This window comes from Blastococcus sp. SYSU DS0616 (assembly GCF_054051015.1).
Window position 1 is genome coordinate 1 of the sequence record NZ_JBJHAJ010000019.1, and the last position, 56,434, is coordinate 56,434.

The 56,434-nt window shown below is 74.9% G+C and carries 53 protein-coding genes (1 of these 53 cut by a window edge); 25 read left to right on the plus strand and 28 right to left on the minus strand.

The annotated features are described in order from the left end of the window. Positions 1-71 precede the first annotated feature (71 nt). From ACI79K_RS14415 to ACI79K_RS14425, 3 genes are read right to left on the minus strand one after another with little or no spacing between them, the layout of a single operon-like run. Complete coding sequence (locus tag ACI79K_RS14415; RefSeq protein ID WP_456600027.1) at positions 72-2,702, minus strand: ABC transporter permease; 2,631 nt, start codon at positions 2,700-2,702, stop codon at positions 72-74. Continuing rightward, positions 2,699-3,427, minus strand: a complete 729-nt coding sequence (locus ACI79K_RS14420; RefSeq protein ID WP_456590212.1) for an ABC transporter ATP-binding protein — start codon at positions 3,425-3,427, stop codon at positions 2,699-2,701. The genes ACI79K_RS14415 and ACI79K_RS14420 overlap by 4 nt, the downstream gene beginning before the upstream one ends. After that, positions 3,424-4,020 (minus strand): PadR family transcriptional regulator, encoded by a 597-nt coding sequence (locus ACI79K_RS14425; protein ID WP_456600028.1) that lies wholly within the window; start codon positions 4,018-4,020, stop codon positions 3,424-3,426. The genes ACI79K_RS14420 and ACI79K_RS14425 overlap by 4 nt, the downstream gene beginning before the upstream one ends. A gap of 120 nt (positions 4,021-4,140) precedes the next feature. On the opposite strand from ACI79K_RS14425, the gene ACI79K_RS14430 reads away from it, so the two are divergent. Beyond that, entirely contained in the window at positions 4,141-5,022 is an 882-nt protein-coding gene (locus ACI79K_RS14430; RefSeq protein ID WP_456600029.1) for a hypothetical protein, read from the plus strand. Continuing rightward, the gene (locus ACI79K_RS14435) at positions 5,019-5,408 is read left to right on the plus strand and encodes a GntR family transcriptional regulator (RefSeq protein ID WP_456600030.1); all 390 of its coding nucleotides are present in this window, start codon (positions 5,019-5,021) and stop codon (positions 5,406-5,408) included. Before ACI79K_RS14430 ends, ACI79K_RS14435 begins: the two co-directional genes overlap by 4 nt. A gap of 96 nt (positions 5,409-5,504) precedes the next feature. Here ACI79K_RS14435 and ACI79K_RS14440 read toward each other — a convergent pair whose 3' ends face one another. Further along, on the minus strand, positions 5,505-6,344 hold the full coding sequence (locus ACI79K_RS14440; protein WP_456590208.1) for an aldo/keto reductase: 840 nt from the start codon (positions 6,342-6,344) through the stop codon (positions 5,505-5,507). Between the two features lie 72 nt (positions 6,345-6,416). Then, positions 6,417-7,655 (minus strand): MFS transporter, encoded by a 1,239-nt coding sequence (locus tag ACI79K_RS14445; protein ID WP_456600031.1) that lies wholly within the window; start codon positions 7,653-7,655, stop codon positions 6,417-6,419. Positions 7,656-7,804: 149 nt separating this feature from the next. Here ACI79K_RS14445 and moaA point away from each other — a divergent pair, with 149 nt between their 5' ends. From moaA to ACI79K_RS14470, 5 genes are read left to right on the plus strand one after another with little or no spacing between them, the layout of a single operon-like run. Further along, the gene (gene moaA / locus ACI79K_RS14450) at positions 7,805-8,860 is read left to right on the plus strand and encodes a GTP 3',8-cyclase MoaA (protein WP_456590206.1); all 1,056 of its coding nucleotides are present in this window, start codon (positions 7,805-7,807) and stop codon (positions 8,858-8,860) included. Position 8,861: 1 nt separating this feature from the next. Next, positions 8,862-9,116 (plus strand): MoaD/ThiS family protein, encoded by a 255-nt coding sequence (locus ACI79K_RS14455; protein WP_456590205.1) that lies wholly within the window; start codon positions 8,862-8,864, stop codon positions 9,114-9,116. 21 nt (positions 9,117-9,137) lie between these two features. Further along, positions 9,138-9,332: a hypothetical protein gene (locus ACI79K_RS14460; protein WP_456590204.1), complete on the plus strand. Its 195-nt coding sequence runs from the start codon at positions 9,138-9,140 to the stop codon at positions 9,330-9,332. Positions 9,333-9,334: 2 nt separating this feature from the next. After that, the gene (locus tag ACI79K_RS14465) at positions 9,335-10,174 is read left to right on the plus strand and encodes an SMP-30/gluconolactonase/LRE family protein (RefSeq protein ID WP_456590203.1); all 840 of its coding nucleotides are present in this window, start codon (positions 9,335-9,337) and stop codon (positions 10,172-10,174) included. Then, positions 10,171-10,914 (plus strand): CPBP family intramembrane glutamic endopeptidase, encoded by a 744-nt coding sequence (locus ACI79K_RS14470; protein ID WP_456600032.1) that lies wholly within the window; start codon positions 10,171-10,173, stop codon positions 10,912-10,914. The genes ACI79K_RS14465 and ACI79K_RS14470 overlap by 4 nt, the downstream gene beginning before the upstream one ends. Here the strand turns inward: ACI79K_RS14470 and ACI79K_RS14475 are convergent. The 6 genes from ACI79K_RS14475 to ACI79K_RS14500 form a co-directional block, all read right to left on the minus strand. Then, entirely contained in the window at positions 10,877-11,287 is a 411-nt protein-coding gene (locus ACI79K_RS14475; RefSeq protein WP_456600033.1) for a molybdenum cofactor biosynthesis protein MoaE, read from the minus strand. The two genes, ACI79K_RS14470 and ACI79K_RS14475, sit on opposite strands and share 38 nt — an antisense overlap. After that, positions 11,284-11,862: a nucleotidyltransferase family protein gene (locus tag ACI79K_RS14480; RefSeq protein ID WP_456590200.1), complete on the minus strand. Its 579-nt coding sequence runs from the start codon at positions 11,860-11,862 to the stop codon at positions 11,284-11,286. The genes ACI79K_RS14475 and ACI79K_RS14480 overlap by 4 nt, the downstream gene beginning before the upstream one ends. A gap of 21 nt (positions 11,863-11,883) precedes the next feature. After that, entirely contained in the window at positions 11,884-12,930 is a 1,047-nt protein-coding gene (locus ACI79K_RS14485; protein ID WP_456590199.1) for an ABC transporter ATP-binding protein, read from the minus strand. Further along, positions 12,927-13,724, minus strand: a complete 798-nt coding sequence (locus tag ACI79K_RS14490) for an ABC transporter permease (RefSeq protein ID WP_456590198.1) — start codon at positions 13,722-13,724, stop codon at positions 12,927-12,929. The genes ACI79K_RS14485 and ACI79K_RS14490 overlap by 4 nt, the downstream gene beginning before the upstream one ends. Continuing rightward, entirely contained in the window at positions 13,721-14,479 is a 759-nt protein-coding gene (gene modA / locus ACI79K_RS14495; RefSeq protein ID WP_456597587.1) for a molybdate ABC transporter substrate-binding protein, read from the minus strand. Before modA ends, ACI79K_RS14490 begins: the two co-directional genes overlap by 4 nt. A gap of 105 nt (positions 14,480-14,584) precedes the next feature. Further along, positions 14,585-14,977 carry a TOBE domain-containing protein gene (locus ACI79K_RS14500; RefSeq protein WP_456597588.1) on the minus strand — a complete coding sequence of 131 codons (393 nt, stop codon included), beginning with the start codon at positions 14,975-14,977 and terminating at the stop codon, positions 14,585-14,587. An 88-nt stretch (positions 14,978-15,065) separates the two neighbouring features. Between ACI79K_RS14500 and ACI79K_RS14505 the strand changes: the two genes are divergently transcribed. Beyond that, a complete protein-coding gene (locus ACI79K_RS14505; RefSeq protein ID WP_456600034.1) occupies positions 15,066-16,310 on the plus strand; it encodes a DUF2786 domain-containing protein in 1,245 nt (414 codons plus the stop codon). A gap of 38 nt (positions 16,311-16,348) precedes the next feature. On the opposite strand, the gene ACI79K_RS14510 is transcribed toward ACI79K_RS14505, so the two are convergent. Continuing rightward, positions 16,349-17,125: a polyprenol monophosphomannose synthase gene (locus ACI79K_RS14510; RefSeq protein ID WP_456590194.1), complete on the minus strand. Its 777-nt coding sequence runs from the start codon at positions 17,123-17,125 to the stop codon at positions 16,349-16,351. A 165-nt stretch (positions 17,126-17,290) separates the two neighbouring features. On the opposite strand from ACI79K_RS14510, the gene ACI79K_RS14515 reads away from it, so the two are divergent. Further along, a complete protein-coding gene (locus ACI79K_RS14515) occupies positions 17,291-17,548 on the plus strand; it encodes a hypothetical protein (protein WP_456590193.1) in 258 nt (85 codons plus the stop codon). Positions 17,549-17,552: 4 nt separating this feature from the next. Next, the gene (locus tag ACI79K_RS14520) at positions 17,553-18,977 is read left to right on the plus strand and encodes a phospholipid carrier-dependent glycosyltransferase (RefSeq protein WP_456600035.1); all 1,425 of its coding nucleotides are present in this window, start codon (positions 17,553-17,555) and stop codon (positions 18,975-18,977) included. Here the strand turns inward: ACI79K_RS14520 and ACI79K_RS14525 are convergent. Continuing rightward, positions 18,915-20,159 carry a glycosyltransferase 87 family protein gene (locus ACI79K_RS14525; protein ID WP_456590191.1) on the minus strand — a complete coding sequence of 415 codons (1,245 nt, stop codon included), beginning with the start codon at positions 20,157-20,159 and terminating at the stop codon, positions 18,915-18,917. The genes ACI79K_RS14520 and ACI79K_RS14525 overlap by 63 nt on opposite strands. 420 nt (positions 20,160-20,579) lie before the next feature. On the opposite strand from ACI79K_RS14525, the gene ACI79K_RS14530 reads away from it, so the two are divergent. After that, positions 20,580-22,298: a RecQ family ATP-dependent DNA helicase gene (locus tag ACI79K_RS14530; RefSeq protein WP_456590190.1), complete on the plus strand. Its 1,719-nt coding sequence runs from the start codon at positions 20,580-20,582 to the stop codon at positions 22,296-22,298. Here ACI79K_RS14530 and ACI79K_RS14535 read toward each other — a convergent pair. Beyond that, positions 22,276-23,121, minus strand: coding sequence for an alpha/beta fold hydrolase (locus ACI79K_RS14535; RefSeq protein ID WP_456600036.1), 846 nt, complete (start codon positions 23,119-23,121; stop codon positions 22,276-22,278). The genes ACI79K_RS14530 and ACI79K_RS14535 overlap by 23 nt on opposite strands. 140 nt (positions 23,122-23,261) lie before the next feature. Between ACI79K_RS14535 and ACI79K_RS14540 the strand changes: the two genes are divergently transcribed. The 3 genes from ACI79K_RS14540 to ACI79K_RS14550 all read left to right on the plus strand — a co-directional run bounded on the left by ACI79K_RS14540 (position 23,262) and on the right by ACI79K_RS14550 (position 26,912). Beyond that, positions 23,262-24,917 (plus strand): carbamoyltransferase family protein, encoded by a 1,656-nt coding sequence (locus tag ACI79K_RS14540; protein ID WP_456600037.1) that lies wholly within the window; start codon positions 23,262-23,264, stop codon positions 24,915-24,917. A 217-nt stretch (positions 24,918-25,134) separates the two neighbouring features. Beyond that, the gene (locus ACI79K_RS14545) at positions 25,135-25,581 is read left to right on the plus strand and encodes a DUF4383 domain-containing protein (RefSeq protein ID WP_456590187.1); all 447 of its coding nucleotides are present in this window, start codon (positions 25,135-25,137) and stop codon (positions 25,579-25,581) included. Positions 25,582-25,700: 119 nt separating this feature from the next. Then, positions 25,701-26,912, plus strand: coding sequence for an acyl-CoA dehydrogenase family protein (locus tag ACI79K_RS14550; RefSeq protein ID WP_456590186.1), 1,212 nt, complete (start codon positions 25,701-25,703; stop codon positions 26,910-26,912). A 63-nt stretch (positions 26,913-26,975) separates the two neighbouring features. Here ACI79K_RS14550 and ACI79K_RS14555 read toward each other — a convergent pair whose 3' ends face one another. Further along, entirely contained in the window at positions 26,976-27,230 is a 255-nt protein-coding gene (locus ACI79K_RS14555; RefSeq protein ID WP_456590185.1) for a hypothetical protein, read from the minus strand. Between the two features lie 112 nt (positions 27,231-27,342). Between ACI79K_RS14555 and ACI79K_RS14560 the strand changes: the two genes are divergently transcribed. Both ACI79K_RS14560 and ACI79K_RS14565 read left to right on the plus strand, forming a co-directional pair. Continuing rightward, entirely contained in the window at positions 27,343-27,852 is a 510-nt protein-coding gene (locus ACI79K_RS14560; RefSeq protein WP_456590184.1) for a SigE family RNA polymerase sigma factor, read from the plus strand. A 1-nt stretch (position 27,853) separates the two neighbouring features. Beyond that, positions 27,854-29,248, plus strand: coding sequence for a hypothetical protein (locus ACI79K_RS14565; RefSeq protein WP_456600038.1), 1,395 nt, complete (start codon positions 27,854-27,856; stop codon positions 29,246-29,248). An 86-nt stretch (positions 29,249-29,334) separates the two neighbouring features. Here the strand turns inward: ACI79K_RS14565 and ACI79K_RS14570 are convergent, their stop codons facing one another. Further along, the gene (locus ACI79K_RS14570; RefSeq protein WP_456590182.1) at positions 29,335-29,550 is read right to left on the minus strand and encodes a hypothetical protein; all 216 of its coding nucleotides are present in this window, start codon (positions 29,548-29,550) and stop codon (positions 29,335-29,337) included. Between the two features lie 206 nt (positions 29,551-29,756). On the opposite strand from ACI79K_RS14570, the gene ACI79K_RS14575 reads away from it, so the two are divergent. After that, positions 29,757-30,707, plus strand: a complete 951-nt coding sequence (locus ACI79K_RS14575) for an acyl-ACP desaturase (protein WP_456590181.1) — start codon at positions 29,757-29,759, stop codon at positions 30,705-30,707. Positions 30,708-30,777: 70 nt separating this feature from the next. Here the strand turns inward: ACI79K_RS14575 and ACI79K_RS14580 are convergent, their stop codons facing one another. Both ACI79K_RS14580 and ACI79K_RS14585 read right to left on the minus strand, forming a co-directional pair. Beyond that, a complete protein-coding gene (locus ACI79K_RS14580) occupies positions 30,778-31,296 on the minus strand; it encodes an N-acetyltransferase family protein (protein WP_456590180.1) in 519 nt (172 codons plus the stop codon). 77 nt (positions 31,297-31,373) lie between these two features. Continuing rightward, positions 31,374-31,883 (minus strand): GbsR/MarR family transcriptional regulator, encoded by a 510-nt coding sequence (locus ACI79K_RS14585; RefSeq protein WP_456590179.1) that lies wholly within the window; start codon positions 31,881-31,883, stop codon positions 31,374-31,376. A 75-nt stretch (positions 31,884-31,958) separates the two neighbouring features. Here ACI79K_RS14585 and ACI79K_RS14590 point away from each other — a divergent pair, with 75 nt between their 5' ends. Both ACI79K_RS14590 and ACI79K_RS14595 read left to right on the plus strand, forming a co-directional pair. Beyond that, on the plus strand, positions 31,959-32,888 hold the full coding sequence (locus ACI79K_RS14590) for an ABC transporter ATP-binding protein (RefSeq protein WP_456590178.1): 930 nt from the start codon (positions 31,959-31,961) through the stop codon (positions 32,886-32,888). After that, positions 32,885-34,489 (plus strand): ABC transporter permease, encoded by a 1,605-nt coding sequence (locus tag ACI79K_RS14595; RefSeq protein WP_456600039.1) that lies wholly within the window; start codon positions 32,885-32,887, stop codon positions 34,487-34,489. Before ACI79K_RS14590 ends, ACI79K_RS14595 begins: the two co-directional genes overlap by 4 nt. A gap of 39 nt (positions 34,490-34,528) precedes the next feature. Here ACI79K_RS14595 and ACI79K_RS14600 read toward each other — a convergent pair whose 3' ends face one another. Beyond that, on the minus strand, positions 34,529-36,073 hold the full coding sequence (locus ACI79K_RS14600; protein WP_456590176.1) for an LCP family protein: 1,545 nt from the start codon (positions 36,071-36,073) through the stop codon (positions 34,529-34,531). 164 nt (positions 36,074-36,237) lie between these two features. Here ACI79K_RS14600 and ACI79K_RS14605 point away from each other — a divergent pair, with 164 nt between their 5' ends. The 3 genes from ACI79K_RS14605 (at position 36,238) to ACI79K_RS14615 (ending at position 40,536) form a co-directional block, all read left to right on the plus strand. After that, entirely contained in the window at positions 36,238-37,026 is a 789-nt protein-coding gene (locus ACI79K_RS14605; RefSeq protein WP_456590175.1) for an exodeoxyribonuclease III, read from the plus strand. A 22-nt stretch (positions 37,027-37,048) separates the two neighbouring features. After that, positions 37,049-37,795 (plus strand): peroxide stress protein YaaA, encoded by a 747-nt coding sequence (yaaA, locus tag ACI79K_RS14610; RefSeq protein ID WP_456590174.1) that lies wholly within the window; start codon positions 37,049-37,051, stop codon positions 37,793-37,795. Between the two features lie 140 nt (positions 37,796-37,935). Continuing rightward, positions 37,936-40,536, plus strand: a complete 2,601-nt coding sequence (locus tag ACI79K_RS14615; protein WP_456600040.1) for a SpoIIE family protein phosphatase — start codon at positions 37,936-37,938, stop codon at positions 40,534-40,536. A gap of 12 nt (positions 40,537-40,548) precedes the next feature. Here ACI79K_RS14615 and ACI79K_RS14620 read toward each other — a convergent pair whose 3' ends face one another. Then, entirely contained in the window at positions 40,549-42,276 is a 1,728-nt protein-coding gene (locus ACI79K_RS14620; RefSeq protein ID WP_456600041.1) for a DEAD/DEAH box helicase, read from the minus strand. Positions 42,277-42,339: 63 nt separating this feature from the next. On the opposite strand from ACI79K_RS14620, the gene ACI79K_RS14625 reads away from it, so the two are divergent. After that, positions 42,340-43,758, plus strand: a complete 1,419-nt coding sequence (locus tag ACI79K_RS14625; RefSeq protein WP_456600042.1) for an amidase — start codon at positions 42,340-42,342, stop codon at positions 43,756-43,758. A 110-nt stretch (positions 43,759-43,868) separates the two neighbouring features. On the opposite strand, the gene ACI79K_RS14630 is transcribed toward ACI79K_RS14625, so the two are convergent. From ACI79K_RS14630 to ACI79K_RS14645, 4 genes are all read right to left on the minus strand, one after another. Further along, complete coding sequence (locus ACI79K_RS14630) at positions 43,869-45,227, minus strand: glucose-6-phosphate dehydrogenase (protein ID WP_456600043.1); 1,359 nt, start codon at positions 45,225-45,227, stop codon at positions 43,869-43,871. Beyond that, positions 45,224-47,083 carry a glycoside hydrolase family 15 protein gene (locus ACI79K_RS14635; RefSeq protein ID WP_456600044.1) on the minus strand — a complete coding sequence of 620 codons (1,860 nt, stop codon included), beginning with the start codon at positions 47,081-47,083 and terminating at the stop codon, positions 45,224-45,226. Before ACI79K_RS14635 ends, ACI79K_RS14630 begins: the two co-directional genes overlap by 4 nt. Before the next feature lie 71 nt (positions 47,084-47,154). Then, entirely contained in the window at positions 47,155-52,170 is a 5,016-nt protein-coding gene (locus ACI79K_RS14640; protein WP_456590168.1) for an NAD-glutamate dehydrogenase, read from the minus strand. Positions 52,171-52,240: 70 nt separating this feature from the next. Then, positions 52,241-52,612, minus strand: coding sequence for a phage holin family protein (locus ACI79K_RS14645; protein WP_456590167.1), 372 nt, complete (start codon positions 52,610-52,612; stop codon positions 52,241-52,243). 291 nt (positions 52,613-52,903) lie between these two features. On the opposite strand from ACI79K_RS14645, the gene ACI79K_RS14650 reads away from it, so the two are divergent. Together ACI79K_RS14650 and ACI79K_RS14655 are read left to right on the plus strand one after the other, a co-directional pair. Beyond that, complete coding sequence (locus tag ACI79K_RS14650; RefSeq protein ID WP_456600045.1) at positions 52,904-54,097, plus strand: AAA family ATPase; 1,194 nt, start codon at positions 52,904-52,906, stop codon at positions 54,095-54,097. Between the two features lie 207 nt (positions 54,098-54,304). Beyond that, positions 54,305-54,760: an ATP-binding protein gene (locus ACI79K_RS14655; RefSeq protein ID WP_456590165.1), complete on the plus strand. Its 456-nt coding sequence runs from the start codon at positions 54,305-54,307 to the stop codon at positions 54,758-54,760. Between the two features lie 199 nt (positions 54,761-54,959). On the opposite strand, the gene ACI79K_RS14660 is transcribed toward ACI79K_RS14655, so the two are convergent. The 4 genes in view from ACI79K_RS14660 to ACI79K_RS14675 are tightly spaced (at most 5 nt apart) and all read right to left on the minus strand, a layout consistent with a single transcriptional unit that may run on beyond the window. Next, positions 54,960-55,454, minus strand: coding sequence for a hypothetical protein (locus ACI79K_RS14660; protein ID WP_456590164.1), 495 nt, complete (start codon positions 55,452-55,454; stop codon positions 54,960-54,962). Next, complete coding sequence (locus tag ACI79K_RS14665; RefSeq protein ID WP_456590163.1) at positions 55,451-55,813, minus strand: response regulator; 363 nt, start codon at positions 55,811-55,813, stop codon at positions 55,451-55,453. Before ACI79K_RS14665 ends, ACI79K_RS14660 begins: the two co-directional genes overlap by 4 nt. Beyond that, positions 55,810-56,343: a chemotaxis protein CheX gene (locus ACI79K_RS14670; protein WP_456590220.1), complete on the minus strand. Its 534-nt coding sequence runs from the start codon at positions 56,341-56,343 to the stop codon at positions 55,810-55,812. Before ACI79K_RS14670 ends, ACI79K_RS14665 begins: the two co-directional genes overlap by 4 nt. Positions 56,344-56,348: 5 nt before the next feature. Continuing rightward, on the minus strand, positions 56,349-56,434 hold the 3' portion of the coding sequence (locus ACI79K_RS14675; protein ID WP_456590162.1) for a response regulator. It continues 298 nt past the right edge of the window; 86 of the gene's 384 nt are visible here — the last part of the coding sequence; its start codon lies off the right edge, out of view — the gene reads right to left on this strand; its stop codon occupies positions 56,349-56,351.

The following is a 56,434-nucleotide window of genomic DNA, read 5'->3' on the forward strand; positions in this document are numbered from 1 at the left end:
AGGGGTCCTGGCTCAGCGTCGACGGTGAGCCAGGACCCCACCAGGTGAGCCAGGACGTCGGTCGGCGCGGGTCACGTCACCCGGCGGGCCATCGGCAGCCGGGAGCGGACGACGAGGCCGGTGACGGCGACGGCGAGCAGCGGCACCGCCACGGCCACGCCGGCGAGCAGCAACCAGGGGACGTCGATCAGCGGCCGCGCGCCCGTCCCGTAGTCGGTGCTGGTGAGCGGGTACGCGACGGCGATGCCCGGCCCGGCGCCCACCAGCAGGCCCAGCAGCGCCCCGCCGACACCGATGACCGCCGCCGACCCCATTGCGATGAACCGGCGGGTGCGGGGCGCCGCACCGATCGCCGCGAGCGTGGCGAGATCGGGACGGGCATCGGCCAGCGCGAGCCCGGTCGCGGTCAGCGTCGCCACGAGCACCAGCAGCCCGCCCACCGCGAACAGCAGCAGCCGGGCGATCGCCAGGTAGTCGCTCCACCCCCGTTCCACGTACACCGACGCCTGGACCCCCAGGGCGTTCACCGCCTCCGTGAACGCCCGTTCCTCGGCCACGGTGACCGGCGCCTCCGGGCCGCCGATCACCAGCGACGTCGTGGCGAGCGGTACGGGCAGCCGGTCGGCCAGCGCCGGGGGCACGACCACCAGAGCGGGGGCGCGGAGCTCGTCGGTTGCGGACACCTCGATCTCGGTCGCGGGCAGCGACACGCGGCCGAGCTCCACCTCCCGGGTGCCGTTCCACGTGGAACCGGCGAGCGTCACCTGCCCGGCGGCGTCGACGGCACCCGAGCCGAAGACGACCGCACGCCCCGCCCGCAGCGCGGCACCGACCTCGTCCCGCCACGGGGCAGCGCTCGCCGCGGTCGCGGTGGCGACGTCGGCCACGATCACCTCACCGCCGAAGATGGGCTGGAACCAGCCGATGTCGTCCGGGAACCAGCTGCACTCCGGTAGCTCCGCCGTGCAGCCGGCGCGGACGGTGCCCAGGGAGCGCGGGTCCTCCGGGGTCGCCGCGACCGTGGAGAGGCGGCCGACGGGCCGTCCGGGCAGGTGCTCGGCCGCGGCCTGCTCGACGGCGGACCAGCCGGCCGCCCCGGCCTGGTGCACGAAGACCGTCGCCGCTCCCATCGGCGCCTGCGGTACGTAGTCGCGACGAGCCTGGGCGCTGTCGCTCTGGCTGCCGATCGCCATCGTCGTCACCACGGCGACGGTGGCCATGACGGCGGCGACGGCCGACGCGGTGCGGGTCCGGTTGCGGGCGGCGTCCCGGACGGCGATCAGCCCCGCTGTCGGCAGCCGGCGCGCCAGCGGGGCCAGCAGCCCGACCAGCCACGGCGTCGCGGCGACGGTGCCGAGGACGAGCAGCGCCGCGCCGCCCGCGACGGCGAACTCGCTCCCCCGCGCGCCGAGCACGGTGAGCACCGCGCCGATCCCGACCGCGGCCAGCCCGGCGACCGGCAGCCGCCAGGAGGTGCGCACCTGCCCCCGGCGGCCGCCGAGCGCCGGCACGACGTCGGTGCGGGCCGCCTGCCGGGCCGGGACGGCCGAGGCGGCGAGGCCCGCCAGCAGGCCGGTGACGACGACGGCCAGGACGTCGAGAGGGGCGACGTCGAACGGACCGAACCGCACGTCGGCCCAACCGCCCACGAGCGGGAGCGCCAGCCACGCCAGGCCGATGCCCAGCAGCGCCCCGCCGACCGCCGCCCCGCCGCCGAGCACCACGCCCGACGCCAGCACGGTCCGCCGCAGGTCCGCGGGGCTCCCACCGGCCGCGGCCAGCAGGGCGAGATCCCGCCGCTGCCGCCGGAGCCCCACCGCGAACGCGGGCCCGGCCAGCAGCACGACCTCGAGCAGGATGCCGACCACGATGAGCGCCAGCACGGCCATCTCGGCGGCGTTCGCGCCGCTCGTCGAGCGGTACTCCTCCGCGGGCGGCGGGTCGGCCACCACCGCCCGCGAGACGACGGCGAGGCCCTCGGCGTTGAGTTCTCGCACGGTCGGCCAGTCCAGCTCGCCGGGCACCGAGACGTAGAACTCGCTGCTGCGCGAGCGCAGCAGGTCGGCCGAGCCCGGTGCCACCACGACGAGGTCGTCCCGCTCACCGGCACCCGGCGCGACGATCCCGACGACCGTCAGTGGGACGTCCTCCTGAGTCACCTCGAGGGTGTCCCCGAGCGCGACGCGGGCGCGCTCGGCCACCCCGCCGCTCACCGCGACCTCCTCGGTCGTGGCCGGCACCCGCCCCTCCACCACCTCGACGGCGCCGTTCCGGATCGGCAGGCCGAGGTCGTCGGCGTAGGCGGTCACGTCGGCGTAGCCCACCCCGGTCCGGTAGGCGAGCCGTCCGACGGTGCGCTCGACGACCTCCGCGCCGTCCGGCAGCAGGCCACGGACCTCTGCGGCGGACCACGGTGACAGCTCCTCGTCCGGCTCGTAGACCAGCGGGTCGCCGGTGAGCGGGTCGGCCTCGATGGGGCTCCGGGCGATCCCCTCGATGCGCGCGTCCGCCGCGCCCAGCGTCGCGGGCAGCGACTCGACGGGGTCGAGCTGCCAGGTGCGCAGCAGCGTGTCGGCGCCGACGACGACGAGGACGGGCAGCCCGACCATCACCAGCACCAGCGCGGTGCGGCCGCGGTGGCGGAGCGCGTCGCGGCGGGCGATGCGCAGCGCCATCCGCCAGCGGGTCAGCCAGGCGCTCACCCGACGCCGCCGGCGGGCAGCAGCGACTCCGCCGCGGCGGCCGGCCCGCTCTGGTCGACGACGACGCCGTCACGCAGGAAGACCACCCGGTCGGCCCAGGCGGCGTGCCGGGCCTCGTGGGTCACCAGCACGCCGGCGGCGCCGGCCTCGCACCGGGCGCGCAGCACCCGCAGCACCTCCTCGCCCGTGGTGGAGTCCAGGGCGCCGGTGGGCTCGTCGGCGAGCAGCAGTCGGCGCGGGCCGACGAGCGCTCGGGCGATGGCCACCCGCTGCTGCTGCCCGCCGGACATCTCGTCGGGGAAGCGCCCGGCCAGCGCGCCCACCCCTACCTCGTCCAGCGCCTCCCGGGCCGCGCGCCGCGCCACCCCGCCCCGGACGCCGTCCAGCTCCAGCGGCAGCGCGACGTTCTCGACGGCCGACAGGGACGGCAGGAGGTTGAGGTCCTGGAAGACGTAGCCGACGCTGCGGCGCCGGACGGCGGCCAGCTGTGCCGCCGACAGACCGGCCAGGTCGCGGCCCTCGACGACGACCGCGCCCGACGTCGGGCTGTCCAGCCCGCCGGCGAGGTGCAGCAGGGTCGACTTGCCCGAGCCCGACGGCCCCATGACGGCGACCAGCTCCCCCGGGTGGACGGCGAGATCCACCCCGCGCAACGCCTGGACGACGACGTCGCCCTGCCGGTGGTCGCGGGTCACCCCGGACAGCCGCAGCACCGCCTCGTTCATCGCCGGCCCCGCTTCCCGGCCGGGACGACGTCGGTCGCCGGAGCCGGTGGGGTGGGCGCCGCGCCGCGCCGTCCGGCCGCCGCGCGGGCGACCCGGGCCTCGCAGTGGTCCAGCCAGCGGATCTCGGCCTCCGCGCGGAAGACCAGGGAGTCCAGCACCAGGGACCACGCGAGCTCGGCGTCGCCGGTGACGCGTGTCTTCAGCCGGGTGATCTCCTGCAGGCCGGTCATGGTGGCGGTGCGCTGGGTCTGCACCACGTCCAGGACGTCGACCCCCGGCGTCGTGACCGCCAGCGCCAGCTTGATCGCCAGCTCGTCGCGCGGGGCGCCCTTCGGGCTGACCGGGGAGGCGAACCAGCCGCGCAGCTCCGCCTGGCCGGCGTCGGTGATCCGGTAGGCGATCCGGCCATCGGCGTCCGGCGGCCCGTCCTGGGCCACCAGCCCGTCGCGCTCGAGCCGGTCGAGCGTCGAGTAGACCTGCCCGACGTTCAAGGGCCAGGTGGCGCCGGTGGCCGCGTCGAACTCCGCGCGGAGCTGGTAACCGTGACTGGGGCCGCGCTCCAGGAGCGCGAGCAGGCCGTGTCGGATGGACATGGATACGGAGTATGCATACTTAGTATTTATGTCGCAAGGGGCCCGCCGACCGGCTTGACAGGCCGCCCCCGCCACGTCATTGTCTCAATCCCTTGAGTCATTGACTGTGTGGAGGTCGACGTGGCAGGGCTCTCGTTCCTCCTGCTGCTCACGGCGGTCGTCACCGTGGTCGCCGGCGCGGGCCTGGCGCGCCGGTCGCCACCCAGCCGCGAGCACGCCGTCGCCGCCGCGCGCCGGCATGCCACCCGAACCGCGGCGGCCGCCTACGCCCTGGGGGCGGCTGCCGCCTTCGCCTTCCTGGCGGCCGAGGTGGGCAACACCTCCCCGGGCGGCTTCGGCGTCACCGTCCTGCTCACGCCCGTGGCGTTCGGGGTCGTGCACGTCGTCGTCCTGGCGCTCGGCGAGCTGACCTGGCCGCGGCCGGCCGGGGACGTGCGCCGGGCCCGGCTGGTCCGCCGGGGCCCGCTCGACGCGGCGCCGCGGTGGCTGCTGCGCACCACCGCGGCCGCCTTCGCCCTCGCCGCGCTCACGGTCGTCGGTGGGGCCCTGCTCGCCGCGCCCGACGGCCGCAGCGTCACCTACTCACCCGACGCCTTCTCCTCGGCCGCCGCGAGCCCCTTCCCGGGCCTCTTCTACGGCGGGCCTGCGGCGGCAGGCCTGCTCGCGGTCGCGGTCGCCGCCGCGGTGGCCCTCTGGGTCGTCGCCGCCCGGCCGGCGGTGGCCACCGAGGACGAGCGGATCGAGGACGCCCTCCGCCGCGCCTCCGCGCACCGGGTGCTGCGCATCGCCGCCGGCGTTCCGCTGGTCGTGGCCGGGGGGCTCCTCTTCGTCGCCGGGACGGCGCTGCACGGGCTGGGCACCGGCTCCACCGGCGCGGGTCCGTGGGACGGCGCGAGCCCCGTGATCGCGCTCGCGGGCGTCGCGGCGATGCTCGGCGGCGTGGCCGTCGCCTGCTGGCGCGCCCCCGCGGTGCCGGCGGACCGCGTGCCGGCCGCGGCATGAGCTCCCCACCACCGGCCCTCACCGTCGACGTCGGCAGCCCGGTCCCGCCCTACGAGCAGATCCGCAGCCAGATCGCCGCGGCGGTGCACGGCGGCCTGCTCCCCTCCGGCAGCCGGTTGCCGACGATGCGTGCCCTCGCCGCCGACCTGGGCGTGGCCGTCGGCACGGTCGCCCGGGCCTACTCGGAGCTGGAGGCGGCCGGCCTGGTCGCCAGCCGGCGGCGCACCGGCACGGTCGTCACCGGCGCGGCGCCCCCGCCGCGCGTCCAGGAGCGGATCCGCAGCGCTGCCGATGCGCTGGCCCGGACGGCACGCGAGGACGGCGTGGACGACGCGACCGTGCTGGCCGTCGTCCACGCCGCCCTCGCGCGCGCTGCCACCGGCTGAGGCTGCCCTTGATGATCAGGTGACCTGATCATTCGGGGTCCTGGCTCACGGTCGGTGCTGAGCCAGGACCCCGAACGGTGAGCCAGGACGGTCGGGTCAGCCGGGGATGTAGTTGAACGTGTCCGGGTCGGGGCCGGTGCGCTCGCCGCGGTCCAGGCCGGTCAGCGCGGACATGTCCTCGCGGCTGAGCTCGAAGTCGAACAGCGCGAAGTTCTCCGCCATGCGCTCACGGGAGGACGACTTCGGGAAGACGACGTCGCCGCGCTGGATGTGCCACCGCAGGACGACCTGGGCCGGGGTGCGGCCGAGCCGCTCGGCGATCGCGGTGATGCCGGGGTCGCCGAGCACCTTGCCCTGCGCGATCGGCGACCAGGCCTCGGTGACGATCTCGTGCTCGGCGTCGAAGGCGCGCAGCGCGTCCTGCGCCAGGTAGGGGTGCACCTCGATCTGGTTCACGGCCGGGGTGATCTCGGTGTCCGAGAACAGCCGGCGCAGGTGGTGCTCCTGGAAGTTGGAGACGCCGATGGCGCGGCAGCGGCCGTCGCGGTAGATCTCCTCCAGCGCCTTCCAGGTCTCGATGTAGTCGACGTCGATGCCCGGCAGCGGCCAGTGGATGAGGAACAGGTCGAGGTACTCGAAGCCGAGGTCGGCCAGCGTCCGGTCGAAGGCGCGCAGCGCGTCGTCGCGGCGGTGGAAGCCGTTGTTCAGCTTGCTCGTCACGAAGATCTCGCCGCGGTCGATGCCGGAGCGGGCGACGGCCTCGCCGACCCCCTTCTCGTTGCCGTACATCTCGGCGGTGTCGATGTGCCGGTAGCCGACCTCGAGCGCGGTCGCCACGGTGTCGGCGGTCTGCTCGGGCGGCACCTGGTAGACGCCGAACCCCAGCTGCGGGATCTGGACGCCGTTGTTGAGTGCGAGGGTGGGCACGGTGGCCACAGGCTGATCCTTCCGGTTCGGGAAAGGCCGCGAGCCGCACGGTCGGTCGTGCGCGATCGGCCCCGACCCCGCCTACCCGGTGATGCGGTCCTCAACCAGCTCCGCGGGGGCCGGGCGGTCCCCGACCAGCGCCACCCCACCCAGCGCGAGCAGACCCGCGAGGGCGGCGGCGACCGCCGGCACGGCGAACGCGGCCTCGGCGCCCCAGGCGTCCACCGCGGCACCCGCGAGCGCCGAGCCCACGGTCACGCCGAGGGTGAGACCGGAGATCGTCCACGCCAGCGACTCGGTGAGCATGCCGGGGACGACCCGGGACTCCACGAGCGAGGTGCCCGACACGAGCACCGGGGCGATGGTCAGCCCCGCCAGGAAGCCGCCACCGATCAGCACGGTCAGCGAGCCGACCCCCCACAACAGCTGCGCGGCGAGGGCGAAGGCGACGGCCGTCGCCACGAACCGGGTGGACAGCGTGCCGGGCAGTCGGGCCAGCCCGTAGACCAGCCCGGCCAGCAGGCTGCCCGCGGCGAAGACGGCCAGGGCCACCCCGGACAGCGCAGGCGCCCCCTCGGCCTCGGCGAAGCCCACGACCACCACGTCGATGGCGCCGAACACCGTGCCCACCGCGAGGTAGGTGACGACGACGACCAGCAGCGTGGGCGTCAGCACGGCCCACCACCGGACCGGGGACGGACCGGCGACGGGGTGCGCCGGCGGGTCGGTGTCGCGCAGGGCGGCCAGCCAGAGGCCTCCGACGGTGCCCAGGACGACGCCGGTGAGGAACCCGACGGGCGGGGCGACGAGGGTGGCCAGGAGAGTCACCAGCGGCGGCCCGACGACGAAGACCACCTCGTCGGCGACGGCCTCGAAGGCGAACGCCGTCTGCCGGCCCGCGGGGTCGAGCACCGCGGCCCACCGGGCGCGCACCAGCGAACCCACGTTGGGGCTGCTGCCCCCCACCGCCGCCGCGAGCAGGAACCAGCTCCAGCGGGGCCCGCCCGCGACCACCGCCGCGACGAACCCGACGCCGGAGAGGGCGAAGCAGGCCATTGCCAGGCGCAGCACCGGGCTCTGGCCGCGGCGGTCCATGGCCCGCGCCCACTGGGGGCCGGCGATGCCGTAGCTGAGGGCGAGGGCGCCGGAGACGGCCCCGGCGAGGCCGTAGCTGCCCGTCTCCTGCGAGACCAGGAGCACCGCCCCCAGGCCGAGCATGGGGGCGGGCAGCCGCCCCACCCACCCGGCCAGGGAGAAGGCCACCGACCCGGGGACGGCGAAGAGGCGACGGTAGGGGCTGAAGACGGTGCTGACCGACACTGTTCTCTCGCGCTTCCTGGCCACGGGCGAGTGCGGGACGTCCTCCGCCGGTCTCTCGGGTGGCGAGGGGCAGGCTAGCAACACGGCCCCGCCGCCGGCCGCGCATTTCCTGCTCCGCACGCATCACCGGTCGCGGCTACATTCGGGCCATGACCAGCGCCTCGCTCCCCGACCCCGCGGTGCGCCCCGCCGTGGGCGCGGTGCCCGCGGGCTCCGGCGGTCTGGTCGACCGGTACGGCCGCACCGCCACGGATCTACGGGTCTCGCTCACCGACCGGTGCAACCTGCGCTGCACCTACTGCATGCCGCCCGAGGGGCTGGACTGGCTGCCCAAGGTGGAGGTGCTCACCGACGAGGAGATCGTCCGGCTGGTGCGCATCGGGGTGGAGCAGCTCGGCATCCGCGAGGTGCGCTTCACCGGCGGTGAGCCGCTGCTGCGCCCGGGCCTGGTGGGCATCGTCGACGCGGTGACCGCGCTGCACCCCCGCCCCGAGGTCAGCCTCACCACCAACGCCATCGGGCTGTCCCGGACCGCGCCGGCGCTGGCCGCGGCGGGGCTGGACCGGATCAACGTCAGCCTCGACACCATCGACCGCGACCGGTTCAAGCAGCTGACCCACCGCGACCGCCTCGACGACGTGCTGGCCGGGCTGGCCGCCGCGCGCGACGCCGGGCTGACCCCGGTCAAGGTCAACGCCGTGCTGCTGCACGGGATCAACGACGTCGACGCCGTCCCGCTGCTGGACTACTGCCTGGAGCAGGGCTACCAGCTGCGGTTCATCGAGCAGATGCCGCTGGACGCCCACCACGCCTGGACCCGCGGGCGGATGGTCACCGCCGAGGACATCCTGGAACGGCTCTCGGCGGCGCACACCCTCACACCCGACAGCGAGGAACGCGGCTCCGCGCCGGCCGAGCGGTGGCTGGTCGACGGCGGCCCGGCCACCGTCGGGGTGATCGCCTCGGTGACCCGCTCGTTCTGCGGCGCCTGCGACCGCACCCGGCTCACCGCCGACGGGCAGATCCGCAACTGCCTGTTCGCCCGCGAGGAGTCCGACCTGCGCACCGCGATGCGCGACGGCGCCACCGACACCGAGCTCGCCGACCGGTGGCGGATCGCCACCCTGGGCAAGCTGCCCGGCCACGGCATCGACGACCCCAGCTTCCTGCAGCCCACCCGCCCCATGTCCGCGATCGGCGGCTGACGTGGACGACCAGGCGCGCGTCACCGTCCGCTACTTCGCCGGAGCCCGCGCGGCCGCCGGCGTCGAGACCGAGGCCCGCGAGGCGGGCAGCCTCGACGAGCTGGTCGGGCAGATCGTCGCCCACCACGGCGAGCGGCTGGAGCGTGTGCTCACCGCCTGCTCGTTCCTCGTCGACGGCGCGCAGGCCCGCGACCGGGCCGCGCGGCTGCCCGCCGGCGCGGTGGTCGACGTGCTCCCGCCCTTTGCCGGAGGCTGATCAGCGCGCCAGGATGGGCGCATGAGCATCTTCGACAAGGCCAAGGCGAAGGCCGAGGAACTGTACGGCCGGGCCGAAGAGCTGTACGGCGAGTCGCACGGCGACCCCGCCGCCAAGATCGACGGCGAGGCGCACCGGCTGGAGGCCGAGGCCGAGGAGGCCGAGCTGGAGCGCGAGGACGCGGCCGGCGAGGACGGGCCCGCGGGCACGCGCTGACCGTGCGCGCCGAGCAGATCACCGGGCCGGTCGCCCACCACGCGGAGGGGCCGGTCTGGTCGGCGGGGTGGGGCGGGCTGCGCTGGGTCGACATGCAGGCCGGCGACGTCCTCTCGCTGGCGGCGGACGGAACGGTCCGCCGCGAGCACGTGGGGGAGGTGGCGGCGGCACTGCGGCCGCGCCGGGGCGGCGGCGCGGTGATCGGCGTCGAGCGCGGCTTCACCCTGCAGGACGCCGACGGCACGCTCACCCCCCTCGGCGCCGTGTGGGACGACCCGTCGGTGCGCATGAACGACGGCGGCTGCGACCCCGACGGCCGGTTCTGGTGCGGGTCGATGGCCTACGACCAGCGGCCGGGCGCCGCCGCCCTCTACCGGCTCGACCCCGACGGCGCCGTCCACCGGGCGCTGACCGGCGTCACCGTCTCCAACGGGCTGGACTGGAGCCCCGACGGGTCGCGGGCGTTCTACAACGACACGGCGACCCACCGCATCGACGTCTTCGACTACGACCCGGGCACGGGCCTGACCGGGCGCCGTCCGTTCGTGACCTTCCCGGACGACGGAAACCCCGACGGGCTGACCGTCGACAGCACCGGCGGGGTGTGGGTCGCGCTGTACGGCAGCGGAACGGTGCACCGGTACTCCCCCGACGGGCGGCTCGACGCGGTGGTCGAGCTCCCGACGCCCCAGGTGACCGCCTGCACGCTCGGCGGCCCGGGGCTGGACCAGCTCTTCATCACCACGTCCGCCGAGGGCGGGCTCGACGACGGCGTGGCCGGGTCGCTGTTCCGGGTGGACGTGGGGGTCCGCGGACAGCCGGCGCGCCTGTTCGCCGGTTGACGCTGCCGCTGGTCGTCGCGTCGTCCGGGTACCTGGCGTGGAGCAGCCTGGTCGTCCCGGCGCTCCCACCTGCCGCTGCGGTGCGCACGGCGGCGAACGCGGGGGCTGCCGCCGCCCTCTGGCGGGGCGCCCGCTCGGCGGGGTTCACGACCCGGGAGCTCGGGGTGCACCGCTGCGCACGACGGGCGGGCGCGCGCTGGGGCGGCGCGGGGGTCGCCGGTGCCGCGGCGGGCTACCTCCTCGCCCTGGGGGTGCCTGCGGCGCGGGAAGCCCTGGCCCGCTCGCCCGCCGGCGCGGCGCCGCCCCGCGAGGTGGCGGCGCGCCTGCTCGTCCACATCCCGCTGGGCACCGTGTTCGCCGAGGAGGTTGCCTTCCGCGGCGTCCTCCTGGCGGTCGCCCGCCGGCGACTCGGCGACCACGGGGCCACCGCCGCCACCGCGCTCGTCTTCGCGCTGTGGCACCTCCGCGGTGCCGTCGACGCGGGTGGTCCCGTCACGGCGATCCTGACGGCGACCGGGCTCGGCGGCGGCGTGCTGGGCTGGCTGCGGCTGCGGAGCGGGAGCCTGCTCGCCCCCGCGGGCCTGCACCTGGGCGCCAACGGCGCCGGGCTGCTGGCGGCGGTGACCGCGCGGGCGCTCAGTCGACGAGGACGCTCCGCGCACGCTCGGTATCGGCCGCCGTCCAGCGGTCCCCGGGCCGTCGTCACGGGCAGGCGACCCACTCCTCCTCGCCGTCGGTGAAGACCTGCCGCTTCCAGATCGGCAGCCGCTTCTTCACCTCGTCGACGAGCTCGGCGCAGGCGGCGAACGCCTGGGCACGGTGCGAGGCGCTCACCGCGCAGGCCAGGGCGACGTCACCGATCCCCAGCAGGCCGATGCGGTGGCTGACCGCGACGGCGTGCACCTCCGGGCGCGCCGCGAACTCCTCGGCCAGTTCCGTGATGACCTCGGCCGCGCTCGGGTGCCCGACGTACTCCAGCTCCGTCACCGAGCGGCCGCCGTCGTGGTCCCGCACGACCCCGGCGAAGGAGACCACCGCGCCGGCCGCCTTGTCGGCGACGGCGTCCTCGTGTTCGGGAACGGACAGCGGCGCATCGACGACCCGGGCGATCACGGGCCCGACGCTACCCCTGGCGGCGGCACGTCGAGGTCGACCGGATCGGCCAACCCGGTGCAGTCGACCTCGACGACGTCGTGCGCGGCGAGGTAGCCACGGGCGCCCTCGTCCCCGGTCGCCGTCTCCACGACCCCGGCCCAGTGGTCGCGCCCGAGCAGCACCGGGTGGCCGCGGACGCCGTCGTAGGTGGCGACGGCGAGCGCGTCCGGGGCGGCGTGCGCGGCGACGGAGGCCAGCGCCGCGGGCGTCATGCCCGGCATGTCCACCAGCGTGACGAGCGCGGCGTCGACGGTTCCCGGGAAGCCGCGCAGCCCCTCCAGCGCGGCGCGCAGCGAGGAGGCCATCCCGGTCTCCCACTCCTTGTTGGCCAGCACGGTGGCCCCGGTGAGGTCGGCGCTGCGCCAGACGTCGACCGCCCGCGCGCCGAGGACGACAAGCACGACCTCGCAGGTGGCCCGCGCCGTCCGTACCGCCCGTTCCACCAGCAGGCTGCCCTCGTACTCGACCAGCGCCTTGGGCATCCCGTAGCGGCGGCCGCCCCCGGCGGCCAGGACGACGGCGGCGGTGCTCATGCCCCCAGCCTCCCAGCGTGCTCAGCGGGCGTAGACGGCGACCTCCGACGCCTTCACGCCCGCCCAGACCTCCACGCCGGGGGCGAGCCCCATCTCGGCGAAAGAGGTGGCGGTGACGTCGGCGACCAGCGGCACCTCGCCGGCGAGCTCGCAGCGCACCGTGGCGCCGTGCGGAGTCGCCCCCACCACCCGCTCCCGCCACAGGTTGCGGGTGCTGCCGTCGGGCCGCGACGCATACAGCGCCACCGACTCGGGGCGCACCGCCGCGAACACCGGGCCGCGCGCCTCCTCGGCCACCGCCACCACCGCCCCGCCGTCGAGGCGCACCAGCCGGCCCTCGCCGGCGCCGGGCAGCAGCGAGAGCCCGACCAACCGGGCCACGTAGTCGGTGCGCGGTCGGCGGGCCACCTCCGCGGGGGTGCCGGCCTGCACGACGCGTCCCTCCTCCAGGACGACGACGTGATCGGCCAGCGCCATCGCGTCCACCGGGTCGTGGGTGACCAGCACCGTGCTGCCGCGGAAGCCGGCCAGGTGCCGGCGCAGCTCGGCCCGGACCGCCAGCCGGGTGCGCGCGTCCAGCGCCGACAGCGGCTCGTCGAGCAGCAGCAGGGCCGGGTCTCCGACCAGGGCGCGGGCCAGCGCCGCCCGCTGGGCCTGGCCCCCGGAGAGCTCCGCCGGCCGCCGCGGGCCCAGCCCGTCGAGCCCGACCCGGGCCAGCCACCCCGCCGCGGCCGTCCGGGCTGCCGCCCGGCCGGCCCCGCGCGCCCGCAGGCCGAAGGCGACGTTGTCGGCCACGCTCAGGTGCGGGAAGAGCAGGGCGTCCTGGAACACCATGCCCAGCGCCCGCTCGTGCGCCGGGCGCGACGTGCCCGCGTCGTCCCAGATCTCGCCGTCGACCACGACCCGGCCGGCATCGGGCCGCACCAGCCCGGCCAGGACGCGCAGGAAGGTGCTCTTCCCCGCCCCGTTCGGGCCCAGCACCGCCAGCACCTCGCCGTCTGCCACCTCGACGTCCACCCGCAGGTCGAGGGCTCCCCGGCGGGTGGCGACCGTCGCGGCCAGGCTCACGCCGCCCCCCGGCCGAGCCAGCGGTCCCGGAGCAGCAGCAGCGTGGCCAGCGAGACGGCCAGCAGCACGATCGAGAGCACGATCGCCGCGTCCGGGTCGCGCTGCAGCGCCAGGTACACCGCCAGCGGCATCGTCTGCGTGGTGCCGGGGAAGTTGCCGGCGAAGGTGATGGTGGCGCCGAACTCGCCCAGCGCCCGGGCCCAGCAGAGCACCGCACCGGCCGCGACCCCGGGCGCGACCAGCGGCAGGGTGACCCGGCGGAACGTCGTCCAGCGGCCGGCGCCCAGGGTGGCGGCGACGTCCTCGAACCGGGCGTCGGCGGCGCGCAGGGCCCCCTCCACGCTGATCACGAGGAACGGCATCGCGACGAACGTCTGGGAGATGACGACCGCCGCCGTCGTGAACGGGATGGTGATCCCGAAGGCGTCGTGCAGCCAGGAGCCGACGATCCCCTGCCGGCCCAGCACGAGGAACAGCGCGACGCCACCCACGACCGGCGGCAGGACCAGCGGCACCGTCACCAGCGCGCGCAGCACCGAGCGGCCGCGCGCCCGGGAGCGGGCCAGCACCCAGGCCAGGGGGACGCCGAGCAGCAGCGACAGCGCCGTGGCGAGCGTCGCCGACACCAGCGACAGCCGCAGCGCCTCCCCCACCCCCGGGGCGGCGAGCTGGGCACCGAGCTGGGACCACGGCGTCCGCACCACCAGACCCACCAGGGGCAGCACCAGGAAGGCGACGCCGAGCGCGGCGGGCAGCAGCAGCGGCGCCGGGACGCGGGCGGTCTCGCGGGTCACGGCGTCCGGAACCCCGCGTCCCGCAGCACCTCGCGGCCCTCGGCAGACAGCACCAGGTCGACGAAGGCGCGCGCCGCCTCCGGGTTCCGGGCCTCCGCCAGCACGCTGATCGGGTACCGGTTGACCGCCGCCCCGGCCTCCGGCACCTCGATCGCGTCGACCGCATGGTGCCGGGCGGCCGCGTCGGTGACGTAGACCAGCGCCGCGTCGACCTCGCCGAGCTCGACCTTCTGCAGGGTGGCGCGGGAGTCCTCCTCGTAGGTGTCCGGGCGGGCGGTCACGCCGACGGCGGCGAGGAGCCGTTCCGCGGCCGCACCGCAGGGCGCCTGGGGCGCGCAGAGGGCGACGGCCAGCTCCTCGCGGGCCAGGTCGGCCGGCCCGGTGACGCCGGCCGGGTTCCCCTCGGGCACGGCGAGGGTCAGCACGTTCGCGGCGAAGACCTGCGGCTCCTCGGCCAGGCCCGCGTCGACGACCAGCTGCATCTGCCGCTCGTCGGCGGAGGCGAAGACGTCGATCGGCGCGCCCTGCCTGATCGCCGCCGCGGCAGCCGCGCTGCTGAGGTAGCCGATGTCCACCTCCACGTCCGGGTGGCGCTCGCGGTACTCGGCCTCCAGCCGGTCGAAGACGTCCACGAGCGACGCGGCGGCGTACACCGTGAGCGTGCCGCCGGACCGGTCGCCGTCCGGCCCCTCCCCCGCACAGCCGGCGAGGAGGGGCGCCGCCGCGAGCAGCGCGAGCAGCGGACGCGAACGCATGAACCCCTCCCGGGCGACGGCTCCGGTGGCCGCGCCTGCGGAACATCAGAGCAGCGATCCCCGAATCTGCGCAAGGCAGTGGGCTGCGAGATCCGCAGATGCGGACTACGGCACGTCGACGCTGACCTGGGTGGCCTTGACGGTGGCGACCGCCCGGACGCCGACCACCAGCCCCAGCTCGTCGGCCGCCTCGCGGGACATGAGGGACACGATGCGGAAGGGGCCCGCCTGGATCTCCACCTGGGCCATGACGCCGTCGCGGACGACGTTGGTGACGATGCCGGCGAGCCGGTTGCGCGCCGAGGACGGCGTGGTCCCGGGCTCGGGCGCCTCGCGCAGCTGCGTGGCCAGCCGGGCGAGGTCGGCGCCGTCGACGACGGCCGGCCCCCCGCCCTCCCGGCGCGCCGGCAGGCGACCCCCGTCGACCCAGCGCCGCACCGTGTCGTCGCTGACGCCGAGCAGCGTCGCCGCCTCGGCGATGCGGTAGGTGGCGGCCACGGCCAGACCCTAGCCGCGGCTGTGGACGGCGGGTGTCGTCCACAGCCGGTCCGGGCGAGCGTCGGCGCGGGCGGGCAGCATGCCGGTCGTGATCGACGACGCCTCGCTCGCGGACCTGCTCCAGCACCGGGCCCCGCTGCTCGCCGACGCCGGGGTCGCCGCGGAGCTGGCGGCCACGCTGAGCACGCGCGGGGTCGGCCTCGACGACGGCGGCCTGGTCACGCGGGCCCTGCTCGACGCGCTCGACGAGACCTGGGAGCGCGGCTGGCAGCCGGCCGACGTCGCCCACGCGGCCCGGCGCCAGGTGGGTGCGGCGTCGGTGCCACTGCTCGTCGCGCTGGTCGCCGAGCACGCGCGCCGCACCGATGCGGTGTCCCGGGCGCCGGAGAGCTGGGTCGACCAGCTGCGCGAGCTGGGAGCGCTGGACGCCGGGGGCGCCACGGGGGATGCCACGGGGGATGCCACGGGGGATGCCACGGTCACCGCCTGGCACCGGTCCGAGCGGCGGGCGCCGGCCGAGGCGTGGCGCATCGCGCTGCAGCTGACCGGGATGCTGCGCACCACCGCCCGGATCGAGCTCCTCGTGCCGCCGCCGTCACGGTGGGGCGCCGCCCGGCCGCGCGCCGAGCGGCGCTCCGCGAGCGACGACGACCGGGCGTTGCGGCGCATCCGCGCACTGCTGGCCAAGGCGGAGTCGACCGGGTTCCCCGACGAGGCCGAGGCGCTGACGGCCAAGGCGCAGGAGCTCATGACCCGGCACGCGGTGGATGCGGCCCTGCTCGACGGCGGCCCACCGTCCGGCGCCGACGTCGACACCCGCCGGGTGCACCTCGCCGACCCGTACGCGCGGGCCAAGACGCAGCTGCTGGGCGCCGTCGCGGAGGCCAACGACGTGCGGCTGGTCTGGTACCAGGGCCTGGGCATCGCCACCCTGGTGGGCATCCGATCCGATCTGGACGCGGTGGAGCTGCTGTTCACCTCGCTGCTGCTCCAGGTCGCCCAGGCGCTGGCCACCGCCGAGCGGCAGGACGGCCGCCGCCCGGCCTCGCGGTCGTTCCGCCGCGCGTTCCTGCTGGGCTACGCCCACCGCATCGGGGAGCGGCTCGTCGCGGCGCGCCGGCGGGCGACCGCCGAGGCGGCCGCGGAGCGGGGCGCGGACCTGCTCCCGGTGCTGCGCTCGCGGCAGGAGGCCGTGGCGGCCCGCACCGCCGAGCTGTTCCCGCGGGTCCGGGCCGGCCGCAGCCGCTCCTCGGTGGACGCGGGCGGCTGGTACGCCGGCCGGGCCGCGGCCGAGCGCGCCGACGTCGCGCCCCGGCGCTCGCCCCTGCGCTGACGCCGCCAGCTACCGACACCACCGCCGCAGGGGCATGATCACCTCGTCGGTGCGGGCACCGCGTTGCCGGCGCCCTCCACGGCGCCGTGGCGCCTCCCCCACGCGAACACGGGTTCCAGCGACCACGCCGTCACCCGCAGGAGCGCCTCCCGCACGATGCGCCCGCTCATCTTGCTCGCGCCCAGCTCGCGGTCGAGGAAGAGGATCGGCACCTCCGTCACGCGCAGCCCCGCGGCGACGAGCCGCCGGGCGACGTCGACCTGGAAGCAGTACCCCTCGCACTGCAGGGAGTCCAGCTCCACCCGCTCGAGGGCATGGCGGCGGAAGGCCCGGAAGCCGCCGGTCGCGTCGCGCAGGGGGAGCCGCAGGGCCGAGCGCACGTACCGGTTGGCGGTACGGCTCAGCAGTTCCCGGCTGCGCGGCCAGTTCCGGACGGCGCCGCCCGGCACCCACCGGGACCCGAGGACCGCGTCGGCCTCGGCGAGGGCCGTCAGCAGCCGCGGGAGGTCCTCGGGGCGGTGCGATCCGTCGGCGTCCATCTGGGCGACGACGTCGAACCCCTGGGCCAGGGCCCAGCGGAAGCCGGCCACGTAGGCCGGGCCCAGACCCGCTTTCCCCGGCCGGTGGAGAACCCGGACCTGCGGGTCGCGGCCGGCGATCTCCTCGGCCACCGCCCCGGTGCCGTCGGGGCTGTTGTCGTCGATGACCAGGACGTGCGCCCCGGGCACCGCACGCCGGACGGCCGCCAGCGTGCGCGGCAGGCTCTCCCGCTCCTCGTACGTGGGAATGCAGACGCACACGCTGGGAGCGATCATCCCGCGGCATTTCCCCGTTCAGGCCGAGCCGACACACTTCCTGCGACATCGCGCCGAGACATCCACCGTGATGCATTCGTGACCACGGCATCGCGTGTACCCGGGGACTCAGCGGACATGGAACGGGCTCGCACGCACGCCGAACGCACGTGACAGGAGAGCGACATGAATCGACTCACCCGAGGCGTCGCCGCCGCCTCGTTCTCCGGCTTCCTGGCGCTGGGCCTCGCGGCCTGCGGGGAGGACGAGCCCGGAACGGTCACCGAGACCGAGACCGAGCAGGTCACCGAGACCGAGGAGGAGCAGACCGAGGTCACCGAGACCCTCGAGCCGACCGAGACCGAGACCGAGACCGAGACCGAGGTCGTCGAGACCGAGACCGAGGTCGACACCGAGACCGAGACCGAGTTCGGCACCGAGTGACCGGGTGAGCACTGCCGCCGTCCAGGCGGACCAGCCGGCAGCGGGCGGCGCCTCCGGGCGCCGTCCGCTGTCGTCGCGGTGGGTCCCGGTGGCCCTGGTCGTCCTCGCGGCCGCCATCCGGCTGTGGGACCTGGGCGACCCCGACCGGCTGTTCTTCGACGAGAAGTACTACGGCTCGGACGGGTACGAATACGTGACCCGGGGGGTGGAGGAGGAGCGCCCGGCGCATCCACCGCTGGGCAAGTGGGTCATCGCCCTGGGCATCAAGCTCTTCGGCTTCACGCCCTTCGGCTGGCGGATCGGCGTCGCCGTGGCCGGGACCGCCTCGGTGCTGCTGGTCTACCTCAGCGGGTTGCGCCTCTTCCGGCGGGTGGCGCCGGCGGCCCTCGCCGCCGCGCTCGTCGCGCTCGACGGGCTGGCGGTGACGACCAGTCGCATGGCGATGCTCGACGCCACGCTCGCACTGTGCGTCATCGCGGCGTTCTGGCTCCTCCTGCTCGACCGGGATGCCCGCCGCTCCGCACGGGGAGCCGGCGAACCGTTCCACCGGTCCCTGCTCGGTTCCCCCTACCGCTGGCTGGCCGGCGTGGCGCTGGGCCTGGCGGTGGCCACCAAGTGGTCCGGCCTGCTGGCCGTCGGCGCGGCCGGGCTGCTCGTCCTGGGAACCGAACTGGCCGGGCGCGGAGAAGGCGTGCGCCGGGCGGCGCAGCGAGCGGTCGCCGTCACCGCTGGAGCCGTGCTCAGCCTGCTGGTCGTCCCCGCGGCCGTCTACGTCGCGAGCTTCGCGGGCTGGTTCGCCAACTACGAGGACAGCTACGCCGGCTCGCGCGCCTGCGGCCCCGGCGCCTGCTCCGCCGACGCCGGGGAGCGGCTCTCGACGTGGTGGGACACCCAGGTCGATCTCGTCAGCTACCACCGGAACCTGGAGGCGACTCACCCGTACCGCTCGGACCCGCTGGGCTGGGTGTGGCTGGAACGGCCGGTGCTCGCCTACGCCGAGAGCTGCACGACGCGGCAGCAGGAGGCGGGCGAGTGCGAGGTCCCGCCCCAGACGGTCGCCCGCATCACCTTGGTCGGCAGTCCCGCGTTGTGGTGGCCGGCGCTGCTCGCCTACCCGGTGCTGCTCTGGCGGGCCGCGGTACGTCGGGACGGCGTCGCGGCCACGATCCTCGTCCCGTTGGCCCTGCTCTGGCTCCCCTGGCTGGCCGCGGGCAAGCCGGGCTACTTCTTCTACCTGGTCCCGGCGGTGCCGTTCATCGCCCTAGGCCTGGTCCGGGCCATCCAGGTCGGCCCCAGGCCCCGCCTCGTCGGGACTGCGCTGCTCGTCCTGGCGGTGGCCTGCTTCGCCTTCTTCGCCCCGATCTGGCTAGGCATCCCGCTGGCTCGGGACGCCCTCGACCTCCGGTACTGGCTGTCGTCCTGGCGGTGACCCTGCCGGGCGGCGCACCGCCTCGACGAGCACCCACACCAGGGCGGCGGCCCGCAGAGCGACGGCCGCACCCATCACCGGATAGGGGAGCTCGTCCCCGTGGCCCGCGCGCCCGGCGAGGAAGGGGAACTCGACCGCGTGCACCAGGACGTCGGCGGCCACCACGGCGATGAACGGGGCCGCGCGGGGGAGGACGAGAGCCATCAGCGGCACCAGCCACAGGGTGTACTGCGGGGAGTAGACCTTGTTGGCGAGGATGAAGCAGACCAGCACCGGCAGCAGCACCTGCCACCACTCCTCGGGCGGACGCCGCCGGATCCCGAGGACGACGACCACGACCGCGCCGGCCGCGAACACCAGCAGACTGGCGACGCCGAGCGCCGCCGGTCCGGGCTGCGGGCCACCCAGCTGCGCGAGCAGGTACCAGAGGCTGTCGACGTGCATGGCCCGTCGGCGGCTCAACTCGTAGAAGCGATCCCAGCCTTCGGGGGCCAGCAGGTAGCCGGGCACGTGCACCGCGGCGAACGCCAGCGCCGCGGCACCGCCGTGCAACAGGGCGGCGCGTGGACGACGACGGGCCAGGAGCGCCAGGACGACCAGCGGTACCAGGAACCCGGGGAACACCTTCGCGGCCGCACCGAGGCCGGCGACGACCCCGGAGGCCGTGTGCCGACCGCGCTGGTGCAGCAGGACCGCCCCCAGCAGCAGGGCCACCGGCAGGGTGTCCCAGTTGTAGAAGGCGTACAGGAACAGCGCCGGGGCGGCGGCCCACCAGAGCAACCTGCGCGGCGACAGGCCCAATCGCCGGAGCAGCACCAGGGAGACCAGCACCTCGACCACCACGAACAGGCCGTTGGTGGCGAAGAAGGTGCTGACCGTGGCGTCACCCGGGAGGGCATGGGCGAGGACGGCGGCAAGCCAGATGCGCACGGCGAGCACCGGGGGGTACTCCAGGGGGTCGGACCCGTAGGGGCCGGCCCCGTCGGCCAGCCCCCGCACGTACCACAGCGGAGCGACGTCGGTGTAGCAGTAGCCGTAGTACTGCTCGCCGTCGACCCAGCCACCGCCCAGGCACCGCGCCCTCGCCCACCAGCCCCCGGCGAGCACGAGCAGCGCGACGGCGATCACCGCACCGTGACCGACCCGCCGGTCGCGGACACGCAGCCGTCCGCCGCCAGTCATCGAACCGTCCCCCCGGCTGCAGGTCCCCGCGTTCCCGGGCCACCGCCCCCACCAGAGCTGCGCGAGTGGGGGGAGGCAGCCGACCCGGCGGGGCAGCGGTGCGACGACGCGCTCACCCTCGATCGGCTGACCATCGACCGCCACGTCACACCGCTCGTGCTCCTCTCGTCGACGCCGCGCGGGCTCGCGCCGGGGCGGGTCGCGCCCATTGTGGGCCGCATGCCCCGCCGCTCGCCCCTCGCGGATGCCCGCCGACCCGCGAGAACGTCCGGCCGGCGCAGGCGAGCGGCTCTGCCGGCCCCCGGAAGACGGCGGGACGCTCGAGGCGATGGGCGGTCGCGAGGAGCGCGCGTTCCCGCGGGAACGCGGGGTGGGCCAGCGCACCGTTTGCCGCGCACCGGCAGCGGGGAGAGGCAGCCGGTGCCTCCCTCCCCCGAGCGCGACAACCCCGCCGGTGCCACCGCCTCCGTCCGCACCCGCCGCATCCGCGAGTTCGCCCGCGAGGTGCTCGGGTACGACGACTTCCGCCCGGGGCAGGAGGCGGCGATGCAGGCCGTCGTCGGCGGGCAGGACACCCTCGCCGTGCTGCCGTCGGGCGCCGGGAAGACCGCGATCTACCAGGTCGCCGGCCAGCTGCTCGACGGCCCGGTGCTCGTCGTCTCCCCGCTCATCGCCCTCCAGCGCGACCAGGTCGACCGGCTCACCGAGCTGGCGGAGCGCGCCGGGCGGGCCGCGCAGCTGAACTCCACGCTGTCGGCCGGCGACCAGCAGGAGGCGCTCGAAGGGCTGGCGGAGGGAACGGTCCGCTTCCTCTTCCTCGCCCCGGAGCAGCTGACCAAGCCCGAGGTCGTCGACGTGATCGCGAAGGCCCGGCCCGCGCTGTTCGTCGTCGACGAGGCGCACTGCGTCTCCGCCTGGGGCCACGACTTCCGCCCGGACTACCTGCGGCTGGGCGGGGTCATCGAGCAGCTGGACCACCCGACGGTGCTGGCGCTCACCGCCACCGCCGCGCCTCCGGTGCGCGCGGAGATCGTCGAGCAGCTCGGCATGCGCGAGCCCGAGGTCGTCGTCGCCGGCTTCGACCGCCCGGAGATCCGGCTGGAGGTCGACCACTACGCCGACGCCCACGCCAAGGAGCAGGGCGTGCTGGACCGGGTGGTCGCCGAGGTCGGCGAGGGGCGTGGCCCCGGCATCGTCTACAGCGCCACGCGGAAGGGCACCCAGGAGATCGCCGCCGAGCTGGCCGGGCGCGGGCTCCGCACGCTCGCCTACCACGCCGGGATGAAGAAGTCCGAGCGCGAGGAGGCGCAGCGGGCCTGGATGGACGACGAGCTGGACGTCGTCGTCGCCACCACCGCGTTCGGCATGGGCATCGACAAGCCCGGCACCCGCTTCGTGGTGCACGCCGAGCCCGCCGACTCCCTCGACAGCTACTACCAGGAGATCGGCCGGGCCGGTCGCGACGGCGAACCGGCGCTCGCCGTCCTGGTCTACCGGCAGGAGGACCTCGGGCTGCGCCGGTTCTTCGCCGCCGGCGCGCCGGCCGAGGAGGAGCTGCAGCAGGTCGCCGGGCTCGTCCAGGCCGCCGCCGCGGCGGGCATCGACGACGGCGTCGACGTCAAGGCGCTCCGCGAGGAGACCGGCCGGGCCGCGACCCCCCTGGTGCGCGACCTCAACCTGCTGGAGCAGGTGTCGGCCGTCGTCCTGGACGAGGACGGCGCCGCCCACCCCGCCGACGGCGCCCCGCCGCCAGGCGAGGCCGCCGAGCAGGCCCGGGAGCTCGCCGAGCACCACGAGAAGGTCGACCAGTCGCGCGTGGAGATGATGCGCGGGTACGCCGAGACCGCCGAGTGCCGCCGCCAGTTCCTGCTGGGCTACTTCGGCGAGCAGCTCGACGAGCCGTGCGGCAACTGCGACAACTGCTCGGCCGGCACCGCGCACGAGCACGTCGCCACCGAGCCCGAGGACACGCCCTTCCCGGTGGAGACGCCGGTCGAGCACAGCGAGTGGGGGAACGGCGTCGTGATGCGGGTCGAGGACGACCGGCTCACCGTGCTGTTCGACGAGGTGGGCTACAAGACCCTCGGGCTGGCCGCCGTCCTCGACAACGACCTGCTCACCGCTCGACCCCGGGACTGACGCCACGGGCGACCTGCCCCGCCAGCCACCGGTGCAGGGTCGTCGCGAGCCGCACCGGCTGGTCGAGCTGGACCAGGTGCCCGGCGCCCGGGAGGAGCTCCAGCCGGGCCCCGGGGATCAGTGCGGCGAGGCGGTGCGCCCGATCAGCGGGAATCCAGGTGTCCTCGCTGCCCCACACCACGAGCACCGGCAGGTCCAGGTCCGGGTAACGAGGCTCCAGCACGTCGGTGTACGCCTCGTCGGCCTGGGCGATCTGCCGGTAGAAGGCAGCCTGCCCCTCGGGGCCGGTCCACGGCGCCACCAGCTCGTCGACCTGGCCGACGGTCAGCCCGCGATGGCTGGCCCCGGCGATGTAGGCGCGCAGCGCCCCCTCGTGCACCGCCGGGGGCAGGGCCGCGAAGACGTCGGCGTGGGCGCGCACCAACCGGAAGAAGTCCGATCCCCACGGTGCCAGCGCCACGACGTCGACCAGGGCCAGGGAGGCGTAGGGCACCCCGTGCAGCAGGTGCGCCCGAAGGGCGACCGCACCTCCGTAGTCGTGGGCGACGACGTGCGGGGAGCGCAGCCCCCACCGCTCCACCAGCTCCGCCAGCAGCTCGCCCTGCACGTCCAGGGAGACCGCGTGCCCGGCGTCCTTGGAGGAGGCCCCGTAGCCGGGCATGTCCCACAGGTGCACGGTGAAGTCGCCGGCGAGCGCTTCGGCGTAGGGCCGCCAGAGCTCCGCGGACCAGGGGGTGCCGTGGCACATCACCACGTCGGGGCCCGATCCGACGTGCCAGTGCCGCACCCGCCGGCCGCGCCATCCCAGCGTCCCGGAATCCACACCGGCACCCTGCCAGACGGGCCCGCGGCCGCGCTGCCCGTCCGAGGGACGTCGCCTCGCTCGCCGTGCGGGGTCGGCGGACCGGCGTGATCATGAGACCGGACCGGGAGGCGTCAGCCCGGCCAGGAGGAGAGCACAGCGTGAAGGTCCTCGGCATCAACGCGATCTACCACGACCCCGCCGCGGCGCTGGTCGTCGACGGCCGGATCGTGGCCGCCGCCGAGGAGGAGCGGTTCAGCCGGCGCAAGCACGGCAAGCGCCCCCTGCCGTGGAGCGCGTGGGAACTGCCGGAGCTCTCGGCGGCCTGGTGCCTGAAGGAGGCGGGCATCCGGCCCGAGGAGCTCGACGCCGTCGCCTACTCATTCGACCCGTCCCTCATGGGGACGCCGGAGGAGTCCGGGCTCTTCGACGACGGCGACACCATGCGCAAGAAGTACGCCGAGATGGCGCCGGACTTCCTGGCCCACGCCCTGCCCGGGCTGGACCCGGCGAAGGTCCGCTTCGTCAAGCACCACGTGGCCCACGCCGCCTCCGCGGGCAAGGCCGCGCCGCAGCGGGACAACGCCGTCCTCGTGCTCGACGGTCGCGGGGAGGCGCACAGCCACCTGGCCGGCCGCTACGTGGACGGCCACCTGGAGGTGCTCGCCGGCCAGGCGCTGCCCCACTCCCTCGGGCTGATGTACGAGGAGCTCACCGACCACCTCGGCTTCCTGCGCAGCTCCGACGAGTTCAAGGTCATGGCGATGGCCTCCTACGGCAAGCCGCGCTTCCTCGGCGAGCTCTCCGAGCTCATCCGCGCGACCGACGACGGCGGCTTCCGCACCGAGAAGATCGACTTCGCCGAGTTCGCGCCCCGCCTGGCCAAGGGCGAGGACTGGACCGAGGCCCACGCCGACCTGGCCGCCAGCGTGCAGACCCGCCTCGAGGAGGTGCTGGTCGACCTCGCCCGCTGGGTGCACGAGCAGACCGGCGAGAAGACCCTCACCATGGCCGGCGGCACCGCGCTCAACTGCGTGGCCAACACCCGCGTCCTCGCCGAGAGCCCGTTCGAGCAGGTCTGGGTGCAGCCGGCGGCCGGCGACGCCGGCACCGCGCTGGGTGCGGCGCTGCACGTCGCCGCGGAGCTCGGCGAGCGCACCGAGCCGATGGCAGGGGCGGCGCTCGGCCGCGGGTGGAGCGACGACGAGATCGAGCAGTTCCTGCAGACGGCGGCCATCGACTACGAGCGGCCCGACGACGTCGCCGAGGCCGTCGCCGAGGTGCTCGCCGACAACGGGATCGTCGCCTGGTTCCAGGGCCGCAGCGAGTACGGCCCGCGCGCGCTGGGGCACCGCTCGCTGCTCGCCCACCCCGGCTTCGAGGCCAACCTCGAGCGGATGAACGACGTCAAGGGCCGCGAGCAGTTCCGCCCGGTGGCACCGATGGTCCTGCTGGAGCGGGCGCCGGAGATCTTCAGCCGTGGCCCGATCCCCTCGCCGTACATGCTGTTCGTCCACGACGTCGCCGAGGAGTGGCGGGAGCGCATCCCCACGGTCACCCACGTGGACGGCACGGCGCGGATCCAGACCATCGACCCGGAGACCGAGCCGCTGGTGCACCGCATGATCTCGGCCTTCGAGCGGCGCACCGGCCTGCCCGTGGTCGTGAACACCAGCCTGAACACCGCCGGGCGCCCGATGGTCGACGACCCCCGGGACGCCCTGGAGTGCTTCGGCTCGGCACCGGTCGACCTGCTGGCCATCGGCCCGTTCGTCGTCCGCCGGGCGAGGGCCACGCCGCGCCCCGGGCGCGGCTGAACCCCGCGACGCCGCACGTCCCCGCCGGCGACGCGGCCCGCCGTCGTGACCGGCGCGGGTCACGCGCTCCACGGGCGGGTCGCCGCCAGGTGACGATCCGGCAACGGCCGTCCCCCGAACCGGTGGCCCTCGTTAGTCGTGCTCAGCCCCGGGTAACGGGCTGCTGGCAGCCACCTGTCAAGAACCTGGCAGGTCTCACGACCCATGGGAGGACACGATGTCTGCAACAGGCAACACCGGAGCGGACCGGCGGGGCATGACCTGGCCGCAGATGCTGGCACTGGCCATCGGTGCGATCTATCTGCTGGTCGGCATCATCGGCTTCTTCGTCACCGGCTTCGACGACTTCTTCGCCCACGACACGAACGAGACGATCCTGGGCTTCGAGGTCAACCCGTTCCACAACATCGTGCACATCGTCATCGGCGCGGCGGGCCTGGCCCTGTTCCGGACCCTGAGCGGGGCTCGCACGTATGGCTGGCTGCTCGCCATCGGCTACGGTGCGGCGTTCATCTACGGCCTCTTCGCCGTGAACGCCGAGTGGGACTTCCTGAGCCTGAACTGGGCGGACAACTGGCTGCACCTGGTCAGCGCCCTGGCCGGTCTGGCGATCGCACTGGGCCCGGTGCGCGACGCCGTCGAGGGGCGCCGTACGCGCGCCTGAGAGGACCCGTCCGGGGAGCCGGGCCTGCCGCCATCCAGCGGTGGGCCCGGCTCTGCCGCGTCCGGGGCCGGCTCACCCCCGATGCGACGGCGATCACGTCCGGCGCTACGTTGCCGGGCATGGACTTCGCTCTCTCGCCCAAGGCCGAGGACGTCTGCGCCCGCGCGTGGGACTTCATGCGCGAGCACGTGTTCCCCGCCGAACCCGTCTACGACGCCTGGCGCGCCGAGCGCGGCCACGACAACCACGAGCACCCGCCGATCCTCGAGGAGCTCAAGGCCGAGGCGCGCAAGCGCGGCCTGTGGAACCTCTTCCACCACGAGCTGGGCGGCCTCTCCAACCTCGAGTACGCCTCGGTCGCCGAGATCACCGGCTGGTCGCCGGTCATCGCACCCGAGTCGATGAACGTCGGCGCGCCGGACACCGGCAACATGGAGACGCTCATGCTGTTCGGCACGCCCGAGCAGAAGGAGCGCTGGCTCAACCCGCTGCTGGAGGGGGAGATCCGCTCCGGCTTCGCGATGACCGAGCCCGACGTCGCCAGCTCCGACGCCCGCAACATCCAGACCTCGATCGTCCGCGACGGCGACGAGTACGTCATCAACGGCCGCAAGTGGTGGACCTCCGGCGCCGCGGACCCGCGCTGCCAGATCTTCATCGTCATGGGCAAGACCGACCCGGACGGGCCGCCGCACCGGCAGCAGTCGATGGTCCTCGTCCCCCGCGACACCCCGGGGCTGGAGATCATCCGCCACCTGCCGGTCTTCGGGTACCAGGACCAGCACGGCCACTCCGAGCTGCGGTTCACCGACGTCCGGGTCCCGGCCACGAACATCCTCGCCGGCGAGGGCGACGGCTTCATGATCGCCCAGGCGCGGCTGGGCCCCGGCCGCATCCACCACTGCATGCGCGCCATCGGCATGGCCGAGCGGGCGCTGGCGCTCATGGTGGAGCGGACCCAGAACCGGGTCGCGTTCGGCCGGCCGCTGTCCGAGCAGGGCACCGTGCGGGAGGCCATCGCGCTCTCGCGCATCGAGATCGACCAGGCCCGCCTGTACGTGCTGAAGACCGCCGACCTGATCGACAAGTACGGCGCGAAGGGCGCCCGGACCGAGATCTCCGCGATCAAGGTCGCCGCACCCAAGGTGGCCCTCGACGTCATCGACCGCGCGATCCAGGTGCACGGCGGCGCGGGCGTCAGCAACGACACCGTGCTCGCCCGCTTCTACGCCAGCGCGCGGACGCTGCGCATCGTCGACGGCCCGGACGCGGTGCACATCCGCGGCGTGGCCAAGGAGGAGCTGGCGCGGGAGCGCCCCTTCACCGGCTGAACGAGGCCCGCACGACCGGTGGCCCGGAACCGCTCGTGGTTCCGGGCCATCGCCGTCCCCGGCTCAGGGGGTGAGCGTCGTCCCGAAGCCCCCACCCGCGAGCTTGCTCATCAGCTGCGTCCGGTCCAGCCCCACCGCGGCCAGCGCGTCGCCGTCCCGGTCGGTGTCGATCTCGTCGGGGAGGCGCGCCTCGACCTGGTCGGCCGTGCCGTTGTCCCCCTCGGTGCGCAGCACGCGCACCAGCTCCTTCTTGTCCAGCTTCACCCGGTCCTCCGTCCGCCGCCCGTCGGGCGTCGTCGTGAGTGTGGTGCGGGTCACCACGGGTCGCAACGGCGCCCGAGCGGAACCGTTCAGGTCACGATCCGGTCACGGCGGCGTTCGTCCACCCACCCCTCGGCCGTCCTAGTCAGTGACGACGGAGGGGGGCCCGGTGGGACGAACGGACGACGACGCCTTCGAGGCGTTCGTCGCGGCACGGTCCGGTGAGCTGCTCCGGACCGCCGTGCTGCTGACGAGGGACCGCGGTCACGCCGAGGACCTGCTGCAGACGGCGCTGGTGAAGGCCTACCGCCGCTGGGGACGGATCTCCGGCGACCCCTTCCCGTACGTGCGCCGGGTGCTGGTCACCAGCGCCGCGAGCTGGTGGCGGTTGCGCAGCACCCAGGAGATCGTGTCGCTGCCCGCGCACGACCCCGCCACCCCCGACGCGACCGACGCCCTCGCCGAGCGGGAGCGGATGGCCCAGGCGCTCGGCACCCTCCCGCCGCGCATGCGGGCAGTGCTCGTCCTCCGCTACACGGAGGACCTCAGCGAGGCGGCCACCGCCGAGCTGCTCGGCTGCTCGGTGCACACCGTGCGGAGCCAGACCGTCCGAGGCCTCGCCCGCCTCCGCACCGCCCTCGCTGCCACCGTCCCCGCCAACGCCTTCGAGGAGTGCTGACGTGACGATCTCCGACGGCGATCTGGAAGCCGGCCTGCGAGACCTGCGCTACCGCGCCGACGTCACCGCGCCTCCCCCGGCCGACCTGGCCGAGCGCACCCGCGCGCGGTACCGCGCCCAGCGGCGGTCCCGGACGGCCATGGCCGTCGGCGGCCTGGTGGCCTTGGCGGTCGCCGTCGGGGTGCCGGTCACGACCTCCGGCCTGCTGAGCGGCGAGCGGGGCGGCGAGGTCGCGGTGCCGGGCAGCCCGACCCGGAACCCGGCGCCCTCCCTCTACGACCTGCCGACGCGCGGCTCGCTCGCCGGGGACGAGGAGTGGCTGGCCGGGGTCCGCGAGCTGGACTGGGTCCCTCCGGAGCTCGCCGCCCAGCTGCCGCCGGGCGTCGAGCTGCCCGATCCACCGGTCGAGACCCGCCGGGTCGCGTGGGCGGGTGAGGTGGCCGGCAGCCGGGTGACGCTCGTCCTCGGCCGGACCGAACAGGAGGGCGTGGTCCAGGCCTGGTTCACCGGTCCCCGCGACGCCGCACCGGACGAGATGGTCCCGGTCGGCCTTCTCGCGCCAGCCCCCGGCCTGGAGTCCGCGGAGCTGTTCGCCGCCCCGTACGGGGCGCCCGAGCAGCGCATGGTGGTGGTCGTCGGCGCGCCCGGGGACGAGGCCCGGGTGCTGACCGGCCGGACGGTGACCGCGTCGGCCGACGTCGTCGACCAGTGGGAACCGGTGCCGATGGAGGAGGGCGCCGGCGCGCTGGCGCTCGGCGGGTCCTCCGACTGGCCGACAGGCCTCTCCGTGGAGCTGTCCCGGCCCGGCCAGAGCCGGCCCCTCGACCGCGCCAACACCACCGAGGAGGACCTGACCAGGGCCTGGAACGAGCCGGTGGAGATCGCCGACCCCCGCGGGCTGCGCGGGCTCGCCCACGAGGAGGTGCTACAGCAGGCCGCGATACAGCTCGCCGGGCGGTACGGGTTGCCGCTCCGCGACCTCCGCCCGACCCTGCTCGCCGCCGGCGCCGTGGACGGTGACCCGGGGACCCGGACCCTGCTCCTGGGCGTGACCTTCCCCTCGGGCGCGACGGGGGCCGCGTTCGTCGACTACTGGACGGACCAGTTCGACATGGCGCAGGAGGACTCGTTCCGCGTCGCGCTGGCCCCGGCCGGCACCCCGCTCCTGGAGCGGGTGTTCGCCGTGCCGACGTCGAACTCGGTCACGATCAGCGGGCCGGAGTCCGGCGCCCTGGCCGAGATCTATCTCGCCGACGGCAGGCTGCACGCCACGGTGCCGCTGGTGGACGGCGCCGGGGTGGGTCCGCTGGGGTCACCGACGCCCGACCGGGTGCGGATCCTGGACGCCAGGGGTGCGGTCGTCGCCGAGGCGCCGGTCTCGGAGCCCGACGGATGAGCGAGCCGGCGTCGGTGACCGCGATGCGGCAGCTGGCCGAGGAGGCCCGGCGGCGCGGAACGGCCGTCGCGCGACGGTTCGAGCACTCAGCCCCGGGTGGCGCGACGGACGAGGAGACCGCCGACGACCGCGAGCACCACCGCCACGGCCAGCTGGCCGATGCCCACGCCCGCCTGCTCGGCGGCGAACCAGGTCGGCGAGGACACCAGGAGCACGAAGGCGACCCCCAGGACGAGCAGTCCGATCAGGCGTTCGCGGCGGGCGTTGCGTGAGACGGGAGCGCCGGGGGACGGGTCGGTCATGCCCCCACCCTGCCAAACCGGCCCGCGCGCCGACCGGAGACGGCAGCCGGCCCGTTCGGGTCGGACGGCGGGGCCGGGCGGGCGCTTCCTCCCGGATGCCCGATCGAGGGGTAGCGACAGGCCGTCGGGGGAACCCGTACGAGCACGACCGGAGCCACGTCGGCGTAGGTTGCGACGACGCAGGTCGAGCCGACCCGGAGGTCCCCATGCCCCAGACATCCCCGCAGGCAGCCGTGCTCACCGAGCTCGAACCGGTGGTCGCGGAGAACCTCGACCGGCACATCAGGATGGCCAAGGAATGGCATCCGCACGACTACGTGCCCTGGGACGAGGGGCGCAACTTCGCCTTCCTCGGCGGCGAGGACTGGTCCCCCGAGCAGTCCCGGCTGGACGCGACGGCCAAGGCCGCGATGTTCGTGAACCTGCTGACCGAGGACAACCTGCCCAGCTACCACCGCGAGATCGCCACCCGCTTCGGCCGGGACGGCGCCTGGGGGCAGTGGGTGGGCCGCTGGACCGCGGAGGAGGGGCGGCACGGTGTCGCGCTGCGCGACTACCTGGTCGTCACCCGCGGCGTCGACCCGGTGGAGCTGGAGCGGGCCCGGATGGACTACATGACCACCGGCTACGACTCCGGGGACAAGACCCCGCTCGAGGCCGTCGCCTACGTCTCGTTCCAGGAGCTCGCCACCCGGGTGTCGCACCGCAACACCGGCAAGGCCACCGGCGACCCGATCGCGGACAAGCTGCTGGCCCGCATCGCAACCGACGAGAACCTGCACATGATCTTCTACCGCAACCTGGTGACGGCGGCGTTCGACATCGACCCCGACGAGATGATGAAGGCCGTCGCCAAGGAGGTCATGACCTTCGAGATGCCCGGCGCGAACATGGCCAACTTCCGGAAGAACTCCACGATCATCGCCAAGGCCGGCATCTACGACCTGCGGCTGCACCACGACGAGGTGGTCAGCCCGATCCTGCGCACCTGGAAGGTCTTCGAGCGCAGCGACCTCGGCCCCGAGGGCGAGCAGGCCCGCGAGCAGCTGGCCGAGTTCCTCGCCGGCCTCGACGCCCAAGCGACGAAGTTCGTGGAGAGCCGCGAGCGGATGCGGGCCCGCATGGCGGCCAAGGGCGAGGTCCCGGTCCAGGTCTGACGCAAGACGTCTGACGCGAGGGGTCTGACGCGAGGGCGACGGGCGGCGGCTCGAACCGTCCGCCCGACGCTCAGAGCGGACAGGCCATGACGATCTCGTCGCGGTCGTCGCCCGGTGCGACCCGGATCGCGCCGGGCAGCCGCCCGACCTCCTGGTAGCCGAGCCCCCGGTAGAACCCGTCCACGCCGGTGCCCCCGCGAACGGTCAGGTGCAGGAATTCCCAGCCCCGGTCCCGGGCGATCCGGTGCACCCCGTCCATGAGCACCCGACCGAGACCCTGGCCCTGGCGCGAGGGGTGCACCTGCACCCGCAGCACCGTCCCCCAGTGGCGGCGCAGCGGGCTCAGCGACCCGACGACGCTGGCGAAGCCCGCCGTCTCGCCGTCCACCTCGAGCAGGGCGAGCACGTCCCGGCCGGAGTGGACGCCCTCCAGGAGCTTGTCGAGCAGCGGGACGACGTCGTCCTGCGTCACCGGCGGCACGAACCCGACGGCGCCGCCGGCGTTGGTGACGTCGGTCCAGCAGGCGAGCAGCTCGGCGCGCAGCGCCGCGTCGACGGTGGCAACGGGCCGGACGGAGGGAGCGGGCACCCGGCCATTCTCCGTGGCGGCGCTCGGCGGCCTGCGGCGCCCCTCGGCGCGCAGCGGGCGGGTGCCCGCGCCCCGGGTCAGCCGGAGCGGCCGGGTACGACGCGACGGACCCGCTCCGCGGGCCAGCGGGCGACCGCCTCGGCGAGCACCTCGTGCAGGAAGGCGAGGAACTCCCGGGTCTCGGCCAGCCGGCGCCCGCCCGGGCGGTCGACGCCGATCAGCTCGATGCCCCCCGCGACGACGTCCTCGAACCGCTGCAACGCCGCCAGCTCCGCCCCGGCGAACCGCGTCCACAGGTTCTCGTCGTCGAGGACGTAGAGGTCGCTGCGCGTCCCCGGCTCCCGTTCGCGGACGAGGAACCCGACCTGCACCAGCTGGCGGACCGCGCCACTGATCGCGGCCGGGCTGACCTGCAGCCCCTCGGCCAGCTCGGCGGCGGTGTAGCGGTCGGCGTCGTCGGCGAGGGCGTAGGCGAAGACCCGGGCCGGCATCGGCGGCATGCCCGACTCCCGCAGGACCAGGGCGAACCGCTCGACGAAGCGGAGCAGGGTGGCCCGCTCCTCGTCCGTCGCATCCACGCTGGTCACTCCCTCACGGTACCGGACCCGTCGGGCACGCAATGAACTTCACAACTTTGTGAAATGAGTGTAGGTTCTGCCGCCGTGACCACAGCCATCTCCGTCTCCGGCCTGGTGAAGACCTTCGGCGCCACCCGCGCCCTCGACGGCCTCGACCTCGAGGTCGCCTCCGGCGAGGTGCACGGCTTCCTCGGCCCGAACGGGTCCGGGAAGTCCACGACCATCCGCGTGCTGCTGGGCCTGCTCCGCCCCGACGCGGGCCGGACCGAGCTGCTGGGCGGTGATCCGTGGCGCGACGCCGTCGCGCTGCACCGCCGGCTCGCCTACGTCCCGGGGGACGTGACGCTGTGGCCGACCATCAGCGGTGGCGAGGCGATCGACCTCATCGGCGCACTGCGCGGCGGCCTCGATCCGCGGCGCCGCACGGAGTTGCTGGAGCGCTTCGACCTCGACCCTCGGAAGAAGGCGCGCACCTACTCGAAGGGCAACCGGCAGAAGGTCGCCCTCGTCGCGGCGCTCGCCTCCGACGCGGAGCTGTTCATCCTGGACGAGCCGACCTCGGGCCTGGACCCGCTCATGGAGGCCGTGTTCCAGGAGTGCATCCGCGAACTGCGCGCCGAGGGCCGGACGGTGCTCCTGTCCAGCCACATCCTCGCCGAGGCCGAGGCCCTCTGCGACCGGGTGAGCATCATCCGGCTCGGCCGGACCGTGCAGAGCGGCACGCTGGCCGAGCTGCGCCACCTCACCCGGATGTCCATGGCGGTGGAGACCGAGCGTCCCGCCGACGGGCTGAGCTCCCTGCCCGGGGTGCACGACCTGCGGCACGAGGACGGCCGGGTGCACTTCGACGTCGACACCGACGCGCTCGACGGGGTGCTGCGCCACCTCGCCCCCCTGGGCGTGCGCGGCCTGACGAGCACCCCGCCCACCCTCGAGGAGCTGTTCCTCCGGCACTACGGCGACGAGCTCGCCGCCGACGGCGTGCCCGTTCCCCAGGAGGCGGGGCGGTCGTGAGCAACGCATCGAGCACGCTCGCCGGCACCGGCGCCCTGTTCCGCTTCGCCCTGCGCCGGGACCGGCTGCGGCTGCCGATCTGGATCGCCGCCGGCACCTTCATGGTGCTCACGCAGTCCGTCTCCAGCCAGGCCCTCTACGACACCCCCGCCGACCTGGCCGCGTACCAGGCCTCGGTCGGCAGCAACGCGGCGACCATCGCGCTGGCCGGCCCCCCGGTCGGGCTGGACACCGTCGCCGGCGCGGTCGCGTTCGAGATCTCCGCGACGCTGATGCTGATCGCCGCGCTGATGGCGATGTTCACCGTCACCCGGCACACCCGCGCCGACGAGGAGGCCGGCCGCACCGAGCTGCTCCGGTCGGCGCGCGTCGGCCGGCACGCGCCGCTGCTGGCCGCCGTGCTGCTCTCCTCGCTGGCGTGCGTCGTGCTGGCGCTGACCATCGGCGCGGCCACGACGGCCTCGGGGCTGCCGGCGGTCGGCTCGTTCGTGCTCGGCGCGTCGGTGGGCGCGTGCGGGCTGGTCTTCACCGGGATCACCGCGGTCGCCGCCCAGGCCACCGGTTCTACCCGCGGCGTCTACGGCCTGGTCGGTGGGCTGTTCGCCGTCGCGTTCGTGCTGCGCGCCATCGGCGACATCGAGGGCAACTGGGTGGTGTGGACCTCGCCGATCGGCTGGGCGCAGGCCACGCACCCGTTCACCGACGACGCCCCCGCCCCCCTGGCACTGTGCCTCGTCGTCGCCGCCGTCCTCGTCGTCGCCGGCTTCGCCCTGCTCGACCGCCGGGACCTCGGCTCCGGGCTCGTGCAGCCCCGGCCCGGCCGGCCCACCGCGCGGCGGGCACTCCTCTCCCCGCTCGGGCTGGCGCTCCGGCTGCACCGCGGTGCGCTCATCGCCTGGACGGTCGGGCTCGGCCTGCTCGGCGTGGTCTACGGCGCCCTGGCGGAGTCGGTCGAGACGCTGATCGCGGGGAACGAGCAGGCACTGGCCGTCTTCGGCGACCCCGACCTCGGCCGGCTCGTCGACGCCTACCTCGGCACGACGTTCGCCGTCACGGCACTGCTGGCCTCGGCCTACGCGGTGTCGGCGGTCCTCCGGGCCCGCACCGAGGAGTCGGACGACCGGGCCGAGGTGCTGCTCGCCACGGCGACCAGCCGCCCGGCCTGGCTGGGCAGCCACGTGCTGGTCGCGCTGCTGGGCTCGGCGCTGGCGATGACCGCCGCGGGGGTGACCACCGGGCTGGTGCGGGTGGCGCAGACGGGGGACGCGGCGGCGCTCGGCCGGATGGTGGGCGCTGCGGTCTCCTACGTCCCGGCCATCTGGGTCGTCGCCGGCGTCGCCGTCGCGCTCTTCGGGCTGCTGCCCCGCCTGGCCGCGGCCGTGGCGTGGGCCGCGGTCGGGCTCTTCCTCGTGATCACCATGTTCGCCGAGTCGTTCGACTGGCCGGGCTGGGTGAGCGACCTGTCGCCGATCGCCTGGATCCCGACGCTGCCGCTCGAGGAGTGGCGACTCGCGCCACTCGTCGGGCTGGCCGGTGTCGCCGGCGTCCTCCTGGCGGCCGGTTTCACCGGCTTCCGCCGGCGGGACATCGCCCTGGGCTGAGCGGCACCGCCCTGGGCCGTCCGGCATCCGCCCGGGTGCTCACTTGGTCGGCGGCTCGCCCTCCGCGCGCGCCTCGGCCGCACGGGCCGGGTCGTAGGCGCAGGCGTCGGCGACGTCGATGACCGGGTCGTCCTCCGGCTCGGGGGCCTCCGGCGGTCCAGGGGCTTCCGCCCCCGGCGCCCCGTCCCCCGGCGGCGCAGGCGCAGGCGCCGGCGGCGGGTCGATCGCCTCCTGCACGAGCTGCCGGATCCGGTCGTAGTCCGGATACGCGGGATCGATCACCGAGGGGTCGAACACGACGCTGCGGATCTCGGCGTCCTTCACGAGGAAGGCCAGGTCGACGAAGTCGTCGAGCCGCGAGCGCGGGATGTCGGTGCTGACGATGTCCTCGGTGGTCGCGGCCAGCTGCTGGTAGCGCTGCAGGAGCGTCACCGGGTCGGCGGCGTCGACGATCGCGGAGATGGTGCAGCGCTGCCGCGCCATGCGGTCGTAGTCGCTCAACCCGAACCGGCCCCGGGCGAACTGCAGCGCGGTGTACCCGTCCATGCGGCGGTCCGGCCCTGGCTCGATGTAGTCGTCGGGCAGCTCGCCGGTGCCCGGGTCGCCGTTGATGGGCACGTAGTAGTTCACGTTGACCGTGATCCCACCGAGCGCGTCGACCAGCCGGCTGAACCCCTCGAGGTTGACCAGCACGAAGTAGTCGATCCGCAGGCCGAGGGCCTCCCCGACGCCCAGCTTCAGGAAGTCGGCGCCCGGGTCGTCGGTGGGGCCGAGGGCGTCGGGGTACCAGGCCGGGCCGTTGCGGTAGACGGCGTTGAGGAGGCTCTCGCTCTCGCTGCCGGCGTCGAAGCCCTCGGGGTAGAGCTCGGCCAGCGGGCTGTCCTCGGGGAACGGCAGGTCCTGGAGGTTGCGGGGCAGGCTGAACAGGAGGGTCTCGCCGGTGGCGGTGTCGGTGCTGGCCACGATGACCGTGTCGGTGCGAACGCCCTCACGCCCCTCCCCGCCGTCGCCCCCCAGCAGCAGCACGTTCACCCGCTCGCGCCCACCGAAGAGCTCGGCGGTGCCGTCGTCCGGCTCCTCGTCGACGGTGGCCGACCTCCGGTCGTCGTCGAACACACCGGCGATGAGGTCCCGCGACGTCGTCGCCAGGCGCCCCACGAAGACGGCCGGGACGACGATCGCCACGACGAGCACCGCCACGACCAACCCGCCGGCGACGCGCCGCCCGCGCGACGTGCCGGCCGGCACGAGCATCCGGTAGCCGGCCACGACGACGGCGATCCACAGCGCGGCCAGCACGCCGATGCCGATGGTGGTCCAGAGCAGGACGTCGGTGTCGACGAGGGTGCGGGCGGCGAACCGCTGTCCCCCGGTGGCCAGCCAACCGGCGGCGGCGGCCAGGAGGAGGAAGACGGTGAGGACGACCGCGCCGAGCCGTCGGCGGCCGGCGGCGAGCAGCGCGACGCCGGGCACCAGCGCGCCGAGGACGGTCCAGCCGAGGGCGGCGCCGAACCCGCGCCGCGGAACGGCCCCCGACGCCCGCGCTCCACGCTGCGGGGCGGGAGGTGTCGTCCCGACGGTCATCCCACGCCCTCCGCGCCAGCCCAGCTCACGCGGCCATGCTCCCACCGTTCGGCCAGGTCGGGACGCCCGCGGCCGGCCCTCCGGGCAGGTCCGCCCGATCCGGCGACACCGACACCCGGGGCGGCCGGGCCGCTCCGTCGGTGGCTCTCCGTAAGCTCCGGGTCGTGCGCCTGGCCACCTGGAACGTGAACTCGATCCGCACCCGCGCCGACCGCGTCGCGGCCTTCCTGGAGCGGCACGACGTCGACGTCCTGGCCATGCAGGAGACCAAGTGCCGGGACGACCAGTTCCCGCTGGACCGGTTCACGGCGCTCGGCTACGAGGTCGCGCACGTCGGCTACTCGCAGTGGAACGGGGTGTCGATCCTGTCCCGCGTGGGGCTGGAGGACGTCACCGTCGGCTTCCCCGGTCAGCCGTGCTGGGGCGAGGAGACCACCTGCGAGGCGCGGGCGCTGGCCGCCACCTGCGCCGGCGTCCGGGTGTGGAGCCTCTACGTGCCCAACGGGCGCACGCTGGCCGACCCGCACTACACCTACAAGCTGGAGTGGCTGGCCGCCCTGCGGGACACGGCGGCGGGCTGGCTGGCCGAGGACCCCGCCGCACAGGTCGCCCTCGTCGGCGACTGGAACATCGCCCCGCAGGACGACGACGTCTGGGACATGTCGGTGTTCAGCCAGTCGACGCACGTCTCCGCCCCGGAGCGGGCGGCCTTCCAGGCGGTGGTCGACGCCGGGTACGCCGACGTGGTCCGCCCGCACGCCCCCGGCCCGGGGGTCTACACCTACTGGGACTACACGCAGCTGCGCTTCCCCCGGCGCGAGGGCATGCGCATCGACTTCGTCCTGGGGTCCCCGGCGCTGGCCGCGCGGGTCGGTGGGGCGTTCATCGACCGCGAGGAGCGCAAGGGGAAGGGCGCGAGCGACCACGCCCCGGTGGTGGTCGACCTGAGCTGACGGGCGCTTAGGCTGGCGCCTCGTGCTCGTCCTGCTGCCCCCGTCGGAGACCAAGGCCCCCGGCGGTGACGGCCCTCCGCTCGACCTCGCCGCGCTCACCGCGCCGCAGCTCACCCCGGTGCGGACCCAGCTCACCGAGGCGCTGGTGGAGCTCGCCGGCGACGTCCCGGCCTCCCGGGCGGCGCTCGGGCTCTCCCCGAAGCAGGACGAGGAGATCGCCCGCAACGCGGCCCTCTTCTCCGCCAGCACGCTCCCGGCCCTGCAGCGCTACACGGGCGTCCTCTACGACGCCCTGGACATCGGCTCCCTCTCCCGGGCGCAACGGGCCCGCGCCGACCGCCGGCTGGCGGTGGGGTCGGCGCTGTTCGGCCTGGTCGCCGGCGGGGACCGGATCCCGGCCTACCGCCTGTCGGCGGGCTCCACGCTGCCCGGTCGGCCCACCCTGCGCGCCCTGTGGCGGCCGGCGCTCGGGCCGGTGCTCGACGGCGTCGAGGGGCTCGTCGTCGATCTGCGCAGCGGTTCCTACGCGGCGCTGGCCCCCGCGCCCGGCGCGGTCACGGTCACCGTGCTGAGCGAACGGCCCGACGGCACCCGCGCGGTGGTGAGCCACTTCAACAAGGCGCACAAGGGCCGGGTGGCCCGGTTGCTCGCCAGCACGACGGCCGAGCCGGACGACGTCGTGCGACTCAGGGGACTGCTGAGGCGGGCGGGGTTGCACGTGGAACATGACGGCGGCACGGCGTTGACCCTGGTCGTGCCCGCCCGGTGAGGCCCATCTCTCCCGCCCATACCGAGCAGTTGGTTGCACGCAACCGGCTAGTCGTGACATAACTGCGGTGATCCGGTGCGCCCGAACAGTGCGGCGCCCGGTGTCACGGATCCGGCGACCGCCGGGGCAGAAGGGCTTCGGTGGACGGATCGGACCGCACGGTCGGCGCGGCAGCGACCCTCGGCGCCTGGTCGGCGGCCCAGCTGCGGCAGGATCCCGCCCGGGTGGCGGCTGCCCGCGCCGTCCTCCCGTACGGGGACCTCACCGGCCTGGACCGCCTCGCGGCGCTCGCCGCCCGGCTCCTGGGCACCAGCGGGAGCCAGGTCTCTCTGCTGGTGGACATCCAGCACGTCGCCGCCGGCACCGGCGCCGCCGCCGTGGGCACCACCGGACCGCTCGAGGAATCCCTCTGCACGGTGACCGCCGCGCTGCCCGCGGGGGAGGCGCTCGTCGTTCCCGACGCCCGGTCGGACGAGCGCGTCCGCGACCTCCCGCCCGTCCGGGCCGGCGCCGTCGGTTCCTACCTGGGCATCGCGCTCACCGACGCCTCGGGTGCCGTCGTCGGCGCGCTCTGCGTCTTCGACCCCGAGCCGCGGCCGTGGGCCGCGTCGGAGATCGACACGCTCCGCGAGCTGGCCGGCTCGGTGATGACCGAGCTCGAGCTCTCGGCGCTGCTGCGGCGGTCCGAGAACGACCGGGTGCGCTGGGAGCTGGCGACCGAGGCCGGCGAGGTCGGCACGTTCGACTGGGACCTGGCGACCGGGCAGCTGATCTGGGACGAGCAGCTCATCACGCTGTTCGGCTACGACGCCGAGGGCTTCGACCAGACGATCGAGGCGTTCAACGCGCGGCTGCACCCGGACGACCTGGAGCCGGTCGGGGAGGCGCTGCAGAACGCCATCGACGAGTGCGGCGACTTCGACGCGACCTACCGCGTGGTCCGACCCGACGGCGAGACCCGGTGGGTGCACGCCCGCGGCCGGGCGCTGCCCGACCGCCACGGCTCCGCCGTCCGCCTGCTCGGCGCCGCCTTCGACATCACCGGCGAGCGGGAGGCGGCCACCCTGGTCACCCGGGTGCTCGAGGCGATGCCCGCCGGCTTCTACAGCCTCGACCGCGACTGGCGGTTCACCCACGTGAACGCCGAGGCCGAGCGGCTGCTGCAGGTGACCCGCGACGAGCTGCTCGGCCGCGTGCTGTGGGAGGCCTTCCCGGACGCGCTCAACAGCGTCTTCGAGGACGGCTTCGACCAGGCGGTCCGCACCGGCGAGCCGGTGTCGTTCGACGCCTACTACCCGGCCCCGCTGGACGGCTGGTACGAGCTGCGCGCCTGGCCGAGCCCCGACGGGCTCTCGGTGTACTTCCTCGAGGTCACCGAGCGCCGCCGGATGCAGGAGCAGGCGGAGCGGTCGGCCCAGCGACTGGCGCTGTTGGCACGCGTCAGCGCCGACCTGGCCGGCGCCCTGGACCAGCAGGCAGCGATGGCGCACCTGCCCCAGCTGGTCGTGCCGGCGCTCGCCGACTTCTGCATCGTCACGATCGTGGACGAGGACGGCCGGCCGCGGGACGTCGGCGGCTGGCACGCCGACCCCGCGATGTGCCCGGTGCTGGAGCGGTACCGGAGCGTGCGGATGGACTCGATGCCGCCGGACTCGCCGGCCGCGATCGCGCTGCGCACCGGTGAGCAGCAGCGCAGCGACGGGGCCGCGGTGCTGGAGCTCATGGCCCCGGGCGAGGCCAGGGACCTGCTGGCCCGGCTCGGCCCCCGCGAGGCCGTCGTCCTGCCCATGCGCGGGCGCAACCGCACGCTGGGCCTGCTCACCGTCTACTACACCCGTGCGACCCCGACCCAGGCGGAGAACCTGGCCACCGCCCAGGAGGCCGCCGACCGCGCCGGTCTGGCCCTGGACAACGGCCGGCTGTACACCGCCCAGCAGCAACTCGCCGAGGGGCTGCAGCGCAGCCTGCTCACCGAGCCCCCCGAGCCCGACCACGCCGAGATCGCGGTGCGCTACCTCCCCGCCGCGGAGGCCGCCCGGGTCGGCGGGGACTGGTACGACGCCTTTCTGCAGCCAGGTGGCTCGACGATGCTGGTCATCGGCGACGTCGTCGGGCACGACACCGAGGCCGCGGCCGCCATGGGGCAGCTGCGCGGGCTGCTGCGCGGGGTCGCCACCTACAGCGACGCCGGCCCCGGCGAGGTCCTGCGCGGGCTCGACGCCTCGATGACGACGCTGCAGATCCCGACGCTGGCCACCGCGGCCGTGGCCCGGTTCGAGCAAACCCCCGAGGAGTTGGGCCAGGGCGTCACCAGGATGCGCTGGGCGAACGCCGGGCACCTGCCGCCGCTGGTCCTCACCCCGGACGGCAAGGTGGCGGAGCTCGGCGAGTGGACCGGCGACCTGCTGCTCGGTGTCGACCCCAGCACCCAGCGGCGGGAGACGGTGGCCACGCTCGAGCGCGGCTCGACGGTCCTGCTCTACACCGACGGGCTCGTCGAGCGCCGCGACTCCGACCTCGACGAGGGGATCCAGCGGCTGCGCGAGGCGGTGGTCGAGCTGGCCGACCTGCCGCTGCAGCACCTGCTGGACGAACTGCTCGACCGGCTGGTGCACGGCCGGCCCGAGGACGACGTCGCGCTGGTCGCGGTCCGGCTGCACCCCCAGGACCGCCCCCGGCCGGCCGAGGCCGGACCGGTCCGGGTGCCGCCCACCGTGCCCCAGGATCCGGCCGGGGCCTAGCCCGCCGGTGGGTCAGCGGCCGCGGTCGCGCCGCACCTGCGCCTTGCGCCCCTTGATCATCGTGGCGCGCAGCGCCTGCACGACCTCGTCGGCCGCGGACTCGGGCACCTCCACCAGGGCGAACCGCTGGTGGATCTCGATCGACCCGACGTCGCGCCCGGTCAGCCCGGTCTCCCCGGTGATGGCGCCGACCAGGTCGCCCGGCCGGATGCCGGCGTCCCGGCCCACCCCCACGAACAGGCGCGCGCCCGGAGCGCCGCCGGAGCGCCCGGCCGGACGGCCGCCGCGCTCGTCCCGGCCGCCCCCCGCGCGCCCGCCGTCCCGCTCCGGGCGGAAGGAGACCTGGGGGATCTCCTCGTCGTCGTCCACCGGCCCGGCCGCCTCGTGCGCGAGCTTCACCGCCGCGAGCGCCACCTCCATGAGGTCGAACTCGTCGGTGAGGGTCTCGACGACCACCCGGAAGCGGTCCAGGTCGTCGGTGAGCAGGCTCTCCCGCAGCGCGCCCCGGGTGAGGTCGAGCCGGCGGGCCCGCAGGTCGGCGACCGTGGGCACCTTCTCGACGGCGATCGGCGCGCCCGCGACCCGCTCGATGGTCTTGAGCATCCGGTGCTCCCGGGGCTCGGCGAGCGTGATCGCCACCCCCTCGCGGCCGGCCCGGCCGACCCGGCCGATGCGGTGCACGTAGGACTCCGGCGCCGACGGGACGTCGTAGTTGACGACGTGGGTGAGCTGCTCGACGTCCAGCCCGCGCGCCGCGACGTCGGTGGCCACCAGCAGCTCCGCGGTCCCCCCGCGCAGCCGGCCCATCACCCGGTCGCGCTGCTCCTGGCTCATCCCGCCGTGCAGGGCCTCGGCCCGGTACCCGCGGCCGTTCAGGGTCTCGGTGAGGGAGTCGACCTCCTCGCGGGTGCGGCAGAAGACGATCGCCGCCGTCGGCGCCTCGACGTCCAGGATCCGGCCCAGCGCGGCCGGCTTGGCACCGCGGGGGACGACGTAGGCGGTCTGCCGGATGCGGGGCGCCGTACCGGGCGCCGCCCGCTCCCGGGCGATGGTGATCCGCACCGGGTCGGTGAGGTGGCGGCGCGCCAGCGCGTCCAGGCGGCGGGGCATCGTGGCCGAGAAGAGCACCGTCTGCCGCTCCTCCGGGGTCGCGTCGAGGATCGCCTCGAGGTCCTCGGCGAAGCCCATGTCGAGCATCTCGTCGGCCTCGTCCAGCACGACGGTCGCGATCTCGCCGAGGTGCAGCGCGCCGCGGTTGAGCAGGTCGAGGGCGCGGCCGGGGGTCGCGACGACGACGTCGACGCCCGACTCCAGCGAGCGCAGCTGCCGCACGATCGGTGCCCCGCCGTAGACGGGCAGCACGCGGGCGCCCAGGTCACGGCCGTAGCGGTGCAGCGCCTCCGACACCTGGACGGCGAGCTCCCGCGTGGGCAGCAGCACCAGCGCGACCGGGTCCCGGTCGGTGCGGTGGGCCGGCATCCGCTGGAGCACGGGCAGCGAGAAGGCGGCGGTCTTACCGGTACCCGTGGCCGCCTGGCCCAGCAGGTCCCGGCCCTCCGCCAGCGGCGGGACGGCCTCGCGCTGGATGGGGGTCGGCTCCTCGTAGCCGAGGGCACCGAGCGCCTTCAGCAGTTCGGGGCGCAGGCCCAGGTCCTCGAAGGTGGTGCCCTCGAAGGTCGTGCCCTCGTTCGTGGTGTCCGCGGAGCCCGCGTCGTCGGCAGTGGTGCGTTCGTCGGTCATCACCGGTCATCGTTCCCCGGAGGCCGCACCCGCACGCACGCGGGCTTCTGGCAGGCTGCCGGGGTGACCGCCGACGACGAGCTCTGCACCCGCCCCGCCACCGAGCTGGCCGCACTCGTGCGCCGCCGGGAGGTGTCCGCCCGGGAGCTGCTCGAGGCGCACCTGCGGCGCATCGAGCGGGTGAACCCGCGGGTCAATGCGATCGTGACGCTGGACGCCGAGGCCGCCCGGGCCGCCGCCGACGCCGCCGACGCCGCGCAGGCCGCCGGCGAGCCGCTCGGCCCGCTGCACGGGCTCCCGGTCGCGCACAAGGACACCCACGCCACCGGGGGCATGCGCACGACCTGGGGCTCTCCGGTGCACGCCGACACCGTGCCGGACGCCGACGAGCTGGTGGTGGCCCGCCTGGTGGGCGCCGGGGCGATCCGCGTGGGCAAGACCAACGTGCCGGAGTTCGCGGCGGGCTCGCACACCTTCAACCCGGTGTTCGGCGCCACCCACAACCCCTACCGGCACGGGCTCTCCGCCGGCGGCTCCAGCGGCGGGGCCGCGGCCGCGCTGGCGGCCGGGCTGGTGCCCCTGGCCGAGGGCAGCGACATGGGCGGCTCGCTGCGCAACCCGGCCGCGTTCTGCAACGTCGTCGGGCTGCGGCCCACCCCCGGCCGCGTGCCCACCTGGCCGGCGCCGATGGGCTGGTCGACCCTCTCGGTGCAGGGGCCCATGGGGCGGACCGTGGCCGACGTCGCCCTGCAGCTGTCGGTGCTGGCCGGGCCGGACCCCCGGGTGCCGATCGCGCTGGAGGAGCCCGGCGCCGGGTTCGCCGCACCCCTGCCCGAGCGGCTGGACGGGCTGCGGGTGGCCTGGGCGCCCGACCTCGGCGGGCAGGTGACCGTCGACCCCGCGATCACCGCCGGGCTCGCGCCGTCGATCGCGGTGTTCGAGTCGCTGGGAGCGACGGTGGATGAGGCCTGCCCCGACCTCTCCGGCGCCGACGAGGTGTTCGGCACGCTGCGGGCGTGGCTGTTCGACGCGTCGTTCGGCGAGCTGATCCGCCGCCACCCGGACCAGGTCAAGGAGTCGATCCGCTGGAACGCGGCGCGGGGCGCGGAGCTCACCGGCGCCGACCTGGCCCGCGCGGAGCAGCTGCACACGAAGCTGCACGAGCGGATGGTCGCGTTCTTCGAGCGGTACGACGTGCTGCTCGCCCCGACGACGCAGGTGCTGCCCTTCCCGGTGGAGATCGAGTACCCGACCGAGATCGCCGGCGTCCACCAGGACAACTACCTGGAGTGGATGCGCTCCTGCACGGTCATCTCGGCCACCGGCTGCCCGGCGCTGTCGGTGCCCGGCGGCTTCACCGCGGACGGGCTGCCGGTCGGCCTGCAGGTGATCGGCCCGGCCCGGGCCGACCGGCGGGTGCTCGAGGTGGGGCACGCGTTCGAGCAGGCGACCCGGTTCGGCGAGCGCCGGCCGGCCCTCTGAGCTCGTCTACTTGGTTCTAGCGTTCCAGCTAGATCTCCTTAGACCGGGCGAGATCTGCACACTCGCCCGCATCAGGTCCCTGATGGGGGCGGGTGTGCAGATCTCGCACGTCAAGCGGGGGTGGGGCCGTCGGAGCCGGCGGGGTACTCCAGCAACGGCGCCTCGCCGGCCGCCCACGCGGCGAGGACCGGCCCAACGATCCGCCACGACTCCTCGGCCTCGACGTCGCTGATCGACAGCGCGGCGTCGCCCGCCAGCATCTCCCGGAGCAGCAACCCGTAGGCCGACAGCCCGGCCGGGGGCAGGGCGATGTCCAGGGTCCGCCGCTCGAGGTCGAACGGGTCGCCGGCGCCGTTGAGGTTGACCTCCAGCGCGATGCCGTCGGGGTCCAGCTGCATGCGCAGGACGTCGGGCTCGGGATCCTCGTCGGTGAAGGCGAGGTGCGGGACCGGCCGGAAGCGGATCACGATCTCCCGCCGCTGGGCGCCCAGTGCCTTCCCGCTCCGCAGGCGGAACGGGACGCCCGACCACCGCCAGTTGTCGATGGTCACGGTGAACTCGGCGTAGGTCTCGGTCCCCCGGTCCGGGTCCACGCCCTCCTCGACGGCGTAGTCGGGCAGCGCCCGCTCGCCGACGGTGCCGGCGGTGTACCGGGCGCGCACGGTGTCCCGGCGCACGTCCTCCGGCGGCCGGACGGCGCGCAGCACGTCGCCCTTGCGGGCCGCGAGCCCCGCCGCGTCGACGGTCAGCGGTGGCTCCATCGCCACCAGGGCCAGCAGCTGCAGCAGGTGGTTCTGCAGCATGTCGCGCAGGGCGCCGGCGGTGTCGTAGTAGCCGGCCCGGCCCTCCAGCCCCAGCGTCTCGTCGAAGACGATGTCCACGCGCTCGATGTGCGCGGCGTTCCACACCGGTTCGAACAACCGGTTGGCGAACCGCAGCCCCAGGACGTTGAGCACCGTCTGCTTGGCGAGGAAGTGGTCGATGCGGAAGACGGCGTCCTCCGGCGCCAGCTGGTGGAGGAGGCGGTTGAGCTCGCGCGCGTCGGCCCCGTCCCGGCCGAACGGCTTCTCCACGGCGACGATCGCCCCGTCGGGAAGCCCCACCTCCACCAGCGCTTCCAGGGTCGGCCGGAAGACGGTGTTCGGCAGCGCCAGGTAGACCACCGGCACGTGCTCGACCCGGTCGAGCGCCCGGCGCAGGTCCTCGCCCACGGTGACGTCCCCGCGGACGTGGCGGAGACGACCGACGACCCGGTCCCGGGTGCCCTCGGGGACGTGGGCGGCGTGGGCGTCCAGCCGGCGGCGCGCCCACCCCCGGTAGTCCTCGTCGCTCCACTCCTCCCGGCTCACCGCGAGGACGTCGACCTCCTCGTCGAGCACTCCCGCCTCGACGAGCTCGGCCAGCCCGGGCAGCAGTAACCGGCCGGTGAGGTCACCGCTCCCACCGAGGACGACGAACGACCGCTTCATGCCCGCTCCTCCCCCGCCCGCGCCGACTCGGCACGAGCCAGGTTCCACCCGCTCGTGATCACCCCGACGTGGCTGAACGCCTGCGGGAAGTTGCCGAGGAAGGCACCCGTCGAGGGGTCGACCTCCTCGGCCAGCAGACCGACCTCGTTGGCCCGCCCGCACAGCGAGTCGTACAGCGAGTGCGCCTCGTCGAGCCGGCCCTGACCGGCCAGGTTGTCGACCAGCCAGAAGCTGCAGAGCAGGAAGGCGCCCTCGCCCCCGGGCAACCCGTCGGGCGACTCGTCGTGCAGGTACCGGTAGAGCAGCCCGTCGCCGGCGTCGAGGTGCCGGCGGACCGCCTCGGTGGTGGCCACCATGCGCGGGTCGTCCGCGGCGACGACCCGGCGCAGCGGCAGAGTGAGCAGCGAGCCGTCCAGCCCGCCCCGCTGCGCCTCCCCCGGCGGCGCCAGGTGCTCGGTGAAGGTCCCCCGCTCGTCGTCCCAGGCCTGCTCGAGCAGCGTCGCCCGGATCAGGTCGGCCTCCCGCTGCCACTCCCGCCGGGGGTGCGGCAGCCCGCAGAGGTCCGCGATGCGCAACGCCCGGTCGACGGCGACGTGGCACAGGGCGACGGAGTAGGTGAAGGGCCGGCCCGCGGCGCGGATCTCCCAGATGCCGTTGTCCGGCGTCCGCCAGTTGGCGATCGCCTGCCCGATCAGCTCGCACAGGGCGCGCCAGAGCGGCGGGGACACCTCGCCGCCGGCGCGCGCCCACTGGTAGGCGACGTCGAGCAGTTCGCCGTAGACGTCGTGCTGCACCTGCCGCGCCGCCCCGTTGCCCCACCGGACCGGCCCCGATCCCCGGTACCCCGAGAGCGTGAGGTCCTGCCACTCCAGGCCGGGGCGCCGGCCGTCGAGGGTGTAGACGATGCTCGCCCGGTCGTCGCGCTCGATGTTGCGCAGCGTCCAGGCCAGGAACGAGTCGGCCTCCTCGTGCATCCTGATCCGGCGCAGGGCGTAGGTGGTGAAGGCGGCGTCGCGCACCCAGGTGTAGCGGTAGTCCCAGTTGCGCACGCCGCCGATCGCCTCCGGCAGCGAGGAGGTCGCCGCGGCCATGATCGCGCCGGTGGAGGCGTGGTCGAGCAGCTTCAGCGTGAGCGCGGAGCGGCGCACGAGCTCCCGCTGCGGGCCGTCGTACTGGATGCGCCCGGCCCAGTCCCGCCAGGCGGCGGCGGTCTGGTCGACCAGCCGCTGGGGCGCGGTGCGCGACCGGGTGTGCGTCTGCCCCGACCAGTGCAGCGTGCAGGTGAGCAGCTCGCCGTCGTCGAGCTCCACGCGGGCGCTCAGGGCGCCGGTCCGGTCGACGGACAACTCGTGCGAGCACCACAGGGAGAGCTCGAGCTCCGGGTGGGCCGGCCAGAGGATGCGCCACGCGCCGAGCTCGCGCCGCACCTGGACGCCGTCGAGCGGGTCGAGGTGGACCTCGACCGTCACCCGACCCCCGACCGCCCGGGCCAGGCGCAGCAGTTCCCCCCGCCCCGGCGGCACCTGCTCGCCCAGGTCGGACCCCGAGCGCAGCGTCATGCAGTCGGTGAGCTCCAGCCGCCCGTCGGCGCCCTGCAGCTCGGTCACCAGGATCCCCGTGTCGGGCAGGTAGCGCTGGGCCGACTCCCGCAGCCCCGCCGGAGCGATGCCGAAGCTGCCGCCGCGCTCGGCGTCGAGGATGCCGGCGAGGAAGGGCCGGCTGTCGAAGTTCGGCAGGCACAGCCAGGGGATGCTGCCGTCCCGGGCCACCAGCGCGCAGGTGAGGCCGTCACCGATCAGGCCGTGGTCCTCGATGGGCAGGTACCCGTCGGTGCGGTCGAGCGGGCGCAGCGGCACAGCGGCTCCTCAGGTCGGGACGGCGGACGCCCCGACCCTGCCCGCTAGGGCGCGGAGTCATTCGGCGGCGGCTACTTCTCCTCGGGGCGCGGCAGGCGCCGGGCCTGGCGGCGTCGGCGCAGCCCGCGCAGGGTGCGGACGGCGACCAGCAGCTCCGCGAGCTCCTGCCGCTCCCCGGCGGTGATGTCGGCCAGCTGGGCGGCCGCGCGGTGCTGCGCGGCGGCCCAGCCCTCCTCCCACCTCGACACCAGCTCGTCTGCGTCGTCGGTGTCCGCGGTGCGCAGGCTCAGCACGTCCTCGGTCAGCGAGGACTGCTCCATGGCGAGGTCGTCGCGCAGCGAGGCCCGGGCCATCGCGGGCCAGCGGCGGTCGCGGGGCAGGGCGGTCACCTGCTCGCGCAGGGCGACCAGGCCGAGCCGCTCGGCCAGTCGCTGCATGACCCGGCCGACCAGGGCCACGGGTGCCCCGGTGCGCTCGGCGACCACCGCGAGGTCGAGCGCGGCGGGCATCAGCGGTGCGGCCGCGACGCGGGCTGCGAGCTCCGCGGGCAGGCCGGCCTCCTGCAGCCGGGCGGCCCGGGACGCGTACGCCTCCGCCTCCCTGCCCAGCAGCCAACCGGGCAGCCCGCCGGCCACCTGCGCCACCGCGGGGGCGAACCGGGCGGTGACCTCCGCCAGGGGAGCCGCGGTCTCCGCGGTGAGGTCGGGCTGGCGGAGCAGCCAGCGGGTCGCCCGCTCGGCCAGCCGGGTGGCCTCGGTGCGCACCTCGACCTGGGTGGCGGCGGAGACCTGGTTGTCGAGCGGGCGGACGGCGTCCCACAGGCCATCGATGCCGAACACCGCCCGCGCCACCGCATGCGCCCGGACGACCGCCGGCAGCGGCACGCCGGTCTCCTCCCCCAGCCGGAACAGGCCGGTGACGCCGGCGATGTTGACCGCCCGGTTGGTCAGCGCGGTGGCGATGATCTCACGGCGGAGCGGGTGGCTGGTGACCGCGGCGGGGAACCGGTTGCGCAGCGGGGCGGGGAAGTAGCCGATCAGCAGCTCCTCCAGGGCCGGGTCGTCCGGCAGCGGGGAGGCCAGTACGGCGTCACCGGTCTGCAGCTTGGCGTAGGCCAGCAGCACCGACAGCTCCGGGCTGGTCAGCCCCTGCCCGTCGCGACGGCGCTCGGCCAGACCGCGAGCGTCGGGCAGCGCCTCCACCGAACGGTTGAGCCGCCCCGACCGCTCCAGCGACCGGATGAACCGCTCGTGGGAGTCCAGCAGGCTGCGCGCCGCCGCGGCCTCCCCGGCGAGGGTCGCGTTCTGCGCGTGGTTGTCGGTGAGGACGGCGGCGGCGACGTCGTCGGCCATCTCGCCGAGCAGCGCCGCCCGGCCCTCGGCGTCGATCCGCCCCTCGTCGACCACCCGGTTCAGCGCGATCTTGATGTTCACCTCGTGGTCGGAGGTGTCGACGCCGGCCGAGTTGTCGATGGCATCGTTGTTCACCCGGCCACCGGCCAGCGCGTACTCGACCCGGCCCCGCTGGGTGAGGCCGAGGTTGCCGCCCTCCCCCACCACCCGGACCCGCAGTTGCCCGCCGTCCACGCGCACCGCGTCGTTGGCCTTGTCCCCCACCTCGAGGTGGCTCTCGGTCGCGGCCTTCACGTACGTGCCGATCCCGCCGTTGAACAGCAGGTCCACCGGCGCGAGCAGCACCGCGCGGATCAGTTCGACCGGGCTCAGCGCCGTCACGTTCCCGGGCAGCCCGAGGGCGACCCGCATCTGCTCGGACACCGGCACGGTCTTGGCCGTGCGCGGCCAGACGCCACCGCCCTCGCTGATCAGCGAGGTGTCGTAGTCCGCCCACGACGACCGGGGCAGCGCGAACAGCCGACGGCGCTCGGCGAACGACGTCGCGGCGTCGGGCGTGGGGTCGACGAACACGTGCCGGTGGTCGAACGCCGCCACCAGCCGGATGTGCTCGGAGAGCAGCATGCCGTTGCCGAACACGTCCCCGGACATGTCGCCGATGCCGACGACGGTGAAGTCGTCGCGCTGGACGTCGAGGTGGAGCTCGCGGAAGTAGCGGGTGACCGACTCCCAGGCCCCGCGGGCGGTGATGCCCATGGCCTTGTGGTCGTAGCCGACCGAGCCGCCCGAGGCGAAGGCGTCGCCCAGCCAGTAGCCGCGCTCCAGCGCCACCTCGTTGGCCAGGTCGGAGAAGGTCGCCGTCCCCTTGTCCGCGGCGACGACCAGGTAGCTGTCGTCGCCGTCGTGGCGGACCACCTTCGGCGGCGGGACGACCCGGCCCTCGACCAGGTTGTCGGTGAGGGACAGCAGCGCGCCGATGAACAGCCGGTAGCAGGCCTGCCCCTCGGCGAGCACCTCCTCGCGGGAGGCCCCCTCCCCCGGCGGGCGCTTGACGACGAAGCCACCCTTCGCGCCGGTGGGCACGATGACGGTGTTCTTCACCATCTGCGCCTTCACCAGCCCCAGCACCTCGGTGCGCAGGTCCTCCCGGCGATCGGACCAGCGCAGCCCGCCACGGGCGACCTTGCCGAACCGCAGGTGCACGCCCATCACGCGGGGTGAGCTCACCCAGACCTCGTGCGCGGGCCGGGGCTCGGGGAGATCGGGCACCTCCGCCGGGTCGAGCTTGAGAGCCAGGGGGGTGGGCTGGGTCGACGACGTGGCGTAGTACGTCGTCCGCTGGGTGGCGGTCACCGCGGCCAGCAGGGAGCTCAGCACCCGGTCGGCGTCGAGCGAGGCGACCTCGCCGATCGAGCGGCGCAGCGCCTCGACCAGATCGGCCTGCCGGGCGTCGCGGCCGGTCACCCGGCCCGGCGAGAAGCGGGTCTCGAACAGCGCCACCAGCCGGGCGACCACGCCGGGGTGGGCGGCCAGGGTCTGCTCGACGTACGCCTGGCTGAACGGCAGCCCGGCCTGGCGCAGCCACTGCACGTAGGCCCGCACCACCGTCACCTGCCGCCAGTTCAGCCCGGCGAGCATGACCAGCGCGCCCAGGCCGTCGTCCTCGGCGTCCCCGCGCCACACCGCGGCCACGGCCTCGGTGAACCGCTCCGGCAGGGAGCGGACCAGCGGTAGCTCGACCTGGGGGACGGCGACGCCGAAGTCGTAGATCCAGGTGGGTGGCGCCCCGATCCGGTCGATCTCGTAGGGCCGCTCGTCGACGACGTCGACGCCCATGTTCTGCAGCATGGGCAGCATCTGCGAGAGCAGCAGCCGCTCGCCGACCCGGTACACCGACAGCCGGCGTTCCCCCGGGGCCGCACCGGTCGGCGTCCACAGCCGCAGCGACAGGTCGCCGGGAGCGAGGCCGTCCAGGCGCTCGAGGTCCTCGACGGCGCGCTCGGCGGGGAAGTCCTCCTGGTAGGCGGCGGGGAAGGCGTCGGCGACCCGGGAGAACACTCTCTCCGCGTCCGCGCCGAAGCGCGCCGAGAGGGCAGCGGACAGGTCGTCGGTCCAGCTGCGCGCGACCGCGGCCAACTCGGCCTGCAGCCCCTCGACGTCCACGTCCACCGGGGGCGCCGAGCGCTGCCTGCCCACCGGCAACCGGACGACGAAGTGCAGCCGGGCGAGCACCGACTCGGTGGACCGGGCGGTGAACTCGATGCCGGAGCCGCCCAGCCGCTCGAGCAGCAGCCGCTGCATCGCGAGCCGGACCTCGGTGGTGTACCGGTCGCGCGGCAGGTAGACCAGCGCGGACCAGAACCGCCCGGTCGGGTCCTGCCGGAGGAACAGGCGGGTCTGGCGCCGCTCCTGCAGGTGCAGGACCGCCATCGCCACCGGCAGGAGCTCGTCGGCCCCCACCTGCATCAGCTCGTCGCGGGGGTAGGTCTCCAGGATGTCGAGCAGCTGCTTGCCGGTGTGGCTGTCGGCCGGGACGCCGGAACGGCGGACCACCTCGGCGACGCGGCGGCGCACGAGCGGGACGTCGAGCACGCTCGTGCCGTACGCGGTGGACGGGAACAGCCCGACGAACCGGCGCCGTCGGGTCTCGCCATCGCTGTGCGGCAGGGTGACGGCGACCAGGTCCAGCCACGCCCGGCGGTGCACCGTCGAGCGCGTGTCGGCCTTGGTGACCGTGAGCCGGTGGCGCCCGGTGAGCCCCGGGGCCTCCGGCGGGGCGGTCGCCGAGCGGGCCATGTCGGTGTCGCTGCGGAGAACTCCGAGGCCCGTCCCGGGCACCGGCCGGGCGACGGCGTCCACTCCTGCGGTGATCTCGACGTCGCGGGCGCCGAGGAGCACGAAGTTGCCCTCGGCGAGCCAGCGGAGCAGCGCTGCGGCCTCGGCGGGGTCGTCGGCGGGATCATCGGCAGCCTCCGGGCCGGCCCCGCTCACCGGGCCCAGCTCGTCGAGCTCGGCGGCGAGGGCGACCATCCGGGCGCGCATCCGGTCGCCGTCCTCGTGGACGGCGCGCACGTCGTCGAGGACGGCGCGCAGGCCCGTCACCAGGTCACCGGCCGCCTCGCCGTCCAGCGGGCCGTCGAGCACGACGGCCATCCACGACTCGGCGACGGCATCGTCACCGCAGGCAGCGGCGTCCAGGCTGTCGCACAGGGCGGTGATCCGGCCGCGGATGTCGCGGCGGACGACCAGCAACGGGTGGACCACGTGCTCGAGCCGGAATCCCTGGCGGACCACCTCGGCGGTGACCGAGTCGACCAGGTACGGCATGTCGTCGGTGACGAGCCGGATCACCGTCCGGCCGGCGCCCTGCCCGCGCGGGACGGCCTGCACGTCGACGATGGCTGCGCCGACCGGGCGGACCTCGGCGAGGGAGAGGTGCCCGAGGGCGAGCGCGGCCAGCTGGGCAGGATCGGTGGCGAGGACCTCCTCGGCCGGTTCGCTCCAGTAGTACCGGCGCAGGAACGCCGGCAGGTCGTCGGCGGTGCAGCCCGGAGGGAGCGCCGGCGACCCGCGGCCGGCCTCGGCGACGGCGGCGCGGGCCGCCTCGCGCAGGAGCAGCTTCTTCTCGTCGCGGCCGGCCTCGAGGGCGGCCAGCTCGGTGAGGGAGCCGCCCCCCGGCCCGCCGTCCCGGTCGCGCACCGGGGTCCCCGGGGCGACACCGGTGTCACTGGCCATGTCAGGCCACGCTACTGCCCACTGAGACCGTCGTCACGGCGGCGCGGGACCAGTGCGGGCACGAGGCTGCTCAGCGGTCGAGCAGCTGATCCGCGACCCAGCCGGCCACGGCGAGGATCAGCCCACCGATGACGGCCGTGCCGAAGCCGTCGACCATCAGGCGATCGGTGATCGCGGCGGTGAGCCCCAGCAGCGCGGCGTTGATCAGCAGCAGGAACAGCCCGAGCGTGAGCAGCACGAAGGGCAGCGACAGCAGGCGCAGGATCGGCCCCACGATGGCGTTGACCACGCCGAAGATGAGGGCGATCCACAGGTAGGTGCCGAACTCGCCCAGTGGCGCGTCGGGGTTCGGCACGACCTCCAGCCCCGGGAGCACGTCGAAGTAGGTCAGGGCGTAGAAGACCGCCCCGAGGATGACCACCTTGAGCGCGAACTTGATCACGTGGTCACGCTAGCGGCGGCGCGCGGCCGATCGTGGGATCTCCGTGCATCTGGCGCCGTCTAGCTCTGGAGCTAGAGAGCCGCAGAGCGGGGTCGACCGTCGGGGAGTGCCCGGCGAGGCCGTCTCGCGAGCGCCGTATGACTGCGTCTAGCGACTGCGCTAGACGAACCGATACGGACCTCGCGACGGCGCGCGGTCTCCCCGGTGCACCACCCGTCCCACGCGACACGCGGTGAGCGCCTTCTACGAATCTCTACGGCGAACGCTAGAGAAGCCCATACGGTGCTCGGCATGGACCCCGTGCGGAACCCCTACGCCCCGGGCGCCGGCCAGCGCCCGCCCGAGCTGGCCGGCCGCGACGGCGAGCTCTCCGCGTTCGACGTCGTCCTGGAGCGCATCGCCCGGGGCCGGCCGGAGCGGTCGCTGGTGCTCACCGGGTTGCGCGGCGTGGGCAAGACGGTGCTGCTCAACCAGCTTCGCTCCGCAGCCATCTCGCGCGGCTGGGGCACCGGCAAGATCGAGGCGCGGCCTGAGCAGTCGCTGCGCCGCCCCATCTCCTCGGCACTGCACATGGCGCTGCGGGAGCTGGGGCCCCGCCACGGCGACCAGGAGTCGGTCGCCGAGGTGCTCGGGGTGGTCAAGGCCTTCGCGCAGCGGGTGAACACGCCGGAGGCCAAGGTGCGCGACCGCTGGCAGCCGGGCATCGACGTCCCCGCGGCGACCGGGCGGGCCGACTCCGGCGACATGGAGATCGACCTGGTGGAGCTGCTCAGCGACGCCGCCGGGGTGGCCGCCGACATCGGCAGCGGCATCGCCCTGTTCATCGACGAGATGCAGGACATCCAGGCCGACGACGTCTCGGCCATCTGCGCGGCCTGCCACGAGCTCTCCCAGCAGGGGGCGCCGCTGATCGTCGTCGGCGCCGGGCTCCCCCACCTGCCGGCGGTGCTCTCGGCCTCGAAGAGCTACTCGGAGCGGCTGTTCCGCTACCTGCGGATCGACCGGCTGGAGCGCGAGGCCGCCGACCGCGCGCTGCTCGCGCCCGCCGAACGGGAGGACGTCACCTTCGAGCCCGCCGCGCTGGACGCCCTCTACGAGGCGGCCGACGGCTACCCCTACTTCGTGCAGGCCTACGGCAAGGTCACCTGGGACGTCGCCGCCTCCTCCCCCATCACCCCCGCCGACGTCGCGATGGCCGCGCCGGTCGCCGAGGCCGAGCTCGCCGTCGGCTTCTTCGGCTCGCGCTACGACCGCGCCACCCCCGCCGAGCGCGAGTACATGCACGCCATGGCCGAGCTGGGCGGCCCCGGCGGCACCGCGGTGGCCACCTCCGAGGTCGCGGTCACCCTCGGCCGCAAGCCGGCGTCCCTCTCCCCCGCCCGCGACTCGCTGATCAAGAAGGGGCTGGTCTACTCCGCCGAGCGGGGCCAGATCGCCTTCACCGTGCCGCACTTCGGCCGGTACCTGCTGCGCCACCCGGACTGACGGAGTCCTGCACCCGCACCGCACCGCACCGCACCGGGAACCGGGCCCGGCCGCACGAGGGCGCGCACGCTCCGGGAACGGGATCCCACCTGCTGGGAGGGAGCGGGTGATGCCGCACACAGCACGTCGCCACCGCGCCCGAGGGGGTTGACAGTCACCCGGGCGGGGCACCACGAGACGGTCGTGCAGCCGAGTCGAGGGGGAGGCATGGGGCGACTCGCGTGGCCGGTGCGACCGTTACCGGACGGACGCGGCGAGGTGTGGCGCTGGCGGCTCGGCGCCCTTGCCGAGCTCCCTGCGGCCCGGGCGGCCCTCCGCTCCCGGCTCCGGGACGTGGGGCACCCGCCCGCCGACGACGAGTGCGGCGAGCAGCTGGTGCTCGCCTTCGACGAGCTGGCCTCCAACGCCCTGCGCCACGGGGAGCACCCCGTGGTGGCCACCGTGGTGGCCGGCAGCGGCGGCTGGCTGCTCGACGTGAGCGATCGTGCGCCGGAGGCGATGCCCGCACCCACGGCCGACCGCGACCCGGCCCGGGGCGGCATGGGCCTGCAGCTGGTGGCCCGCCTGTCGGTGGCGCACGGCTGGTACGTCGACGAGGAGTGCAAGCACGTCTGGGCCTGCCTGCCGACCGAGAGCGAGAACCGGGCGCCCGCTCTCACCTGACCACCTGTTCCACGTGCAACACGGCGAGACCCCCGTCGCCCGGAGGCGGCGGGGGTCTCGCCGTGCACGACCGTCGGCCGCGGTGCGTCACGGCGAGTGGGCCCCGGAGGGGTCCGGGATGCCATGACGGAGCGGCTCAGCGCCGCCCGGGGACGGCACCTGACCGCGGTGCGGTCCGGAGGACCGCCATGTCATCGCCTCACGGCACGACGAAGGAGATCGCTCCCTTGCCGTAGGTGGGCACCTCGATGGCGAGGTCCACCCGGTTGAAGGCGGAGAGCATCCCGGCGAGGTCACCGGGCAGCTCCTCGCCCGGGGCGTACAGCTTGTGCAGCTTCGAGTGCGGGGCGCCCGCGGTGTTGAACAGCGCGGAGAGCACGTTCACCACCTCGTGCAGCGCCTCGACCTGCATGCCAGTGAGCTCGCCGTCCTCCTCGACCGCGTCCTGCGCGCCCCCGGGGGGCAGCAGGGCGAGGGCGGAGCCGGTGTAGGCGGCCGCACCCAGGTCCATGAGGCAGAGCGCGTTCACGCCCATCTGGGGGTCGACGTAGACGGCGACCGCCACCGGCTTCTCCGGCGTCGGCGTCACCGGCGCCCCGGGGGAGACGGTGACCGGCCGGCCGACCAGGCCGGTGAGCATGTCGCGGATGTCCTTGGCGGCGGGCAGCTGCACGGTGCCGGCGGGGGCGGTCATGCGATCACCCCGTCCAGGTGCTCCTTGAAGGTGTCCTCGTTGAACGGCTTGGCGATGAGGAACAGCGCGCCGGCGTTCGCGGCCTTCTCCCGCATCTCCGGGGAACCCTCGGAGGTGACGAAGCCGAAGGGGACCGCCGAGCCGGAGGCCCGCAGCGCCTGCAGGCACTCGATACCGGTCATGTTGGGCATGTTCCAGTCGGACAGGACCAGGTCCGGCTTCTCCGCCGAGACCTTGGCCAGCGCGTCGGCGCCGTCCTCGGCCTCGACGATGTCGTGGTCGTCGTAGCCGGCCTGGCGCAGCGTGCGGATGACGATCTGCCGCATGACGCGGCTGTCGTCGGCGATCAGGATCTTCACAAGGACACCTCGTTCTCGCGGGTGGGGGTGGGGACAGGCAGTGGCGGGAGGGCGCCCTGCACGGAGATGGCGATCGGCTCGCCGCGCCAGACGACGTCGATGCGGCAGACGTCGGCCGGGTTGCGCACCAGCGGTGCGTTGCCGACCTGGGGCAGGCTCAGGGCCGAGTGGCCGGGCAGCGCGGCCTTGACGCTGCCGCCGACCACGTTGGCGATCTCGCCGAACGCATCCGCGACGTCCTCGCCGTCGAGCACAGCCGGAGCGTGCTCGCGCAGCAGGGCACGCGAGAGCTCCTCGGCGGTGGCGCGGGCGGTGGTCAGCACGACGCTGCCGGTCCACGGGCCGACGATGTCGACCCAGCTGGACAGGATGTCGGCGGGCAGGTCACCGGGCACCGGGACGAGCACCTCGTCCTCGCCGACGAGCGAGATCCAGGCCTCCTGCGCGATCGACAGGACGGTGTCCCCGTCGATCAGGTCGGCGATGACGGGGCGGGCGTCGCCGGCGCGACGACGCTCGCCCGTGTCCATGGCGGTCACAGGGAGACCTCCTGCGGGAGCAGGCCGAGCAGCGCGAGCTTGTCGCGGAAGGCGTCGGCGGTGAACGGCTTGATCATGTACT

Bases quoted from the DNA above. Each gene is read 5' to 3' on its own strand.
- ACI79K_RS14435 (WP_456600030.1), top strand. From the start codon at position 5,019: ATGAGCTCCCCACCACCGGCCCTCACCGTCGACGTCGGCAGCCCGGTC.
- ACI79K_RS14525 (WP_456590191.1), bottom strand. From the start codon at position 20,159: ATGACTGGCGGCGGACGGCTGCGTGTCCGCGACCGGCGGGTCGGTCAC.
- ACI79K_RS14420 (WP_456590212.1), bottom strand. From the start codon at position 3,427: ATGAACGAGGCGGTGCTGCGGCTGTCCGGGGTGACCCGCGACCACCGG.
- moaA (WP_456590206.1), top strand. From the start codon at position 7,805: ATGACCAGCGCCTCGCTCCCCGACCCCGCGGTGCGCCCCGCCGTGGGC.
- ACI79K_RS14660 (WP_456590164.1), bottom strand. From the start codon at position 55,454: ATGACCGCCCCCGCCGGCACCGTGCAGCTGCCCGCCGCCAAGGACATC.
- ACI79K_RS14620 (WP_456600041.1), bottom strand. From the start codon at position 42,276: ATGACCGACGAACGCACCACTGCCGACGACGCGGGCTCCGCGGACACC.
- ACI79K_RS14670 (WP_456590220.1), bottom strand. From the start codon at position 56,343: ATGGACACGGGCGAGCGTCGTCGCGCCGGCGACGCCCGCCCCGTCATC.
- ACI79K_RS14570 (WP_456590182.1), bottom strand. From the start codon at position 29,550: ATGACCGACCCGTCCCCCGGCGCTCCCGTCTCACGCAACGCCCGCCGC.
- ACI79K_RS14640 (WP_456590168.1), bottom strand. From the start codon at position 52,170: ATGGCCAGTGACACCGGTGTCGCCCCGGGGACCCCGGTGCGCGACCGG.
- ACI79K_RS14425 (WP_456600028.1), bottom strand. From the start codon at position 4,020: ATGTCCATCCGACACGGCCTGCTCGCGCTCCTGGAGCGCGGCCCCAGT.
- ACI79K_RS14630 (WP_456600043.1), bottom strand. From the start codon at position 45,227: ATGAAGCGGTCGTTCGTCGTCCTCGGTGGGAGCGGTGACCTCACCGGC.
- ACI79K_RS14550 (WP_456590186.1), top strand. From the start codon at position 25,701: ATGGACTTCGCTCTCTCGCCCAAGGCCGAGGACGTCTGCGCCCGCGCG.
- modA (WP_456597587.1), bottom strand. From the start codon at position 14,479: ATGCGTTCGCGTCCGCTGCTCGCGCTGCTCGCGGCGGCGCCCCTCCTC.
- ACI79K_RS14515 (WP_456590193.1), top strand. From the start codon at position 17,291: ATGAATCGACTCACCCGAGGCGTCGCCGCCGCCTCGTTCTCCGGCTTC.
- ACI79K_RS14600 (WP_456590176.1), bottom strand. From the start codon at position 36,073: ATGACCGTCGGGACGACACCTCCCGCCCCGCAGCGTGGAGCGCGGGCG.
- ACI79K_RS14460 (WP_456590204.1), top strand. From the start codon at position 9,138: ATGAGCATCTTCGACAAGGCCAAGGCGAAGGCCGAGGAACTGTACGGC.
- ACI79K_RS14510 (WP_456590194.1), bottom strand. From the start codon at position 17,125: ATGATCGCTCCCAGCGTGTGCGTCTGCATTCCCACGTACGAGGAGCGG.
- ACI79K_RS14480 (WP_456590200.1), bottom strand. From the start codon at position 11,862: ATGAGCACCGCCGCCGTCGTCCTGGCCGCCGGGGGCGGCCGCCGCTAC.
- ACI79K_RS14545 (WP_456590187.1), top strand. From the start codon at position 25,135: ATGTCTGCAACAGGCAACACCGGAGCGGACCGGCGGGGCATGACCTGG.
- ACI79K_RS14650 (WP_456600045.1), top strand. From the start codon at position 52,904: ATGGACCCCGTGCGGAACCCCTACGCCCCGGGCGCCGGCCAGCGCCCG.
- ACI79K_RS14655 (WP_456590165.1), top strand. From the start codon at position 54,305: ATGGGGCGACTCGCGTGGCCGGTGCGACCGTTACCGGACGGACGCGGC.
- ACI79K_RS14575 (WP_456590181.1), top strand. From the start codon at position 29,757: ATGCCCCAGACATCCCCGCAGGCAGCCGTGCTCACCGAGCTCGAACCG.